Below are 54,788 nucleotides of genomic sequence, written 5' to 3'. Positions count from 1 at the left end.
CAGCGACCTGTACGACCCGTGGAGCGGTGTGCCGACGTTGAACCCGGAGAAGTCCAAGAGCACCAACCTGGGCGTTTCGCAGCAGGGACAGGGCTGGCACTGGGGCCTGGACGTCTATGAAACCCGCATCGATGATCTGATCACCTACGATGCGGCGACCTTCAGGATGCAGCAGGTGGAGAAGGCGCGCATCCGCGGTGCCGAACTGACCGGTGGCGTGCTGCTGGCCGGCTTCGACATCAACGCCCAGCTGAGCTACACCGACCCACGCAACCGCACCGGCGGCAGCACCCAGTTCGACAACTGGCTGCCGCGTCGTGCACAGCAGACCGCGCGCCTGGACCTCGATCGACGTTTCGGGGCCTTCCGCGCAGGCCTGACGGTTCAGGGAGCGGGCAAGCGCTATGACGATGCCGCCAACGCGGTGAAGGTGGCGGGTTACGGCACGCTGGATCTGCGCGCCGAGTACGCGCTGACGCCGTCGTGGTCGCTGCTGGCGCGTGCCGCCAACGTGTTCGACCGCAGGTATGAGACGGTGGCGTGGTTCAACCAGCCGGGCCGTGAGTACCAGGTGAGTGTGCGTTACCAGCCGAAATGATCGCGACGGTCATGGTAGTGCCGGCCGCTGGCCGGCAACATCATGACCTTCGGCAACGCATTCCGGGTTGCCGGCCGGCGGCCGGCACTACCCCTGCGTCAGCCCTGCAACCCCGGCAGTTCACGCAGGTCATCGATCACCGCCACCGCATGCGCGGTGGCCAGGTCCAAGCCGCGCGGGTAGCCGTAGCGGACCAGCGCGATCGGCATGCCCGCATCTTCGGCGGCGCGGTAGTCGGTCAGCGAATCACCCACCATCAGGCAGGCATCGACCGGCAGCCCGAAGTGCGCAGCGATATGCCGCAGCGGCTCACCGCTGGGCTTGCGCTGCGGCAGTGAATCGCCGCCCAGTACCAGCGCGAACGCATCACCGATGCCCAGGTGCTGCAGCAGCGGCGGCACCAGTGCTTCGGGCTTGTTGGTGCAGATCGCCAGTGGCACGGCGCGCGCGCGCAGCTGCGCCAGTGCGTCGGCCACGCCATCGAACAGGCGCGGGCTGCGCAGCAGGCATTCACGGTAGTGCACCATGAACACCGGCATGACCTCGGCCAGGTCGACCTCACGACCGGCGGCGTGCACGGCCTGTTCGACCAGGCGGCGCACACCGTCGCCGATCCAGCCGAGCACGGTGGCTTCCGGCACCCGTGCCATGCCGATGGCTTCCAGCGTGCGGTTCAGCGCTTCGGCGATGTCAGCTGCGCTGTCGACCAGCGTGCCATCGAGATCGAATACGACCAGCGGATAGGGATACGACAAGGGACGACGCCTGTACAACGTGGGGCCGTCCATTGTACGCCGCGCTTTTTCCCCGGGATCGGCCTCAGCCGATCCTGCGTGCGCGGGTGGCCAGAAAGGTGGGCAGGTAACGGTCGATCAGGAAGCGCGGCTTCGGCTGCCAGTCTTCCATGAACCGATCAATCACGAAGCCTGCATCCAGCTGACCGCCGATCAGTTCGGTCAGGCTGTGGCCAAAGGTCAGCGCATCGCCGCGGGCGAGTTTCGCCTCACGCTCTGCGGCGGGCAGGTCTTCCAGGTCCGAATAGGGAATGGCGTACTGCGGCCGGATCAAACCCTGTGCATCCAGCTGCGGATCACGTGCACCGACGAACAGCACGGGGTTGTAGAAGCTGGCCATCAACATGCCATCGCGCGCCAGCACGCGGCGGCATTCGGTCCACACCGGGCGCACGTCGGGTACGTACAGGTTGGAGATCGGATGGAACACCACGTCGAAGCTGTCATTGGCGAATACGTGCAGGTCGCGCATGTCGCCCTGCACCGTGCGCAGCTGCAGGCCGTCGCGCGCAGCGACCCTGCGGTCCTGTTCCAGCTGCCCGTCGGACAGGTCGAACACGGTGACGTCGGCGCCCGCAGCGGCCAGCACGGGTGCCTGCTGGCCGCCGCCCGAAGCCAGGCACAGGATGCGACGGCCGCGCACGTCGCCCAGCCAGTCCAGTGGCAGCGCGCGTGGGGTCAGGTGCACCTGCCAGCGGCCTTCGCGCGCGGCGGCAATGGTTGAACTCTCCACCGGGCGCGACCATTCGCGCACTTCGCTGGCCTGGCGGTCCCAGGCAGCACGGTTGTGGTCGATCAAGGCCTGTCCATGGTTCATGTGTTCTCCTTGCCCGGTGGGCGCCAATCCAGATCCTGGAAGGCCGGGCTGGCGAAACACTCGGCCAGGTAATCCAGGAATCGCCGCATGATAGCGGGCTGCTGGCGCCGTGACGCGTACACGGCATGAATGCCGAGCTCGTCCAGACTGAATCCGGGCAGCAGTTCGATCAGCTCGCCGCTGCGCAGCAGTGGCGCCACCTGGTAGGTCGGCAGCATGGCGATCCCGGCACCGGCGCGTACCGCCTCCAGCAGCAGCGAGGCCTCGTTGGCGCTGATGTTGCCGCCCACCGCCACCGACAGCGAACGGCCATCGCGGTGCAGCTGCCACAGGCTCTTGCCGACGTAGTGGTGGGTCAGGCAGTTGTGCGCGGCCAGGTGCTCCGGCGCGGTCGGCGTGCCACGCGCCTGCAGGTACGACGGCGTCGCGCACAGTACCGAGCGGCAGGTGGCCAGCCGCCGCGCGATCAGGCTGGGGTCGATCTGGCGCGCGATGCGCACGGCCAGGTCCACGCGCTCCTCGACCAGGTTCACCGTACGGTCGACCAGCAGTAGCTCGATGCGCGCCGCTGGATGGCGCGCGACGAAACCGGCCACCGCCCGTGCCAGGTGGCTCTGCCCGAACGACACGCTGGCGGTCACCCGCAGCGTGCCGTGCGGCTCGGGATCATCACTGGCCAGCTCGCCCTGCAGTTCTTCGCCGATCGCCAGCATCTGCCGGAAGCGCGCCAGCGCCGCCTCGCCCGGGCCGGTCAGGCTGACCCGGCGCGTGGTCCGGTGCAGCAGGCGTGCACCCAGCCAGCCCTCGACCTCGGCCAGGTAGCGGCTGACCATCGCCCGCGACATGTCCAGCACTTCCGCGGCGGCGGTGAGGCTGCCGCGCTCGGCCACCTCGACAAACACGGTCATGGCGGTCAATCGGTCCATATGCTCGATCCACGCAACAAACAAGCGCGTTATACGCTGTTTTTCGAGCGACTGCAGCAGCCTAGAGTGGCCCCATTCCCAGCCCACATCGCCCCACGGAGTCCTGCCATGAAGATCGCCCTCGTTGGTTCCACCGGCAACATCGGCCGCCAGATCGCCCGCCACGCGCTGGCCCACGGCCACGAACTCACCGTCATCGTGCGCAGCGCGCAGGACCTCCCGGCCGAACTGGCCGGCGCCCATCCGGTGATCGCCTCGCTGGATGACCAGGACGCGCTGGTCGCCGCCATCGCGGGCCACGACGTACTGGCCAGCGCCTACGGCCCGCGCCCGGGCGACGACATCGGCCGCGTGGGCGAGATCGCCGCGCAGCTGGCGGCCGCCGCGCGCAAAGCCGGCGTACCGCGCCTGGTGGTGGTGGGTGGCGCTGGCAGCCTGGAAGTCGCGCCGGGCGTGCAGCTGGTCGATACCCCCAACTTCCCGGAAACCTACAAGCCGTACGCGCTGGCCCATCGTGAAGCCTTCAATCGCCTGCAGGCAGTGGACGACCTGGACTGGACCTTCTTCTCGCCGGCCGCCGAAATCGGCCCGGGCGATGAGCGTGGCCAGTATCGCGTGCAGCCCAAGGCCTTCCTGGCCGACGCCAGTGGCCACAGCCGCATCAGCTATGCCGACTACGGCGCCGCGTTCGTCGCCGAGCTGGAAGCGCACGCTTACCCGAAGCAGATCATCACCGCCGCGTACTGATCCAGCTACGCCCCTTGTAGAGCCAAGCCCGCGCTCGGCTCTACGCGAACATGCAGCCGGGCATTGGCCAGGCTCTACACAAGGAATTTCCCATGCGTACCGCTGCCCTGCTGCTTCCCCTCGCCCTGGCCGCCACGTTCACCAGTGCGCCGCTGCTGGCCGCACCGGCCACCGCGGCGCCGGCCGCCGCGACGAAATCACAACTGCACCTGCAGACCTTCCATCCCGGCCCGCAGGCGATGTTCTCGGTATCCTCGGTGCTGATCGAAGGCCGGCATGACGCGATCCTGGTCAACGCGCAGTTCGGCGCCAGCGACGCACGCAAGCTGGTCGAACGGATCCGCGCCAGTGGCAAGCAGCTGACCACGATCTACATCAGCCACGGCGATCCGGACTACTACTTCGGCCTGGCCACCCTGCAGGATGCCTTCCCGCAGGCACGCATCGTCGCCACTGCGCAGACCGTCGCCCACATCCAGCAGACCCGGGCCGGCAAGCTGGCCTACTGGGGACCGAAGATGGGTGCCGACGTGCCGGCGCGCATCGTGGTGCCGCAGGTGCTGGACGGTGATGCCCTGCAGCTGGAAGGCCAGCGCCTGCCGTTGATCGGCCTGGATGGCCCGACCCCGGACCGCACGGTGCTGTGGGTGCCGTCGCTGCGCGCGATCGTCGGCGGCATTCCGGTGGTGGCCGGCGAGCACGTGTGGATGGCCGACACGCAGACGCCGAAGTCGCACACTGACTGGCTGCAGACCCTGCAGCGATTGCAGGCACTGAAGCCGAAGGTGGTGGTGCCGGGGCATTACGCGCCGGGTGCGGCGCTGGATGCCAGTGCGTTGCGCTTCACCGCGGACTACATCCGCGCGTTCGACGCCGAGGCGGCAAAGGCGAAGGACAGTGCGGCGCTGGTGCAGGCGATGCAGGCGCGCTATCCGAAGCTGGACGGCGTGGCGTCGCTGGAGCTGAGTGCGAAGGTGGCCAAGGGCGAGATGCCGTGGCCATGAGATAACGGGGTTCTTCTGCAGGGCTGCGCCCTGCACCTGCAGAGGCAACAGCAACAGCCGAAGCAACAGCCGAAGCTGGTTTCCTGAGGGTGGGCGGGGTGGGTGCGGTTGCGGGGGACGCCGTCAATCCGTCCATGGAGGCTCGGTCGCGCCATCCATGGCGCTCACGCCCCCGCAACCGGACCCACCCCGCCTTCGACAGTTTCCCGCTATCTGTCGGAACCTGCTGCTGATGGTGGGTGCCGACCGTTGGTCGGCACGGGGTCGGATCCCGTTGCTGCGCAACGGGCTCTGACCCCGCTGTTTGATGATTAGGTATCTGTGGGATTGATCATGTCGTGCTCGAACAATTCCCCCTGCACCACCGCCTCCTTCTCGCGGAAGCCGCCCAGCCCGACGCCAACCAGGCGGTAACGCGTCTCCGCCGGCAGGTCGACGCGGGCGCGCAGGGCCAGCGCGATGTCGCGCAGTTCTTCCATCGATTCCGGCGGGCGCTCCGGGGTGAAGCTGCGGGTGAGGATGCGGAACTGCGCGGTCTTCAGCTTCAGCACCACGGTATGGCCGACACGCTCGGTCTTGCGGGTCGCCTTCCAGGTCTTCTCTGCCAGCTGCACGATGGCCTCGGTCAGGTCTTCCAGCAGCAGGTCTTCGGCGAACGTGTCCTCCGAGGAAATCGACTGCACCTGCTGGTCCGGCTCCACCGGCCGCTCGTCGATGCCGCGTGCGCGGTTGTACAGGCTGCGGCCGAAACTGCCGAACGCTTCTTCCAGATCGATCAGTGCCCACTGCCGCAGGTCGCCGCAGGTGGCGATGCCGCGCGCGGCCAGCTTGCCTTCCATCACCTTGCCGACGCCAGGCACCCGGCTCACCGGTAACGGCAGCAGGAAGGCGTCCACCCGCTGCGGCGGAATCACGAACTGGCCATCGGGCTTGCGCCAGTCCGAGGCGATCTTGGCCAGGAACTTGTTCGGCGCGATCCCGGCTGAAGCAGTCAGGTTCGTCTCCTCACGGATCTGCATGCGGATGGTACGGGCGATATCGGTCGCCAGTTCGATGCCGCTCTTCGGCTCGGTCACGTCCAGGTAGGCTTCGTCCAGCGACAACGGCTCAACCAGGTCGGTGTGGCGCAGGAAGATCTCGCGCACCTGGCGTGACACCGCCTTGTAACGTGCGAAGTCGGGCGGCACGAAGATCGCATCCGGGCACAGGCGTTCGGCCCGCACTGCCGGCATGGCCGAACGCACGCCGAACACGCGTGCTTCGTACGATGCCGCGCACACCACCGAGCGTGCGCCGCGCCATGCCACAACCACCGGCTTGCCGCGCAGTGACGGATCGTCGCGCTGCTCCACCGACGCGTAGAACGCGTCCATGTCAACGTGGATGATCTTGCGCAGTCGGGTCATGTCAGGTGGAAAAGGCGGGGCCGGGCCGGGTGGGCCACACGCCGAAGTATGGTCGTTGCACATCAACAGGATGCGCGTATTCCCTTGAAAACACTACGGTTGCGTACGGTTGAAATGTTTGATCGGGACAGTTTCCACGGGCATTCTCGGGCGCTTGTTTCCCTGTTCTCCGCTTCCAGGATTGTGCTTCATGACCCGTCTCCACGCGTTCAACCGCGAACAGCTGCTGGCCAGCGCACGCGGTGAACTGTTCGGCACCGCCGCCGGCCGTTTGCCCAACGACCCGATGCTGATGTTCGACCGCATCACCGACATCCGCGAGGACGGCGGACCGCATGGCAAGGGCATGGTACGCGCCGAACTGGATATCCGCCCGGACCTGTGGTTCTTCGGCTGCCACTTCATCGGCGACCCGGTGATGCCAGGCTGCCTGGGCCTGGATGCCATGTGGCAGCTGACCGGCTTCTTCCTGACCTGGCTGGGTGCACCCGGCAAGGGCCGCGCGCTGGGCTGTGGCGAGGTGAAGTTCACCGGCCAGGTATTGCCGGACGCCAAGCTCGTACGCTACGAGATCGACATCAGCCGGGTCATCAACCGCAAGCTGGTGATGGCCCAGTCGGACGCCCGCATGTACGTGGACGACCGCGAAATCTACAGCGCGCGCGACCTGCGCGTCGGCCTGTTCACCGAAACCGGGAGCTTCTGATGCGTCGCGTCGTCATCACCGGCATGGGCATCACGTCCTGCCTCGGCAATGATCTGGATACCGTTTCGGCCGCGCTGCGTGAAGGACGCGCGGGCATCACCGCCCTGGCCGACCACGCCGAAGCAGGCCTGCGCAGCCAGGTCGGTGGCCGCGTCGACCTCGACCTGGACGCCTTGATCGACCGCAAGCAGAAGCGCTTCATGAGCGACGCGGCGGCCTTCGCCTACCTGGCCATGCGCGATGCCATCGCCGATGCCGGGCTCAGCCCCGAGCAGGTCAGCAGCCTGCGCACCGGCCTGATCGCCGGTTCCGGTGGCGGCTCCAGCGAATGGCAGATCGGTGCCGTCGACCTGCTGCGCGAACGTGGCGTGCGCAAGGTCGGCCCGTACATGGTGCCGCGCACGATGTGTTCGACGGTCTCGGCCTGCCTGGCCACGGCCTACCAGATCAAGGGCGTCAGCTACTCGCTGTCGGCTGCCTGCGCGACCTCGGCGCATTGCATCGGCGCCGCTGCGGACATGATCCGGCACGGTGCGCAGGACATCATGTTCGCCGGCGGTGGCGAAGACCTGCACTGGTCGATGAGCGTGATGTTCGACGCGATGGGTGCCCTGTCGACCAGCTTCAACGAAACCCCGGCCAGTGCCTCGCGCCCTTACGACAAGGACCGCGACGGCTTCGTCATCGCCGGTGGTGGCGGCATGCTGGTGCTGGAGGATTACGACCACGCCGTCGCACGCGGTGCGCACATCCATGCCGAGCTGATCGGCTATGGCGTCACCTCCGACGGTGCCGACATGGTCGCGCCCTCCGGTGAAGGTGCGGTGCGCTGCATGAAGATGGCGCTGCAGGGTGTCGATCGCCCGCTGGACTACCTGAACACCCACGGCACCTCGACCCCGCTGGGCGATGTCACCGAGCTCAACGCGATCCGCGAAGTGTTCGGCGATGCGGTGCCGCCGCTGTCTTCGACCAAGGCGTTGTCCGGGCACTCGCTCGGTGCAGCCAGCGTGCACGAGGCAATCTACTGCCTGCTGATGATGCGCGATGGCTTCGTTGCCGGTTCGGCCAACATCGGCGAGCTGGACCCGAAGGTGGAGAGCTTCCCGATCCTGCGCGAGAGCCGCGAGGAGAAACTGGATACGGTGATGTCCAACAGCTTCGGCTTCGGTGGCACCAACGCTGCGCTGGTGTTCGGGCGGGTGTGATTGAAAAGGTGTGCCGACCAACGGTCGGCACCCACCAGAAGATGTAGAGCCGAGCCCATGCTCGGCTCAGTGCCGACAAACGGTCGGCACCAATAGATGTAGAGCCGAGCCATGCTCGGCTCAGTGCCAACCAAGGTCGGCACCCACCGCTACTTCGGCAGCAACGGCAGCAGCAGCGCGTGCGCGTCCACCAGGGATCCAACGATCCGGTGTCCCAGGGCACGCAGCTCTTCATCAGGATGCACCAGGTCCGGCACCTGGATCACGGTCATGCCGGCCGCCAATGCTGCGCGCGTACCGGCCGGTGAGTCTTCCAGCGCCAGGCAGCGTTCCGGGGCCTGGCCCAGCCGCTGCGCGGCCAGCAGGTAGATATCCGGCGCCGGTTTCGGCCGCGCCACGTCGCCACTGGTGATCACCGCATCGAAGTACGGCAGCAGGCCAGCGGCCGTCAGCTTGCGGTTGGCCCGCGGCTGCCGCGTGGTGGTGGCCACCGCCCGCGGTACCGCGTGCACTTTCAGCAGCTCCAGCAGTTCCAGGATGCCCGGACGCAACGGCAACCCGGTCTGTGTGCGTGCCTCATACAGGTCGTGGCAACGTGCGGCCACCGCATCGATCACGCTGTCCTCGATGCCCTGCGCGCGCAGCAGCGCGTGCGAATCGCGGTCGCCGAGGCCGACCATGCGCAGGAACACCGTTTCATCCAGGCCCAGTCCGAACTCGTCGGCGGCCTGGCTCCAGCAGGCCAGCGAAACGCGCTCGCTGTCGATCATCAGGCCGTCCATGTCGAAGATGACGGCGTCGGGGAGGAACGGCAGCGCAGCAATGTTGGTCATGAAGCGAACAGCGTATCCAGGTCGGTGGAAGTGAGCTGCCGCCATTGCCCCTCGTCCAGCCCCTGCAGGTCCAGCCCGCCGACGCGGCTGCGATGCAGGGCCTGCACGTGGTTGCCGGTGGCGGCGAACATGCGGCGTACCTGATGGTAGCGGCCTTCGTGCAGCACCAGCCGCGCACGGCGCGCATCCAGCACCTCCAGTTCAGCCGGCAGCAGGGGCGTCTTCTCCGATTCCAGCATCAGCGTGCCGCTGGCGAACAGCGCCACCTCGTCGCCGCGCAGGTCCTCGCTCAACTCGACCTCATAGACTTTCGGCAGCTTCGACTTCGGCGAAATGATCCGGTGCAGCAGGCCACCATCGTCGGTCAGCAACAGCAGGCCACTGGTCTCGCGGTCGAGGCGGCCGACCGTGGACAGCACCGGATCGCGGTCGCGGAAGCGCGGCGGCAGCAGGTCGTAGATCAGGCGCCCGGTGTCCTTGGTCGAACAGGTGTAGCCGGCCGGCTTGTGCAGCGCGATCGACAGCCCCGGCGGTGGGTCCAGCGGCTCGCCATCGACCCGGATGGCGTCATGCGGCACTTGGTCGTCGGCATACAGCACCTCGCCATCGGCGTCGGTGACGCGGCCTTCGCGGAACATCCATTGCACCTGCTTGCGGCTGCCATAGCCCAGGTTGGCGATGTGCTTGACCAGCTTCACTTGCCCTTCCCCTTCACTGCTTCCACCAGCTTGAAACCGTCGCGTTCGGCGACCACGCGCACCGCGCCGAAGCTGTCGTTGAGGGTGTGCTCGTAAGGCAGGTGGCGGTTGGCCACCACGTACAGGCGCCCGCCCGGGCGCAATGCCTGCGCAGCCACGGCGATGAAGCGCTGGCCGATGTCCGGGCGGTCAGCGCGCGACGGCGTGTGGAACGGCGGGTTGCTGATGATGACGTCGTAGCCCGGCTCGATGCCGGCGGTGACGTCCTGCCACAGGAAGCGCAGCGGCAGCGGGCGCGGTGGCGGCGCCAGATTGAGCTCGGCCAGCGCCAGTGCGCGCTGCTCGGCCTCGTACAGGTCCAGCGCGGTGATCTTCGGGCAGCGTTCCAGGAGTTCGCGCGACAGGTAGCCGTAGCCGGCGCCGAGGTCGGCGGCGCGTCCGGCCAGGTCGGCCGGCAGGTGCTCGGCCAGCAGCGCCGACGCCGGATCGATGCGATCCCAGGCGAACACGCCCGGGCGGCTGAGGAAGCGACCGCCCACGATCGGGCGCACCGCATCCAGCGCCGACCAGCGCCTGGCCAGGTCAACGTCGTGCTGGCGCTGCAGCGGGGCGGTCCAGTACACGCGGCAGTGGTTCTTGGTCAGGCAGCCACCGAGGCCGGCCAACTGCTTGAGGTCGCCCTCGCCCGAACGCGCACCTTCGTTGTTGGACTGGCAGGCAACGATGCGGCCGCCGTCGGCGACCAGCGCCAGCGCACGGGCGAACAGCGCACGGGCTTCTTCGCGCTGGCGCGGCGGCAGCACCAGCACCAACGGGTAGCGGCCCTTGCCGGCCGCGTCATCCAGCTGCCCGCTGACGGTCCAACCGGCAGCCTGCTGCAGCGGTTGCGCGAACGGGGCGAAGCTCTGTTCGCAATGCACCTCGCGGTTGCCGGCCACTTCGCGCAATGGCCAGCCATCGCGGGCACGCAGGAAGGCCACCGGGCCCTCCGGCCAGCGCAGGGCGCCTTGGGAGAACGGCAGGAGCAGGGTCTGCAGGGGGGCGTCGTCGCTGGAGGCCATCGGCGCGGGTACTTCAAGCGTGAGGGCCGTCCATTGTACCGGCTTGGCCGGGCCGGCCCCGGCGGCCCGCTTTGCGAAACCCGAACGGGGCCTTGATCCGCCAGAAACATTGAAACGTTCAGGGTAGAGGCTCCCCCCGGAAACCCAGGAGAACCTGCATGCGAGCCTTGTTCGTCGGTGGCGTGGTCGACAACAGTGAAATGGACCTGGAAGGCAGCCATCCGCCCGTGCACTACCCCGAGGACACCGGCGGCGGCCACTCGCGCTACCGGCTGCATCAGATCGGTCATGGTGCCGACGGCAGCGTTGCCTACGCCGTCTATGGGGCACCGGACCTGGCCGATGACGAGGTGGCGAGGGTTGCAGAGGAGCGGGCGTACGCACGCCGATTCGAGGCGACGCCGACGTTGTTCGAGCATTGACACATCCGTAGCGCCCTGGCCCACGCTCGGACGGCGGCAGAGCCGAGCGTGGGCTCGGCTCTACCTCGGATCAAGGCGCCTTGGGTGGCAGGCGGTTGATACTGGCGATTTCATCCAGCCACACATGGTGCTGCTGCACCGGCGTGTCGTAGTCATCCAGGCGCAACTGGCCGTTGCTGCCTTCATCACCAGCGGCGTTGCGGTATTGCTGCACAGTTGGCCTCACCGCCACCGTGCCGAGCAGGCGGCGGCCATCGTGCAGAATCAGTTCCACCTGCGTTTCGCCATCCAGCTGCGGCAGCAGGGCTTCCAGGCGCGCGATCTGCGCCGGATCGGTGTGGATACGTGGAGCTATACGGGACATCGGCGACCTCCTGACTGCAGGGTCGCCTATCGGCCGTGAATGTTCAGTGCAGCGCGCTGTCCGCGCGCGGCACCTGCACCTTGCGCACGGCAGCCACCAGCTGCGCTACCGAGTACGGCTTGGCCACATGCTCCTGGAAGCCCGAGGCCAGCGCGCGGCGACGGTCGTCGGCACGCGCCAGTGCAGTCACCGCCACCGCAGGCAAGGCCGCCGCGTCCACGCCCATGTCCTCGCGCAAGGTGCGCACCAGCCCATAGCCATCCATGCCCGGCATGCCGATGTCGGTCAGCAGCACGTGGTATTGCAGGTGGCCGGTGTCGGCCAGCAGTGCCAGCGCTTCGCCGGCCGAACTGGCCGCAGACACGCTGGCGCCCTGCTCTTCCAGCATGCGCCGCAAGTACTCCAGCACTTCCGGCTGGTCTTCCACCGCCAGCACATGCATGCCGCGCAGCGGATACGGCTCGACGATCACCGGCTCCAGGATCGGCCCGCTGATCACTTCGCGCAGCGGCCGCCGTTCGGCATCGGGAACATGCTGGGGCAGGCGCACGGTGAAGGTCGCGCCGTGGCCGTGGCCCTCGCTGGCCGCAGTGACCGTGCCACCATGCAGTTCCACCAGCTGCTGCACGATCGCAAGGCCCAGGCCCAGGCCGCCATGGCGGCGGGTGGTGGTGCCGTCGGCCTGGCGGAAGCGGCTGAACAGATGATTGAGGAATTCGGGTGCGATGCCATCACCGCTGTCACGCACGGTGATCTCCCAGTAGTTGCCGTCAGCCCGCAGCTGCAGGTCGATGCGGCCTTCAGCCGGGGTGAACTTGATCGCGTTCGAGAGCAGGTTCCAGAACACCTGCTGCAGGCGCGTGGCGTCGCCCAGCACCAGGCTGGGTTGCGTGGGCAGCTGCAGGTGCACGTCCAGCGCCTTGCCTTCGGCCACCAGTTCCTGCGCGCCGATCGCCTCACCCAGCACCGCGCACAGGTCCAGCACTTCCACCTCCAGCTGCACCTTGCCCAGCAGCATGCTGCTGAGGTCGAGCATGTCCGAGATCAGCCGCTTCTGCGCACCGGCGCTGTTGGCGATCACGTTCAGGCCCTTGTACAGCGGACTGGTGTTGTCCACTCGCTGCAGAAGCAATTCGCTCCAGCCGAGGATGGTAGTCAACGGCGTACGCAGCTCATGCGACAGCGTGGCCAGGAATTCATCCTTCAGCCGCGCCATGTTTTCCGCAGCACTGCGCGCGGCACGCTCGGACTGCAGCAGTTCCTCGCGGGCCAGCTCGATCTCGCGGCGTTCGGTCACGTCCGGGCTGCTGCCGGCCAGGCCGATGAAGCGGCCCATGCGCGAGAAGCGCGGGCGGGCGTTCATCTCCAGCCAGCGCCACTGGCCATCGGCACGGCGTGCGCGCACCAGCGCATGCATGGAGCGCTGCGCCTTCAATGCTTCCTGCAGTTCGTACTCGAAGACCGATGCGTCGTCCGGATGCACCAGGCCGCGCCAGACGTCCTCCGGCACGCGCGTCTCGTCACCGCCGAAGAACTCGCTGAAGGCACTGTTGACGAAACGGGCATGGCCGCGCTCGTCCAAGACCCACACCGGCATCGGCAGGCCGTCGGCCAGCGCACTGAAGCGGGCTTCGCTTTCGCCCAGCTCCACTTCCATCTGCTTGCGTGCGGTGATGTCGAAGAACAGGATGCCGACCTTGTCCTCGCCCGGCCGGCCCACGCGCACCGCATCCACCGCGAACGAGCGGCCCAGCGCACGCGCCTCCATCTCGAACTGGGCCGGGCGGCCGCTGCGTGCGACCTCGCCATAGATGCGGAACCAGTCCTGCTCATGGCCGGGCTCCAGCGCCGTCATGCGCTTTCCACGCGCATCCTTCAGCCCTGTGTGGCGCTCGAAGGCATCGTTGACCTCGATGAAGCGGTAGTCGACCGCACGATCACCCTCGAACAGCACCTGGATCACGCAGAAACCGGCGTTGATGCGCTCAAGCACGCCATGATGCAGGTCGGGTTCGGGCGCCGGCACCGTCATCGGTGGGCGCTCCACAAGGGGCGGCAGTGTGGACAAGGGTGTCTGTGCAGGCCAGGTTGGAGGCACAGCATCTTCCAAAGGGCGTATTCACAGCGTCAAGCGCCGTCAGTCATGGTTGACGTCGATGAATTGGCGGCAACCGCTCTTGCAGACGACGCATGCGGCCATTGCCGATACCGGGAAGCAGGATCACACTCGATCTGTGATCAACATCGCCCCCATCGAGGGGACGCAGGAGACCGTGATGAAACGCTCACTCGCGATTGCCCTGTTGGCAGGCGCCCTGGCGGCGGGCGGCGCCAGTGCGGCACCGCGCACCGTGACCGACCCGGAAGCTCCCCGCGCATTGCAGGCCGATGGCCCGGTCAGCGTGAAGTGGGACGATCCGGCCAAATTCACCGAGATCCGCCAGAGTACCAACCGCTTCGAGGCCGAGCGTGGCGACTGGGTGCAGCAGCTGGCACGCTACCTGCAGACCGCTGCCGCCAAACCGCTGCAACCGGGACAGACGCTTGATGTGACCCTGGTCGACATCAAGCGCGCCGGTGACTACGAGCCGTGGCACGGCCCGCGCGGCCGCGACATCCGGATCATGCGCGACATCTACCCACCGCGGATCAGCCTGCAGTACACGCTGAAGGACGCCAGCGGCCGCATCGTCAGCGAGGGCGACGCGCGCCTGAGCGATACCGGCTACCTGCACAACATCGGCCTGAAGAGCGACAGCGATCCACTGCGCTACGAGAAGCGCCTGATCGACGACTGGGTGAAGCGGCAGCTGACAGCGCAGGCCACCGCAGCACGGTAGGCCGTAGGCCCATCGGCAGGTGTCGACCTTGATCGACACGCATTACAGGGCGCCGACCAAGGTCGGCCGCTACCAGAGTCGCGCCCGGCGCCCCGTACCGGGCGACCGCTACGCGTAAAGCCCATCGGTAGGTGTCGACCTTGGTCGACACGCATTCAAGGCGCCGAGCGTGGGCTCGGCTCTACACGTACACCTTCGCCACACGCTTGACCGCGCACGGCAGCTGGTAGGCACTCACGCCACAGCGCGGCGCCAGCTCCGACAGCGTCGGCGCGCAACCCCACAGCTCCACCACGCTGCCGATGCCGGCCTGCGGATGCGCGGTCAGGTCCACCGTCAACATGTCCATCGACACGCGCCCGATCAGGCCGCCGGGCTGCCCGTCGATCAGCACCGGGGTGCCGTTCGGGGCGAACTGCGGGTAACCGTCGGCATAGCCAAGCGCGACCACGCCTACGCGGGTGCGTGCCTTGGCCACGAAGCGTGCGCCATATCCCACCGGTTCACCGGCTTCGATCCAGCGCTCGGCGATCACCTTGGACTGCATCGTCATCACCGGGCGCAGGCGCGCGGTCAGCGCGGTGCTGTCCGGCAGCGGGTTGGCGCCGTACAGCATCAGGCCGGGCCGCACCCAATCGCTGCGCACCTCCGGCCAGCCCAGCAGCGCCGGCGAATTGCACACGCTGGTCTCGCCGTGCAGGCCGTCGATGGCGCGCGCGAAGGTCGCGGCCTGCTCGCGGGTGCGCTCGCTGTCCAGTTCGTCGGCACGTGCCAGGTGGGTCATCAGCACGATGCGCTCGACCTGCGGCAGCGCCGACAGGCGTGCATGCGCCGCGCGGAAGCTGTCCACGTCCAGGCCGAGGCGGTGCATGCCGCTGTCCAGCTTCAGCCACACCGTCAACGGGCGCGGGCTGTCGAACGCCGCCAGTGCCTCCACTTGCCACGGCGAACCGACGGCGAACCAGAAGTCATGCTCGGCCACCAGCGCCATGTCGCTGGGCTCGAAGATGCCTTCCAGCAGCAGGATCGGCGCACGGATGCCGGCCTGGCGCAGCTCCAGTGCCTCTTCGATGGTGGCCACGCCGAAACCATCGGCCTCGCCTTCCAGCGCCTGCGCACAGCGCACCGCGCCATGCCCATAGGCATCGGCCTTGATGATCGCCAGCGCCTTGCCCCCGCCCAGTTCACGGGCGAGGCGGTAGTTGCTGCGCAGGGCGCCCAGATCGATCAGCGCGCGGGCAGGACGCATGTGCGGTTCTCGTGTTGCGGCGCGTGACCGTACTGGCCGTAGCGGAAAATATCCAGGCCTTCGGTGCTGATCTGCGGCTGTCGCGCGCTCATCAGGTCGGCCAGGTAGCGGCCCGAGCCGCAGGCCATGGTCCAGCCCAGCGTGCCGTGGCCGGTGTTGAGGTACAGGTTGCGGAACGGCGTGGCGCCGATCACCGGCGTACCGTCCGGCGTAGCCGGGCGCAGGCCGGTCCAGAACTGCGCGCGCGACAGGTCACCGCCCTTCGGGTAGAGGTCACGGACCACCAGTTCCAGGGTCTCGCGTCGGCGCTGCGACAGCGACAGGTCGAAGCCGGCCACCTCGGCCATGCCGCCGACACGGATGCGGTCGTCGAAGCGGGTCACCGCCACCTTGTAGCTCTCATCGAGGATGGTCGAGGTCGGCGCCATCGCCGGGTCGGTGATCGGCAGGGTCAGCGAGTAACCCTTCAGCGGGTACACCGGCAGGCGCATGCCCAGCGGTGCGACCAGCGCCGGTGAGTAGCTGCCGAGCGCAACCACGAAGCGGTCGGCGGTTTCCAGCTTGCCGTCGATGCGCACGCCGGTGATGCGGTCGCCATCGAACTCCAGGCCGGTGATGTCCTGGTCGAAGCGGAATTCAACGCCGGCATCCACGCACATCTGCGCCAGGCGGCGGGTGAACAGTTGGCAGTCGCCGGTCTGGTCACGCGGCAGGCGCAGCGCGCCGACCAGGCCATCGACGTGGGCCAGGGCCGGTTCGGCCTGGATGATGCCGGCCCGGTCCAGCACCTCGTACGGCACGCCGTACTGGGCCAGGATCTCGATGTCCTGCGCCGAGGCATCCAGCTGCTGCTGGGTGCGGAACAACTGGGTGGTGCCCAGGTCGCGGCCTTCGAATTCGATGCCGATCTGCGCGCGCAGCTCGTTCAGGCAGTCGCGGCTGTACTCGGACATGCGCACCATGCGCGCCTTGTTGATCGCATAACGCTCGTGGGTACAGTTGCGCAGCATCTGCCACAGCCAGCGGTACTGGGCCAGGTCCATGCCCGGCTTGATCGCCAGCGGCGCGTGTTTCTCGAACAGCCAGCCGATCGCCTTCTTCGGCACGCCCGGCGCCGCCCACGGCGAGGTGTAGCCGAACGACAGCTGGCCGGCATTGGCGAAGCTGGTCTCCAGCGCTGGGCCGGGCTGGCGGTCGATGACCGTGACTTCAAACCCGGCCTGTCGCAGGTACCAGGCACTGGTAGTGCCGATCACGCCGCTGCCGAGAACTAGGACTCGCATGGGACTTCTCCAACCCGATCATTCCCTGCACTGGAGCGTGCCGGGGCCATAATTGGGGAAGTATAGACAGCCAATACCAGTTGATTTGCCTGAATTGAAATCAACCGGCAGGATGTTCTCCTGCAATTCATTCCCCAAGGTTGACGGCCATGGCCACCCGTACCCGCGAACTGGACAAGATCGACCGCAAGATCCTGCGCATCCTGCAGGCCGAAGGCCGCATCTCCTTCACCGAGCTGGGCGAGCGGGTCGGCCTGTCGACCACCCCGTGCACCGAGCGGGTACGCCGCCTGGAACGCGAAGGGGTAATCACTGGCTATCACGCCCACCTCGACCCGGCCGCGGTGAAGGCCAGCCTGCTGGTGTTCGTGGAGATCAGCCTGGCCTACAAGTCCGGCGACATCTTCGAGGAGTTCCGGCGCGCCGCGCTGAAGCTGCCCAACGTGCTGGAGTGCCACCTGGTGTCGGGCGACTTCGATTACCTGCTGAAAGCACGGATCAGTGAAATGGCTTCCTACCGCAAGCTGCTCGGCAGCACGTTGCTGACACTGCCGCATGTACGTGAGTCGAAGAGCTACATCGTGATGGAAGAGGTGAAGGAGACGCTGAGCCTGCCGATTCCGGATTGAAGCTGGGAACCGGTTGGGGTCAGAGCCCGCTGCGCGGGATCCGACCCCGGTCGGCATCTGGCAAGGGGTCGGATCCCGCGCAGCGGGCTCTGACCCCGGTCATGGCGACAGTCAGCGCTGCTGCGGATGCTTCTGCGTGCGCTGTTCCTGCTGCTTGCCGCCCTTGTGCGGCGGCTGCGGCTCCATCTGTTGCTGTTGCTGTTGCTGCTGCGGGTTGCGGCCCTGCGGTTCCTTGCCGGGATGACGGTTCTGCTGGTTTTTCATGGTCGCGATCCAGTGGACGAAGGACATGCGGCGGCGGAATGCCGGCGCAGGGCCACGGTGGTCCCGCAACGGTTAATCGCAGGCGAAAAAGCAGTGATCGGCTGGATGCTGTTTTCGTGCGTTCAGCCCGCTCAGCGTCAGCCAGCAGCCAACCTTGGTGGCACCAGGACTCAGCGCTTGATCTGCTGCCCATCGCCGGCCGGCACGCTGTCGTAATAGCGGCCGGTGCGCGAATCGAACACGCGGTTCGGGCCGGCCGGGCGCACGCCCGGAACGATGCGGCCATTGCGGTCATAGACCTTGTCGGCCGGCTTCGGCACCGGCGTCGGCGCGACCCGGGCCGGACCGGTGGATCTGATCGGCTGCGCCGGCTGCGGCGACGGCAGCACCTGCGGTTGCGGGCGAGCGGCCTGTGGCGGTGGTGCCACGGGCTGCGGCGTCACGGTGGTCGCGCTGCGGGTCGCAGTCGGGTCGGCGGTCGGCACCTGCGCCAGCGCGACGATGGGCAACAGGGCCAGCAGCAGGGGAAGGATTGGTTTCATGGCACGCTCCGGCGTGGATCGCGTTCACCTTGCGCCCGCCCCTGTGTGCCGCCCATGAACGGCCATCACACTTGCAAGGTCGCGTCTTCACCCCCACGTTTTCCGCCATCCCCAGGCCATCGACCCCACGGAGCGCCGCCATGACCGCCTTCGACCTGACGCCCCCCACTGCCACCCAGACCGAGGCGCTGATCGCTGGCCTCAGCAGCGAGGAGCGCCGCGTGCTGCTGCAGCACGGCACCGAGGCGCCGTTCTGCGGCGTGTTCCTCGACAACAAGCGCGAGGGCGTCTACTGCTGCAGGCTGTGCGCGCTGCCACTGTTCCGCTCCAGCACCAAGTTCGATTCCGGCACCGGCTGGCCCAGCTTCTTTGCCCCGTTCGACCCGGCGCACGTGCGCGAGATCCGTGATACCAGCCACGGCATGGTGCGCACCGAGATCACCTGCGCGCGCTGCGGCAGCCACTTGGGCCACGTGTTCCCGGATGGTCCGCCGCCCACCTACGAGCGCCACTGCCTGAACTCCGTCTCACTTTCGTTCACCGGCAATGGCGAGCCCTGGCCCGATCCGTTGCAGCGTGGCGGCGCAGAAAGCGGCGTGGCGGGCTGAAACACCCCGCTGACCGATTTCACAGAATTCCCTCTTCAGAAAACCGGGCGACGGGCCGACAAGGAGATATCCCCTCTCCTTGCGTCGCCCCATGCTCATCATCGTTGGATTCCTGGTCGTCATCATCAGCGTGATCGGGGGCTACCTCGGTGCCCACGGCCGCCTGGGTGCCCTCTGGCAGCCCTATGAGCTGGTCATCATCGGCGGCGCCGCGCTCGGCGCCTTCCTGGTCGGTACCCCGGCCAAGACGGTCAAGCAGACCCTGCAGGCCATGGTGGGTGTGTTCAAGGGCCCGCGCTACAAGCAGCAGGACTACATCGATGTGCTCAGCCTGCTCTATGAACTGCTCAACAAGGCCCGCCGCGAAGGCTTCATGGCGTTGGAAGACCATGTCGAGCGCCCGGCCGAAAGCGCGCTGTTCGGCAACTACCCCAAGGTGCAGGCCGACCACCACCTGATCGATTTCATCACCGACTGCCTGCGCCTGATGATCGGCAGCAACATCGAGCCGCATGAGCTGGAACCGCTGCTGGAACTGGAGCTGGAAAAGCACCACGCCGAGGCCATGGCACCCTCACAGGTGCTGACCAAGGTCGCCGACGGGCTGCCCGGTTTCGGCATCGTCGCCGCGGTGCTGGGCATCGTCATCACCATGGGTTCGATCGGTGGCGACATCGTCGAGGTCGGTGGCCACGTGGCCGGCGCGCTGGTCGGTACGTTCCTGGGCATCCTGCTGGGCTACGGCTTCGTCGGCCCGATGGCCGCCGCGATGGAGGCCCGCGCCGAGCAGGACAGCCGCATCTACGAATCGGTCAAGACCGCCCTGCTGGCCTGCCTGCGCGGTTACAACCCGAAGATCGCGCTGGAGTTCGCCCGCAAGACGCTGCCGTCGAACGTGCGCCCGGCCTTCTCCGATTTCGAGCAGCACCTGAAGACGGTCAAGTAAGCCATGGCCGAGACCAAGCCCACCGTCATCGTCCGCCGGGTCAAGAAGGCCGGCCACGCCGCCCATCATGGTGGTTCGTGGAAGGTGGCCTATGCCGACTTCGTGACCGCGATGATGGCGTTCTTCCTGGTGCTGTGGCTGATGGCCACCACCAACAAGAACGACCGTGCGGCCATTTCCGAGTACTTCCGCAACCCCAGCCCGTTGAGCGGTCAGAGCGCCACGCCGGCGCCCGGCATGGCCGGCCCGGGCGGCGCCAGCACCTCGATGATCAAGCTGGGCGGTGCCACCGACATTTCGCGTGGCAACAGCAACGACCCCTTCCAGAACCAGAAGGAAGCGGTACCGCAGCCGGTGGACCAGCAGCAGCGCGACAAGCAGCAGCTGGAAGCACTGATGAAGGAGCTGCAGGAAGCGATCAGCAGGAGCCAGGCCCTGGAGCCGTTCAAGGACCAGCTGCTGCTGGACCTGACCCCGGAGGGCCTGCGCATCCAGATCGTGGACAAGCAGAACCGGCCGATGTTCGACCTCGGCAGCGCCACGCTGAAACCGTACACGCAGCAGATCCTGCACGAGCTGGCCAACTACCTGAACCACGTGCCGAACCGGATCAGCCTGACCGGCCACACCGACATCACCGCCTATTCGGCTGCACGTGGCTACGGCAACTGGGAACTGAGCGCCGATCGTGCCAATGCCGCCCGCCGCGCGCTGGTGGACGGCGGCCTGGAGGACAACAAGATCACCCGCGTGGTCGGTCTGTCTTCATCGGTGCTGTTCGACAAGGCCGACCCGCAGAACCCGATCAACCGCCGCATCAGCATCGTGGTGATGACCCAGGCCGCCGAAGCTGCCGCCTTGGCCGGTGCCGGCCCGCAGGTGGGGCTGTCGGCGCCGACCGCCGACCCTGACGTGCAGGCCGCGCAGGGTGAGGCGCACTGAACCGGGGTCAGATCCCTTTCCCCTGGAAAGGGATCTGACCCCACCTGCGTGCGGCCGCTACAATGGCGGTCTTTCCGTTTCCAGGTGACCCCACCCCATGTCCCAGAACTCCAAGGCCAAGCGCGACAAGCGCAAGAAGCAGCAGGCCAAGCGCCCGTTCCTGCGCCTGAATGCCCAGCAGCAGGTGCAGAACCATGCCGTGCTGACCAACGAAGACGGCCAGGTGGTCGCCGCCATCGGCCTGCAGGGCCGCGAATGGCTGCTGGCCATCGGTGGTCAGACCATGGGCAACGCCGAGAACCCGGTGCCGATGCTGGCCATGCTCAAGCACCTGTCCAACGTGCAGGAAAAGGAAGGCCGCAAGGTCAACCTGGAGTATTCCGAGCTGCTGCAGAAGCTGCTGGACACCCTGGCCGCCGAATCCGGCCAGACCGCTGACGAGTACCTGGACAAGCTGGTGTCCGAGTTCGAGACCGTGGAAGCCGAAGAAGGCGAAGAAGCCACTGAGGCCGCCGAAGGCGATGTGGTTGAAGCTGCTGCCGACGCCGAGGCCAGCCCGGCCGCTGACAGCGACAGCAAGCCGCAGGCCTGAACCGGCCGCGGCGGTGACGGTCTACGTCGATGACGCGGTGCATCCCTGGCGCGGACAGCGCTGGGCGCACCTGATGGCCGACACCCTGGCCGAGCTGCACGCGATGGCGGCGCAGCTCGGCATCCCACCGCGGGCCTTCCAGAACAAGGCCAGCGGTGCCCACTACGATGTCACGGCCGAGCTGCGTACGCAGGCGATCGCGCTTGGCGCGCGGGCGATTTCCCGGCACACCGATCGTGACCTGGTCAAAGCGGTGATTGCCAACGCCAGGGCGCAGTACCGGCCGTAGGCGCGCTGCCGTTTGCCTCCTGTAGAGCCGAGCCCATGCTCGGCTGCTCTACGCGGACTGCAGCCGAGCGCGGGCTCGGCTCTACATGCGCAGCGCTGCCGGCCCGTTCAGAACGGGTCGCTGCCCAGTCGGATCTCCACGTTCAGCAGCGAGCACAGCGCCAGCATCGCGTCGTCGTCACGGGTCAGCGCCATCACGCCGGTGAAGCCGTCGCTGCCGGTATCCACGCTCCACAGCGTGTAGTTGTGCTCGCGCAGGCGGTCGAAGGCGGTGGACATCAGCTGCACACCGTCCAGGTCCTCGGCGAAGTCCTCGTCATCCAGGTCGCCGCCCCAGTCCAGCTGCAGGTTGAAGCGCGCCGACAGCTCGTTGACCGCCGACTGCAGCGATTCCAGGTCGTCGCGCTCCACCTCGAAACCGGACTGCCAGGCGATGGCGGTGAACAGCGCCGGCAACCAGTCGCTGTCCGCTTCCAGCGGCTGCCCGTCCTCGGACAGGTGCTCGCGCCAGCGGTTGAACTGCTGCAGGGCCAACTCTTCGTCGCCCGGGTTGATCAGCACCAGCAGGTTCCAGACCCGCGCCTCGAATCCATCCTCGTCGAAGTCGTGGATGTCTTCCTCGAAGTCGAAATAGTCGCTGTTGTCGGGCATGGCGGAACGTCCTCTGGGGCAGGCCGGCATTCTACGGTTTATCCTGTGCCGCTGAAGCCGGCCTTGGTGGCCGTCACTGTGAATGAAGCGATGAGCGATACCCCTCCCGACCACCTGGCGATCAATCCGGCCAGCCCCTTCCATGATGCACAGGCGCTGGAGCGCGGCGTCGGCGTGCGTTTCAACGACGTCGAGCGCGACAACGTCGAGGAATACTCGGTCAGCGAAGGCTGGATCCGCGTGCAGGCCGGCAAGGCCCGCGACCGCCGCGGCAACCCGATGACGATCAAGGTCAAGGGCAAGGTCGAGGTGTATTTCCTGGACCAGAAGCCGGAATAACCGGCTGTTCCGACCCGGGGTCAGATCCCTTTCCTGCGGAAAGGGATCTGACCCCGCTCGACGGCGCATGGCCGCCGAGTCACTCGCGCTTGCGCGATTCCAGCAGGTCCAGGTTGCGGATCAGGCGCCGCGAGATCTCATCGGAGATCACCCCGCGCCGGGTCAACCGGAACAGCTCCTCGCGCTCGGCATTGAGGCCGGCGCTGCGCAGCTGGCGGTAACCCAGCTCCATGCGCCGCACTTTCTCCGGGTCCACGTCGGGCCCGTCGTTGTCCTTCTCCAGGTGCCGCTGGTACAGCAGGCTCACCCGCGAGGCAGCGTCGTTGTACAGCTGCACGTTCTCGGTGTTCTGGTTCATCACCAGCTGCTGGCGCATGCGCTCGACCCCGGCCAGCGCAGCCTTGGACGACAGCCGGCGTGCCAGGTCCTCTTCCTTGCGCTCGCCCGAATCGGCCGGCAGCTGCAGGCCCTTCAGCAGCTGCGGCAGCGCCACGCTGGCGCCGACCAGCGAGAACAGGATCACCGCCGCGGCCAGGAAGATCACCAGGTCGCGCGCCGGGAACGCGCTGCCATCAGGCAGGAACAACGGCAGGGTCAGCACGCCGGCCAGGGTGATCGCGCCGCGGACGCCGGCCACCGAGGTCGCCACCACGATGCGCCAGTTCGGTGCCTCGCCGCGTTCCAGGCCTCGGCGGCGTGCACGCAGCAGGTTCCAGCGCAGCGACAACCATACCCACAGCAGGCGCAACAGGATCAGCGCCAGGTTGATCACCACCACGTACACCAGCAGCCACCATGCACTCTGGTGGCCGGACTCGTTCATGGTGGTGGTGGCGCGTTCGACGATGCCCGGCAGCTGCTCGCCCAGCAGCACGAACATGATGCCGTTGAAGCTGAACTGCAGCATGTTCCAGACCCCCGCACGCTGCACGCGCATGCTGCCGGAGACACGGCCGGTCAGCTCCACGTAGCTCATCGCGATACCGGCCGCCACGGCGGCGAGGATGCCCGAGGCATGGATTTCTTCGGCCAGCAGATAGGCCGCGAACGGGATCAGCAGGTTGACCAGCATCGCCGCACCCGGTTCCTCGCCGAAGCGGCGCCACAACCAGCGCTGGAACGTGGATACGCCCAGGGTGACCGCCACGCCCACGGCAAGGCCGGCCACCGCCACCCACAGGAAGGTCAGCGAGGCCGTGGCCAGCGAGAAGGAGCCGGTCATCACCGCCGCCACCGCGAAACGGAAGCAGACCAGGCCGGACGCATCGTTGAGCAGCGACTCGCCTTCCAGGATGTGCATCAGTCGCTTGGGAATCGGTGCCTTGGAGGCGATCGCTCCGACCGCCACCGGGTCGGTCGGCGAGACGATGGCCGCCAGCGCGAAGCACACCGCCAATGGCATCACTGGAATCATCCAGTGGATCAGCAGGCCGGCACCGATCACGGTGAACACCACCAGGCCAAACGCCAGTTCGAGGATCGCGCCCTTGTCGCGGAACAGGCCCTGCTTGGGGATGCGCCAGCCATCAAGGAACAGCAGCGGCGGCAGGAACAGCAGGAAGAACACTTCCGGCTCCAGCGCGTGGCCGCGGTTGAACACCCCGGCGATGACCGCGCCCAGGCCGATCTGCACCAGCGGCAGCGGCAACGAGAACGGGAGGACGCGAACCAGGTAGCCGCTGGCGACAACGGCCACCAGCATCGCCAGGACGACTTCAATGGTATGCATGCTTCTTCCAGGAAGCGGCGCGCGGGGAGGCTCGAAGGCCAGCGCCGGAAACCCGGAAAAAACTACCACATGCGGCCATGAGCGCGACGGCCGGGGCGGTCGCGCGTCAGCCCCGGCTCATGCCCCGTCGAAGCGGTACAGGTCCATGGCGAGGAAGCCGGCATCGATGCCGGCATCGATGCGGCGTGCACCGAAGCCGTCCTCGCCGGCTGCGCCCATCGCGAAGAACAGCGGCAGCAGGTGCTCGTCGGTCGGGTGCGCGCGTTCGGCGAACGGTGCCTGCAGGCGGTAGTCGAACAGGGCCTGGCGATCATCGGCGGCCAGGCGCTGCTCGACCCACTCGATGAAGGGCCGCACGTACGGCGCTTCCTTGCCGTCCTGGTAGTCGCCCCAGTCGTGCAGGTTGTGGGTGATGCTGCCCGAGCCGACCAGCAGCACGCCCTGCTCACGCAGTGGCGCCAGCGCGCGGCCCAGCGCGAACTGGTGCCCGGGGCCGAGCAGCGGCTGGATCGACAGCGGCACCACGGGGATGTCGGCTTGCGGGCGCAGCAGCCGCAGCGGCACCCACGCGCCATGGTCGAGGCCACGCTGAGGGTCGAGCGCCACCGGCAGGCCGGCAGCGGCGATGCGGCGGGCCACTTCTTCGGCCAGCGCCGGATCGCCGGGCGCCGGGTACTGCAGTTCGAACAGCGCGCGCGGGAAGCCGCCGAAGTCGTGGATCGTCGGCGGCTGCGGATGCGCGCCGACCAGCGGCTGCCGACCCAGCCAGTGCGCCGAGGCCATCACGATGGCGCGCGGCGTCGGCAGGTCGCGCGCCAGCTCGGCCAGGCGCACGCCGACCTGGCCCGGATGCAGGGCGGTCATCGGCGAGCCGTGGGAGATGTACAACGAAGGCAGGCGGGACATGGAATGCTCCAGTTGCAGGATCAGGCGGCGATCAGCGCGAACGCAGGGTCCACTTGCCGTCGCCGACCAGGAACAGCACCACCAGCGCCAGTGCCCAGAACGCCGGGTATTCCCAGCCGCCGCCGGCATTGGCGAAACCGAAGCCGTTGGCGCCGTGCACGGTGACGATGGTGCCCAGCAGCAGCGGCACGCCGGCCAGGCCGACCCAGCGCGCGTAGATGCCCAGCAGCAGCGCAGTGGTGATCACCAGCTCGGCGCCGATGGTGAGGTAACCCAGCACGCCGGGCAGGCCCAACGATTCGAAGAATGCCGCCGTGCCCGCCGGGGTGAACACCAGCAGCTTGATCAGCGCATGGACCAGGAACAGCACGCCCAGGGCCAGGCGCAGCAGGGTGGCGCCGTAAGGGGCCAGCGGCGAAACGGGAGGGGGGGCGGTGTGCATGGGAAGCACCTTGAAGGGAGTGGATACAGGTTATTGCTACTTCACGAGCCGATAAATACGATCGTCTGACGGTATTTATTTCATAAGGCGCAACAATGGACACCCTCGAGGCGATGCGCGTGTTCGTAGCGGTGGTCGAGCGCAACGGCTTCAGTGCCGCGGCACAGGCCCTGGGCATGTCGACCGCCGGCGTCACCCGCCAGGTCGCGGCACTGGAAAAGCGCCTGTCCACCCGCCTGCTCCACCGCACCACGCGGCGGGTCAGCCCCACCAGCACCGGCGCCGCCTATTACGCCCAGTGCGTGCGCCTGCTGGCCGAGTTCGACGCGCTGGAGGCCAGCATCGGCGCGCAGGCGCTGGAACCCTCGGGCACGCTGCGCATCAACGCACCGGTCAGCTGGGGCATCGCCCGCCTTGGCCCGTTGCTGGCCAGCTACCGCGAGCGCTTCCCGCAGGTGGAACTGGACCTGGCCCTGTCCGACCGCCTGGTGGACATGGTCGAGGAAGGCTACGACGTGGCCATCCGCATCACCCGCGAGCCGAGCCCGGCGCTGATCGCGCGCCAGCTGGGCGAATCGCGGGTGAGCCTGTGCGCGGCGCCGGCCTACCTGGCTGCACGCGGTACCCCACAGACGCCGCAGGACCTGCAGGATCACGCATGCCTGAGCTACAGCTACTGGGCCGCTGGCGACCACTGGCCGCTGCAGGGACCCGGCGGTGAAGTGAAGGTGGCGGTGAACAGCCTGCTGCACGCCAACAACGGCGACGTGCTGCGCGAAGCGGCGATCGCCGGCATGGGTGTGATCCTGCAACCCGACTTCCTGCTGGAACACGCGCTGGCCGATGGCCGCCTGGTACGCGTGCTACCGGAATGGGAGGCCTCGCCGATCGGCATCTTCGTGGTGTATGCCAGCCGCAGCCACCTGGCGCCGAAGGTGCGCAGTTTCATCGACCACCTGGTGGAGGCCGGGGTGTAGCCGAGTCGGGTGCCTGCCGGCCAGCGGCCGGCACTACCGTCATGCTTCAGTCGGGTAGTGCCGGCCGCTGGCCGGCAAGTACGAAGCCCCGATCAGGCAGGGACTTCATCCAGCGCGTCGATGATCCGCTCCAGCGGCGCCGGCCGCCCCAGCAGGTAGCCCTGCACCTGGTCGCAGCCATGCGCAGCCAACCAGTCCAGCTGCCCCGGCGTTTCAACGCCCTCGGCGATGATGGTCAGGCCCATGCTGTGGCCGAGCGACAGCAATGCGCGGCAGATCGAAGCGTTGCGCGGATTGGTTTCCACGTCCGCCACGAAACTGCGATCGATTTTCAGGATGTCCAGCGGCAGGTGCTGCAGGTAGGACATGCTGGAATAGCCGGTGCCGAAATCGTCCAGCGACACGCTGATGCCCTGCTCGTGCAGGCGCTGCATGGTCTGCATCGCCTGCGCCGGCTTGCGCATCAGGCTGCTCTCGGTCAGCTCCACGTGCAGTGCGCCGCGGGCCAGTCCGAACTCCTGCTGGACGCGGGTGAATTCGGCCACCAGGTCGCTGTTGAAGAACTGCACTGCCGACACGTTGACTGCAATCGGCAGCTCGCCCCAACCGGCCTCGACCAACCGCCGCTGTGCCTTCGCCGCGGCGCGGATCACCCAGCGGCCCAGTGCCAGGATCAACCCGGTGTCCTCGCACAGCTGGATGAACTCGTTGGGCGGGATGAAGCTGCCATCGGCCTGCGGCCAGCGCAGCAGGGCCTCCAGCGCGGCCGGGCTGCCATCGCTGGCGTGCCGGATCGGCTGGAAGTACAGCTGGAACTCGTTGTCGATGGCGGCATGGATGCGCCCGGCCAGGCGCAGGCGGTCGGCCAGCCGCGTGGTCACTGCCGCATCGAACCAGACCACCACGTTGCCCTCGGCACGCGCCGCGTGCGCGGCCTGCGCGGCCATGCCGATCACCTGCTCGGCGCTGTGGCCGTCACCGGCAGTGTGCACGGCCACACCGATGCGCGGTTCGAACTGGTGCAGTGAATCCTTGCCACGCATCGGCGCTGACACGATCTGCAGCAGGTCATCCAGCACGCGCTGGGTATCGTGCTCGGCCCCGATCGCGAACACGAAGTCTTCCGCCGGCTGGAATGCCAGCGTGCCGCAACGCGCCCCCAGTCCACCGAGCCGGGTCGCCATCGACTGCAGCACCGCATCGCCGATCTCACGGCCCAGCGTATCGGCCACAAGCTGCAGGCCACGCAACTGCACGAAGGCGATGGTGTAGCCCTGCTGCTGCTCGTCCAGCTGTTCGGTCAGGGCGCGCACGTTGAGCAGGCCAGTGGCCGGGTTGTGCCGTGCCCGATAGGCCAGGTCACGCTCGTAGGCCAGCCGTTCGCTGACATCCTCGGCCAGCACGAGGCACGCGGGTTGTCCGTCGAAATCGAGCCTGGACAGGTGTGCGCGCACCTCGAACACACTACCGTCCTTGCGCCGGTGCAGGCGGACGGTCGCGTCCGGAGGATCGCCCACCTGTGCGCGCTGGATGGCACCACGCACTTCGTCCCAGCCTTCGCGCGGGCGGATGTCGAGGATGCTCATCGACAGAAACTCGTCGCGGCTGTAGCCGTACTGGCGCACCGCAGCGTCGTTGACCTCGATGAAGCGCAGCGTATCCGGGTCGAATACCCAGAACGGTGCAGGATTGCGGTCGAACAGCAGCCGGAAGCGGCGCTCGACCTCGCTCACCTGCTCGCGCGCCTGGTAACGCTCACTCAGGTCGGTCAGCGCGCCGATCATGCGCCGCTCGCTGTCGGCCACTTCCACCCGCTGCCCACGTGCGCCCACCCAGCGCACCTCGCCCCCGGGCAATACCAGGCGGAACACCTGGTCGAGCACGGCGCTGCCGGCGAATGCCTGGTCAAAGGCATGCTGCAGGCGCGCGGCATCGTCGCGGTGCACGCGTGCGAAGAAATCGGCCACCGGCAGCGCATCGGTCTGCACGCCAAAGATCTCGCGCGCCAGCGGCGACCAGCGCAGCAGTGCGGCGTCCTCATCCACGTACCAGGTACAGACACGACCAACCTGGTGCGCAAGACGCAGCTCGGCGTGGCCTGTTTTCAGCTCCTCGGCCATGGCCTGCTGGCTGCGGGTGCTGCGCCGCACGGCGTACAGCAGCACCAGCAACACCGCGATGTAAGCCAGTACGATCGCCACCGACGCCTGCAGGTACGGCCACCACGGCGCCAGTACGTCTTCGTCGGCCAGGCCGACCTGCACCGCCAGCGGGCTGTGTTCCAGCGTGCTGATGGTGATGATGCGCGGTACGCCGTCGACCACGCCCGGCACGCTTCCCAGCTCGACCACCGCCTGCGTGCCGAGCAGGTCACGGCGCGGCAGGTCGTAGCGGCGGCCCACCGTGCCGTGCGGATCAGGCACGCGGGCCAGCATGTAACCCTCGGCATCGCTGATCGAGACCAGTCCGTTGGGGCCGACATCGAGGCCGCCGACGATGCGTTGCAGTTCGCCACAGCGCAGCCGCGCCAGCAGCCAGCGCCCGTCGGCCATCGCCAGCGCCAGCGGCACCACCCAGCCGCCATCGCTGGCCCGCTGCGGCGGGCCGATGTACAGCGCGCTGCCCAGGCCACGGCGCTGCGGATCGGTCCACAGCGGCAGCTGCAGGTCGCCCGTGCCGGCCGTCAGCGGTCGGCCATGGCTGTCGAGCACGACGATGCTGTGCAGCTCGGCATGCCGGCGCAGCACGCCGCCGATGGAGGCATCCATCAAGGCCGGCGCCTGTACCGGCACACTGCGGAACACCTCGGCGGCGTCGGCGGCGATGCCGGACAGGGCGCGTTCCAGGTTGCGCAGCTCCAGCGCCAGCAGGCGCTCGCTGCCCACCGCCAGCGCGCGGCTCTGCCGCTGCGCCGCTTCCAGGCGGCGGTGGTAGTCATTGACCAGCATGAGGGTCAGGCCGGTCACCAGCAGAACGCCCAGCAGCACACCGCCCCAGGTGATGGCGCGCAGCGGCCGTGCCAACGCCCGTTTCAGCGCGGGCATCGGTTGATCTTCCTTGTGCAGTCGGCTGGCTTCATGCGCGAACGAATCCTCCACGTCCCCGACCTCAACGGCCGGCGGACGCCATTCTTGACGCCTGACCCCACCCTGCATGGCCACCTCCCCCGTGTCCACGCAGGGCTCCAGGGTCCAGCATGCACCACCCCGGTGACGGCGTGAAGATCGCGTCTGCGCGTTCAGCCAGATCCTGCACAGGACGGGCGGCGCAAGGACGCGGCCAGTGGCGCCGGAGCGGATTAGACTTGGGGTTTTCCGCTGCAAGAGAAGTCCATGTCCAAGCTGCGCCGTCCCACCCTGGCGCTGGCCATCGTTGCCAGCCTGTCCCTGGCCGCCTGTGACCGCCCGGCCGAACCGGCCGCCGGTGCCACCGCGCCGGCCGATGCCGCCCCCGCTGCGGCCAAGCCGATGCTGGGCAGTTTCGGCTTCGATGCCAGCGGCATGGACCGCAGCATCGCCGCCGGCGACGACTTCTTCGGCTTCGCCAATGGCACCTGGGTGAAGAACACCGAGATTCCGGCCGACCGCTCGCGCTTCGGCAGCTTCAACGTCATTGCCGAGAAGACCCTGGCCGACACCCGCGCCATTCTCGAAGGTGCCGCCGGCAACACCAAGGCCAGCGGTGACGACAAGCTGATCGGCGATTACTACGCCGCCTACATGGACGAGGCTGGCATCGAGCAGCGTGGTCTGGCGCCGGTGCAGCCGCAGCTGAAGGCCATCGATGCGATCGCCGACAAGGCCGGGCTGGCCCGCGCCCTCGGCGGCGACCTGCGCGCCGACGTCGACCTGCTCAACGCCACCAACTTCTACACCGACCGCCTGTTCGGCCTGTGGGTCTCGGTGGACATGCTGCAACCGGACCGCACCGCGCCGTACCTGGTGCAGGGCGGGCTGGGCATGCCCGACCGTGACTTCTACCTGGGCGATGGCCGCATGGCCGAGCTGCGCAAGCAGTACCAGGCCTACATCGCGCAGATGCTGCAGCTGGCCGGTGTGGCCGACCCGGCTGGCAAGGCGCAGCGCATCCTGGCGCTGGAAACGAAGATCGCGCAGGCGCATGCCACCCAGGAAGAAACCAATGATGTGACCAAGGGCGCCAACCCCTGGACCCAGGCCGACTTCAATGCCAAGGCGCCGGGCATGGACTGGAGCGCGTTCCTCGATGCGGCCGCGCTGGGCAACCAGCAGGACTTCATCGTCTGGCAGCCCAAGGCCGTGGCCGGCCTGTCCAGGCTGGTCGCCACCGAGCCACTGGAGGTGTGGAAGGACTACCTGGCCTTCCACGCGCTGGACCGTGCCGCCGCCTACCTGCCGAAGAAATTCGCCGATGCCCGCTTCGCCTTCCACGGCACCGCGCTGAGCGGCACGCCGCAGCAGAGCGACCGCTGGAAGCGCGCCGTGGATGATGCCAACCATGCCGTCGGCGAAGCCATCGGCAAGCGCTATGTCGAGAAGCACTTCGACGCCAAGACCAAGGAGCGCGCGGACGAGATGGCGAAGAACATCATCGCCGCGTTCGCCAAGCGCATCGACGCGCTGTCGTGGATGTCGCCGCAGACCAAGGCACATGCCAAGGCCAAGGTTACCGGCCTGACCGTGGGCATGGGGTATCCGGAGAAGTGGCGCGACTACACTGGCCTTGAGATCCGCCGTGATGACCCGCTGGGCAACGCGCAGCGCGCCGAGCTGTTCGAGTACCAGCGCAACATCGCCAAGCTGGGCAAGCCGGTCGACCACAGCGAGTGGGCGATGCTGCCGCAGACCATCAATGCGATGAACGTACCGCTGGAAAACCGCCTGGTGTTCCCGGCGGCGATCCTGCAGCCGCCGTTCTTCGACGGCGCCGCCGACGACGCGGTGAACTACGGTGCGATTGGCGCGGTGATCGGCCACGAGATCAGCCATGGCTTCGACAACGCCGGTGCGCTGTTCGATGAAACCGGCAAGCTGCACAACTGGTGGACCGCCGAGGACCTGAAGCAGTTCAACGCCGCCGGTGATGCGCTGGCCGCGCAGTTCAGCAGCTACGAGCCGTTCCCGGGCGTGCATGTGAACGGCAAGCTGACCCTGGGCGAGAACATCGCCGACGTGGCCGGCCTGGGCACCGCCTACGACGCCTACCAGCTGTCGCTGCAGGGCAAGCCGGGCCAGACCCTGGAAGGCTTCACCCCGGACCAGCGCTTCTTCCTCGGCTTCGCCCAGGCCTGGCGCAGCAAGAGCCGCGAGCAGGCGCTGCGCAACTCGCTGCTGACCGATGTGCATGCACCGGGCCAGTTCCGCGCACTGACCGTGCGCAACATCGACGCCTGGTACCCGGCGTTCGAGGTGAAGGAAGGCCAGAAGCTGTACCTGGCCCCGGACAAGCGGGTCAAGGTGTGGTGATGTAACCGGAACGGGCGCCGCAAGGCGCCCGTTTCACTTGCGGGTAGCTGCCAACCTTGGTTGGCGCTTCCGCGGCACCGCGTGAAAGGCGTGCCAACCAAGTTTGGCACCTACCAGGCAACCGCGGGCCACTCGCGCAGGATCTCCACCGGAGCGCCCATGCGTGCACAGGCGCGACTGGCCAGGCCATCGGGCAGTGCGCGGCGGAACAGCGGCGCCATGCCCTGCATCAGCTTCGCAGACGCCGCCGCCTGCGCGCGCTGGCGGCCACTGCGTTCAAGCATGCCTTCGGCCCAGTCCGGCAGCAGCGCCGCGCCCGCACCGAGGAACACCTCGCGCGACAGCCCCGGCACCGGTACCGGCAGGCGCACGCCGGACAGCACCTCCAGCACCTCGCGCGAGCGCTCATCCACACGCAGCTCCGGCTGACGTGCACAGAAGTACGCCGCCACTTCCGCTTCGCTGCGCGGCACATCCACCGCGCCCAGTGCCTCGGCCACGCAACGGTACTCGTCGTAATAGCGATCGGCGATGTGCGCCGGCACCTCGCGCCCGTAGCGTCGGAAACCCTGCAGGAAACCGAAGGCTTCGGTCACGTGCACCCAGGTCAGCAGTTGCGGATCGTCGGCGGCGTAGGGCTCGCCCTGCGCGGTCTGCCCGCGGATCTGCGCATGGATGCGGCGCACCTTGGCCACCAGCGCCTCCACCTCGCCGCTGGGCGCATAGCTGGTGCCGGCAACGAAGGCCGTGGTGCGGCGCAGCCGACCCACCAGGTCCTGGCGGAAATTGGAGTGGTCATAGACCCCGGCCAGCGCGCGTGGGTGCAGTGTCTGCAGCATCAGCGCGCACAGGCCACCGGCGAGCATCGAGGGGAATTCGGCGTGCAGCCGCCAGGTGACGCTGTCCGGGCCGAACCAGCCCGGGTCGCCCTGCGGATGGTCGTAATCGATGCCGCTCTGGCCGCGCGGGAAGGCGTCCAGTACCCAGCGTCGGATCGGCGCGGTGACGGGGCGGGAGAGTCGCTGCAGCAGAGCCGGCATCACAGGTCCAGGAAAGGCGGAAGAACAGTCGCGTCTTGCGCGGTTGGCTCCGATTCTCGGCGATCACGCCTCCGGCGGCGAGCCTCCCCGCTCAGCGACGGTTTCATGTGCGGCCGCAGCACGTTTCACCCTGCGACATCCTGTCGCAGGCTGCGACTGCGATGATGCAATGCATCAATTTTCACCCCCGCCGGGCAAACCCTTGCGCCGCTTGGCATTGCCCCCGTTGCACGGCCCGCTGGAAGTGCTAGAACTGGACCTGCCACACCGTCCAATGCTGATCGACGCACGTTCCACAAGGAGCCAGCCATGATTGCCTTGTTCAAGGGTTTGGGAATTCTGCTTCGCGACAACGAGCTCTACAGCAGCCCGTTCGACAAACAGGTGGCGCACTGGCGCAGCCTGAGCGAGCAGCAGATCCGCGATGAAGTGGCGGTGCTGGCCCAGGCCAAGTGCCAGTGGCTGATCGCCTCGATCGTCGGCTGGCAGGCGGCCTCGCTGCTGATCCTGGGCCTGATCGCCAACTACCTGTGGCGCGATGACTTCCATATCACCTTCACCCGCGTGGTGATCGTGTTCGGCTCGTGGGTCTCGATCCTGTTCGTGATCTGGTTCATGGCCAACATGTTCGATCAGCAGGCCGGCTTCGAGCGCTGGATGAAGGCGTTCAACAGTCGCGCCCGCATCAGTTCCAAGGCCGACAGCGTCGAACACGTGGCCGAGGCGCTGGACCTGGCCGAGCACTACCCGGAAGTGCTGGACTACAAGCAGGCGGTCACCGCCAGGCGCGAACTGCGCCACGAGGACATCCGCATCATGACCGAGATCGGCCGGATGAAGCAGCACTCCGAACTGGTCGGCCGCCTCAACCATGTGGGCGAGACCGAGCACCATCACGACCTGACACTGCAACCTGCCTACTGAGCCTTCAGGGAAGCGGGGGGACCCACACTGCCACCGTGATCACTCACGGTGGCAGTGTTCTATCGGGTCCTGGCTGACGCACTGGCGGAAGCCGTCGGGCAGGCCACGCATGGCCTCGGTCTTGCCTGCTGCAACTGCGAACCGGCGCAGCGGCGGTGCGGTACACGCCGCATCGGGGCTGCAGCCCGGATCGAGCACCAGGTAGTGGCAGGCACCACTGCTGCTGGCAATGCACTGGAAACGAGCCTCGCCATCGACGACGGTAGCCTTGCTGTACAGCGTGTCCACGCCGTTGGCGTGGGTGCGCGTGATCGAGGTGTTGCGGGACCTTTCGCAGCCGGCCAACGCCAGCACGACAATGCACGCAATCAACAGTCGGGGCATGTTCGTTCCTCGGTGAAGGGGATGCTGCTGCGGCTACATGCCGCGGAACAGGCTCATGAACGGCTGGCTGACCACCAGCGTCTCCGTGCGCCCGCGCAGGCGCAGCACGCCGCGCCCGGTATCGTCGCGGCTGACCGCCGCCACCGCCTTCATGTTGACGATGGTCGAACGATGGATCTGGCGGAAGTGCTGCGCATCGAGCACTTCCAGCAGCTCGCGCAATGGTGTGCGCAGCAGGCTTTCGCCGGTGGCGGTGACCACGGTGGTGTACTTGTTGTCCGCGCGGAAGTAGGCCACGTCTTCCAGCATGATCAGCTGCGTCTCGCGCCCGTTGCTGGCGGTGATCCAGGCCAGTGGCGGGCGCTCGGCTGCGCCCTGCGATGGGCCCAACCGCTGCAGCAGGCGCTCCAGCACGGCATCGTCCTGGCGCGTCGATGGCAGCCGCGACAGGATGCGCTCGCGGGTGGCCAGCAGGCGCTCGTCGCTGACCGGCTTCAACAGGTAATCCATCGCGCCCTGCTCGAACGCATCGATGGCGTACTGGTCGTAGGCGGTGACGAACACTACCTGGGTGCGCGGGCTCAGCTCGGACAGCGAGCGTGCCACCTCGATGCCGCTGATGCCAGGCATGCGGATATCGAGAAAGGCGATGTCCGGCTGCTTCTCGGCCAGCTGCTCCAGTGCGCTGGCACCATCCTCGCACTCGGCCACTAGCGCGAGGTCCGGCCACAGCCGGCCCAGCTGCTCCACCAGTGACTGCCGCAGCAGGTCCTCGTCTTCGGCGATCAGGGCTTCAAGCGGCATGGCTGCGCTCCTTGTGCGACTGCGGCAGGGTCATGGTCGCTGCCACGCCGCTGGGGAAGTTGGCGACGATCGCCACGCCGGCCTGCTCACCGCAGGTCAGGCGCAGGCGCTCGCGCAGGTTCTTCAGGCCGATGCCGGTACCACTGGTGCCCTGGCCGAAGCCGAGCCCATCGTCGGCCACGGTCACCGTCACGTGGTCATCGAAGCCGCGCGCCAGGATCCAGATCGTGCCTCCGCCGGGCTTGGGTTCAAGGCCATGCTTGATCGCGTTTTCCACCAGCGTCTGCAGCGCCATCGCCGGCAGGTGCACGCCATGCAGTTCGTTGGGCACCTGCACTTCCACCGCCAGCCGTGCACCCATGCGGATGCGCAGGATCTCCAGGTAGGCGCGGGTGCGTTCCAGCTCCACGCCCAGCGTGGACACCGATTCGTCCACCTGTGGCAACGAGCTGCGCAGGTACTGGATCAGGTGGCCGAGCATCTGTTCGGCCCGTGCCGGGTCGGTGCGGGTCAGCACCTGCGCATTGGCCAGCGTGTTGTAGAGGAAGTGCGGTTCCACCTGCGCATGCAACAGGTTCAAGCGCGCCACCGACAGTTCCTTTTCCACCTGGGTCTGTTCGGCCGCAGCCTGTTCGTCGCGGCGCTGGTCGGCGACGCGGCGACTGATCGCGCGGGTGACTGCTTCGGCGTTCTCGAAGTTGCTGCCCTCGTCCAGCGCCAGCAGGTCGGCCCACCAGCCGGCATCGGGTTCGAACAGCAGGGTAACAGTGCTGGTGCCCTGCCCCGGCGTGACCGTTGCCAGCACGCTGTTGCGCTTGATCGCCAGCCGCGCAGGCAGATTCCAGCGCGATGGCTGGCGGCCATTCCAGAGATCGACCCGGCGCACATAGGCGCGCACCTGCAGGCTGCCGGCCGAGCTTTCCACATCTTCCACGCGGGGTAGTTCGGAGATTGCCGCCTCCACCACCGAAAAGGCGTGGCCGGCGTCCATCGGCAGTTCGATCTGGCGGCGCTGGCGACCGGACAGGGTGGTGGCATCCAGGCGACCGGCCACCAGCCAGACCCGGCGGATGTGGGTGATGGCACTGCCCAGCGCGGAAATGATCAGGAACATCGCCAGCAGGCCGAAAATCCAGCCCGGGCCATCGTTCATGCCACTGAAGATGCCGCTCCAGACCATGCCAGCGACGAACAGCGCCGCAGCCCAGGCCAGCAGGTGACGGAACAGGAGTGAAAGGCTGGCGAACACGGCGGCGCCTTGGAGGAAGGGGGTGAGCCGAGCATAGGGCGGCCGGCCGGGCAAGCAAGCGCCCTGCGACGAAGGGCCGGAAAGTGCGGATGGAAGCCGCTATGGAAATGCCGGGAACGCGCCTGCGCATTCGCGCTGGCGCTCCCACGGCTCGCCTGCGCAAGCCGTGGGCCCCATCTCACCAGCACCCACACCCCCGCGCCTATGGCGCCGCCCCCTGACTCAGGGGACGGTTGCCCGGACCGAGTGCGGTTGCCGGCCAGCGGCCGGCACTACCGAACGCCCTTACTTGCGCTGGTCGGCGCTGGCGTCACGCACGGCGCGGAACGACTCGTCCTTGCTCCAGTTCGGCCAGCTGCGCGCGTTGGCCAGCTGGTTGCCCAGCGTGTACAGCACTTCCAGGTCGCGGGCGGCACCGGCGAACACCCAGTCCGGCTGCCATTCGTCGCCCTGCTGGTGGTAGCGCTTGGCGGTGTAGTCCTCGGAGGCCTTCTTGCCTGCGGCGACGCCACCGTCCACCCAGTCCTGGCCGGCCGACCAGGACAGTGCCGGCACGCCACGCTTGGCGAACGGGAAGTGATCGGAGCGGAAGAACAGGCCCGCTTCCGGCTTCGGGTCCGGCGTGTAGCGGATGTCCCAGCCCTTGGCCACGTCCTTCAGCTGGTCCAGCAGCTCGAAACGCGCGGCACCGTAGATGCCGAAGTCACGCGACGGGCCGAACGGCGCCATGCCGTCCATGTTGATCACCGCCACGGTCTTTTCCAGCGGGTACAGCGGATGGGTGGCGTAGTACTCCGAACCCAGCAGGCCCTTCTCCTCGGCGGTGACCGCCAGGAACAGCAGCGAGCGCTGCGGGCGCGTTTCCTTGGCGAAGCCACGGGCAAGCTCGAGCAGCGAGGCGGTACCGCTGGCGTTGTCCAGTGCGCCGTTGAAGATGCGGTCACCGCGCGCGTCCGGCTCGCCCACGCCAATGTGGTCCCAGTGCGCGCTGTAGATGATCGTCTCATCCGGATGGCGGCTGCCTTCCAGGCGTGCGGCCACGTTGTGCGAGGTGATCACTTCGGTCTTCACCGCGTACTTCGCGTCCAGGCTGGCGCCGGTCAGCGGCACCGGGGTGAAGTCGCGCTGCTGCGCCTTCTTCTTCAGCGCCTCGAAGTCCTGCCCGGCGGAGCGGAACAGCTCCACGGCCAGGTCGCGCTGGATCCAGCCTTCCAGCAGCGGGTGGCTTTCGGCCGGGTTGTCGCGCACCACGTCGAACATGGTGTTGGTGTTGGAACCGGCCACGGTGGCCCAGCCATAGGAGGCCGGTGCGGTCTCGTGCACGATCAGCACGCCCAGTGCACCCTGGCGCGCGCCTTCCTCGTACTTGTAGGTCCAACGGCCGTAATAGGTCATGCCCTTGCCGTCGAAATCACCTTGGCCGGTTTCGAAGTCCGGATCGTTGATCAGTACGACGGCAATCTTGCCCTTCAGGTCCACGCCCTTGAAGTCGTCCCAGTTGCGCTCCGGCGCTTTCACGCCATAGCCGAGGAACACCAGCGGGGCCTTGCTGATGTCGACGTTGCTGGCGCCGTTCATGGCGGCGCGCACGGCAATCTGCTTGCCCTGCTCCAGCGCAACGGTCTTGCCGCCCTGGTGCAGCGCCAGCTGCGGTGTGCCGACGATGTCGCCCTTGCGCAGCGGCACGGCTTGGGTCCACAGGCGCTTGCCGTCCTTGAGGTCACCGCCCGGCTGCAGGCCGGCATCGGCGAACTGCTTGCTGAGGAAGGCGATGGTCTTCTCTTCGCCGGCGGTGGCCGGCGAGCGGCCTTCGTAGGCGTCGGAGGCCAGTTCCTTGACGTCGGCGGAGATCCGCGCGCCATCGAATTTCGGGGTGGCCGCCATCAGTGCGCTCGACACCGACAGGGCCAGCACGCCCAGTACCACTCGTTTCATTGCTCTCTCCAGCAGGGAAATCTCTCTGGAGTGTAATGGGATTCGGCAGGGCTGCGCCCTGCACCCGCCGAAGCCAGGGCAGCAGCAACAGCTGGAGCAACAGCAACAGCAGAAGCAGGCATTCGGTGGGATGGCGGGGTGGGTCCGGTTGCGGGGGACGCCGTAAACCCCGCTCCGCGGTCCGGCCCAGCCGCTGGCGGCTGTGCGTTCGGGCGCTTGCGAAGCAATGCTTCGCAAGCAAAGCGCCCTCACCCTTGGGGGCTTGGCCGCGGCATTCATGCCGCGGACACCCCCGCAACCGGACCCACCCCGCCTTCGACAGATCTCTGCTGCTGTTGGTGGGTGTCGACCTTGGTCAACACGGACGGAAACACGAAGGGGTCAGATCCCTTTCCCGGCAGGAAAGGGCTCTGACCCCATCTGTGTGTTGCTTGGGCGTGTTACCAGTTCGGGTCTTCGGCCGGGGCGGCAGCAGGCTTGGGCTTCGGCTTGGCCACCGGGCGCGCGGCGGTAGCCGGTGCTGCCGAGGCCGTTGCGCCAGCAGCAGCGGCAGCCGGCTTGCTGCCCAGCTTCTGGCGCAGTTCGATCTGGCCCGGACGGAAGCCGCCGCGCATCGCGTCGACGCCATCTTCGATGGTGCCGTACGAGGTCTGCGCAGCCACGCGGTCGATGCGGATGGTGCAGCACGGGTGTTCGCTGCGGCCCAGCGAACGGCCGGTCTGCGGGTCCTTCAGTTCCTCGCCCAGGCGCACGGCCTGCCAGCGCTGGCCGGCCTGCACGGTGTCACCGCCTTGGCTCAGCACCACCTGGTCACCGTCCACCGACACCACCGATACCGGGAACAGCGTGGTGACGATGCTGGTGCCGATCTGGCCGGACAGCGATTCCATCATCGCCGCAGCCATGTTGCGGCCGTTGACCACACGCGGCAGGGTGCTCGGGCCGGTCGAGGCCAACTGGTGATCGAAGCTGTCGGACATCACCACCTGGCCAGTGGTGGCGTTGACCAGGCGCAGGGTGATGCGGCCGCCACCGGAGTATGAGGTCACCTGACGGTCGGACATGCGCAGGTTGCGCACGCTGCGCGGGTACTCGAAGCGTTCGATGGTCGGGATCAGGATCAGGTCGGTCGCCAGCTGCTGGCCGACGCGGGCAGTGTCCTGCAAACGCACGTTGCCGCTGTTGATGTGGTCGATCTCGGCCTGCAGTTCGTCGCCGAACTCGCGATCCAGCACGATGAAGCGCTGGGTCTGGGTCAGCGTGTCGGACAGGCGTGCGCGGATCGCGTCGGCCACTTCATCGGCGCTCACGCGGCCATCGCCCACGGCATAGCTGCCGGCCTTCGTACGCGGCAGCGCGACCACGATCTTCGGCTTGCCCTGCTCGTCCGGTGCGCGGTACTGGGCGATCTGGGCACGCACGCGTACCTTCCAGTAGCTGCGCATGCTGCGGTGGGTCACGTCGGAATCGAACGAGCTTGCGCCACGCTTGGCATCGACGCTGACCTTCTCGTCGTAGCGCTCCTTGACACTGGCCGAGGCACCGCCGCCCTTGGCCGTGGCTTCGCCAGAGGCGCTGGCAGAGGCCGAACCCTTGAAGCTCCAGCCTTCATCGCTGGCGCGCACGCGCGCGATGGTTTCCTCGTCCAGCTGCCGCACTTCGTCCTGCGACAGGATTTCATAGCCCAGCACCGCGCCCTGCGAGCCGGCGATCATCTGCTGGGTGAACGCGTCGGCGCGGATATCGCCGACGTGTTCGTCATCCACATCCACATGCAGGCCTGCACGCAGGCCCTGCATCTGGCTGGCCACGCGTACACCGTTGACCTGCGCCACCGCCGACTGCAGCGCCGCCAGCACCGCCAGTTCCGGGGTGCTGCCGATGCCGTCGGCCTCGCGCGCGACCTGGGTGGTGCCGCCGAAATCCGGCGTGCCACGCAGGGGCGCTGCTTCCACTGGCGCATTGCTGGCCAGTGCACTGGTTGCCTTGTCCTTGGCGGGTGTGGGCGCATCGGCGGCCGGGGTGTCCTGCTTGCCGCAGGCTGCAAGCAGCACGGCGGCCAGGCCCAGGCCGATCAAACGGGAGGTCGTACGCATGGGGTTGATCCTCGGATCAGATCGAGTCGAGCATCGAATCGGCGTTCGACGGCACCTTCACCTTGCTCTTCTTGGCGAAGGTCACGGCCGACTTGGTCGAGCCGTACAGGCCCTGGATGAAGCCCGGCGATTCCTTGGCCACCCATGCACCGGCAGCCAGTTTGCGGCCGACGGTGGCCATCTGGGTGGCGCCCAGGTTCTTCATGCCGGCGGTGAAGTTGCTGGCTTCGCCGCCCAGCTTCTGCGCTTCGGCAGCCGACGCCAGCAGCGAGACCAGGCCTTCGGCATAGTGCTGCTTGGATTCAGCGTTCAGCTCCGGCTGCGCGGCCTGGCGCTCGTCGATCGCGGCCTGGGCGGCTTCGCTGACCGACACCGACTTCTTCATCGCATCGACGCTGACCGAACCCGACGACAGCGCCTGGCGCTCGGCTTCCAGCAGCTGCACCTGCTCGGCCAGGCCGAAGGCACGGGCGAACGAGGTCTGGGCCTGCAGCGAGTGCGACTGCGAGCTGACGAAACGACGCACCAGTGCTTCCTGCGCGGCTTCATCCGGTGCGGCGGCGCTGGAGGCGCTGCTGCTGGAGGTACCGGTGGCGGCGCCGGCCAGGTCCTTCAGCTTGCCCAGGCCAGCGTGCGCCGGCATCGACAGGGTGGCGGCCGCGATGGCCAGGACAAGAGCGGTATTGCGGATCATGTGAGAGTCCTTTGGGAGAGACGGCCGCGGTGCGGCACGTGGGGAATCGGTAAGCCCCGGTGGATGCCGAGCGCGCTCGGCACCCACGGGGCGGCGGATCAGCGGACCGCCTTGACGTTCAGTTCGTTGATCATCTGCTGGGCGGCCTTTTCGGCAGCCAGCTGCAGTGCGTTGGTACGGGCCACGGTTTCATTCGGGCCGGTACCGGAGAACTGCACCGGGCCGACCGACGACACGGTGCGCGGGAAACGACCGGTCACATCCAGCACCTTGCCGGTGACGGTGACGAACACGCGGGTGTTGCCACTGGCCGGATCACGGTCGCGCATGCCGATGTCGAGGGTGCCGACGGCGATGTACGGAATGTTGGCTGCACGGATGCCGTTGGCGGTGTCACGCAGGGTGGCCGGGGCCAGGTCGTTGCCGGTGCTGAAGTCCTTGCGGATACGCTCGATGCTGAGCAGGCCACGCGACTCGCCTTCCACGTATTCGGCTTCAACCACTTCGTAGCCGGCGGCGCTGAAGGCACCGGTCATCGCGGTGTTGACCTCGGCGGCGTTGGCCACCTTCCAGGTGATGTTGTCGGCGCGTGCGGTGGTGCTGCCGCCGCTGGTGACCGACACCGATCCGTTCTGGTTGATGCTGCCGTTGGTGCTGACCGAGTTGCCGCGGAAGCTGTCGCCCTCACGGGTGTTCTCGCTGTAGCTGCTGCTGGCGTCGACGCGGCGGTATTCCTTGTCCTGGAACGACTGCACGGTGTCCTGCGAGCGCGCCATGAACAGGAAGGTCAGCAGCGAGCGCTGCGCGGCGGTGGCACCGGCCACGGCCGAACCCGCATCCAGCTTGGTCTGCAGCAGGGTGGTGTTGATCTCGGCACGGACGGTGACGGTGTAGGTCTTGGCCTTCTTGTCTTCGGTGTCCGACAGCTGCACCGCGCTGAGCACGTAGCGGTCGATCTCGCCGATGAACTCGGCGCGGCGCGCTTCGAACAGGCGCAGCTTGGCCGCACCGGTTTCGGCGATGTATGCCTCCAGGGCGTTGACCTTGGCCTTGTTCAGGGCCTGGGCACGGGTATCGGCACTCAGGCGCAGGCCGTAGCTGGCCGAGCCGGTGCCGCGCGAACTCGCGGTCTGCGCAGCGACCGGCGAGGCCACCACCAGCGCGATGAGGATGAGCAGGATGGTACGCATCAACGACATGACTTGATCAACTCCTGGAGGGCTTGGGTCTGCTGCTGCAACGGGCGGCCGCCCGGCTTCTGTTCGTCCAGCCAGGCGCGCGAATCGGCACGCTTGGCGGCGGCGCCGGCGAAGGCATCGAGCCCGGCCAGCAGGGTTTCGTAGCTGGCCGACCACTGGTCGACCTGCCACTGCGTGGCCGGAACCACCTTGGTGGCCCCCTTGCGCAGCGGCTGTTCGAAATAGACCTTCCCCGAGAACGGTTCGGTCACCTTGGCGGTGAAGAAGGCGCCGAACAGCATCGTCTTCATCGCCGGGGTTTCCTCGATCACGCCGTTCTTCAATGCATCGACCTGCAGGTTGATGACGTAGTCGGGTTCGGGAATCTTCAGCTGGTAGACCTTGCCGTCGGCAAAGCGGGCAGCCATCGCGCCACCGATCGCCTGGCCCGAGGCCGGCGGCAGCAGCCCGACGCCGGTGTTGGACGACAGCGTCTTGGACAGTTCATGGGCCAGCGTGGCGCGCAGCGGCGCTTCCCACTTTGGGTCGGGCAGCTTGGCGCGGACCGCGTCGGACAGGGTTACACCACCGACCTGCAGACGGCGCACCGCCGCGTCGGGCAACCTGGCCTGGGCAAGGCTGGCCGCCAGCACCTGCGACAGGCTGGTATCGGCGCCGCCATACAGCAGATCGGCGACGATCGCGTCGATATCGTCGTTGTCCGGTCGGTAATCCTGCACGTCGATGCGCTGCAGCGTGAGCGGATAGGACGCGATCACCTGGCGCTCGCGGAAGTCGAAGAACAACGCCTGCAGCGCCACTTCCACCAGCACCTTGTACTGGTCGCCGATCGGCTCGACCGAGACCAGTTCGCGGTCCAGCGCGGCGGCCAGCACGGTGGCGCTGGTGGTGCCGTCGAGCATCGCCACCGGCTGGTCGATCAGCTCCAGGTGGGCCGGTGCGCGGCGCTTGAGCGACTGCGCCAGCGTCTGGTTCAGCGGGATCAGGCCACGCCGTTCCAGCACCGCATGCGCATGTGGCGTGGTCGCCTGCACGGCGGCGGCGTCAGCGGTATAGGCAAAACCGGCCCAATAGGCCTGCTGCGATTTGTCCGCGGCCTGCACGGCCATCGGCCATACGGCCAGGCACAGGGCACAGGCAAGCAGGCGCGCAAAAGCGCGCGATGCGCTCTTCGTCCTTGAATACATCCAACCGCTCCTCGGTCAATACGCACGGAATGCGGGCGCTGATGCGTCCGCTGGGCGCGAAACATAGCCGCTAAGGCGCGCGGCGACAAGTGCTGTCCTTGTCGGCTCAGTCCGTGGGGGGCAGGCCCGCCCGCTGCCGCAACAGTCCACGCTCGGCCTGGTTCTGGCTGAGCCGAGCCGCCTCGCCAAAAGCGTCACGCGCATCCTGCTCGCGCCCCAGTGCCTGCAACAGCTCGCCACGCACCACCTGCAGCGGCGCGTAGTCACGCAGGCGCGCGTCGACCAGCAAGGGCTGCAGCTGCGCCCAGGCGGCAAAGGGACCGTCGCTGCGCAGGATCGCCACCACCCGGTTCAATGCCACCACTGGCGAAGGCTGCACCTGCAGAAGCTGTGTATAAAGCGCAGCAATGCGCGGCCAATCGGTGGCGTCAGCGCGACGCGCAGCCGCATGGCAGGCCGCAATGCGCGCCTGCAGCACGTAGGGATCCTGCCCGCCGCCTGCGGCCAGCGCACGTGCCAGTGCCTGCTGACCACGTTCGATCTGCAGCCAATCCCAGCGCGCGCGGTTCTGCTGGTCCAGCAGCACCGGCACGCCCTGCGCGTCCACCCGCGCCGCTGCGCGCGAGGCCTGCAGCTCCATCAGCGCCAGCAGGCCCAGTACCGGCGGCACCGGCAACCGATGGGCCAGGACGCGGGCCAGCCGCAGCGCTTCCTCGCACAGCGCCGGGCGCATCCAGTCGTCGCCGGCGCTGGCCGCATAGCCTTCGTTGAACACCAGGTAGATCGCCTCCAGCACCGAGGCCAGGCGCTCCGGCATCGCCTCCGCGCGCGGCACTTCATAGGGCACCTGCTTCTGCGTCAGGGTGCGCTTGGCGCGCACGATGCGCTGGGCGATGGTCGGTTCCGGCTGCAGGAACGCGCGCGCGATCTCCACGGTGGTCAGGCCACCGAGCAGGCGCAGGGTGAGCGCCACGCGCGCATCGGCCGGCAGCACGGGATGGCAGGCCACGAACATCAGCCGCAGCAGGTCATCGCCCAGGTCGTCCTCCAGCGCCTGGCTGTCATCGGGTGCCGGCAGCGCCGCCGGATGCAGTTCCTCGCCCCATTGCGCGTGCTGCTGAGCCACGCGTTGGTGCTGGCGCAGCACATCGATGGCACGGTTGCGCGCGGTGGTCATCAGCCAGGCTCCGGGGTTGTCCGGGATGCCCTGCTCCGGCCAACGCTCCAGCGCGGCCAGCCAGGTGTCCTGGGCCAGTTCCTCGGCACGGCCGACATCGCCACCGAGCAGCCGCGCCAGGCGCGCGATCAGCACTGGCGACTCCATCCGCCAGAGGGTTTCCAGACGCTGCGTCAGTGCGGGCTCGAGCATGCGCCGATCACAGCACGCACGCCCGGCCCGCACAAGCGCCGCAGCTCACGCTTCAACAATCGGCTTGAAGCCACCCCAGAACATGCGCCGGGTATCGAACGGCATGTCCTTCGGGCCCAGCGACGCCAGCCGCGGGTCGGCCATCACCTTTGCGTTGATGCGGTCGCGTGCCGCGCGCGAGCGGAACACCACGAAGGCGACGATCACCGTCTCGCCCGGTTTCGCCTTGACCGCGCGCGGGAACGAGGTGCTCTTGCCCGGTTCCACATCGTCGGCCACGCATTCCATGTACTGCAGCGCGCCATGGTCCTTCCACACCACGCCGGCCTTGCGGGCAAGGCGGCGGTAGGCCGCCACCTTGTCCTGCGGGCACGGCAGCACGTACGCATCCACGTAAGCCATGAGGGTTCTCCCTTGCGGCGGCCGTCAGCCCGGCTCGCCGTCCATGTGTGCGATTTCCCAGAGATGGCCATCCAGGTCCTGGAAGCCGCGCTGGTACATGAAGCCCAGGTCGCGCGCCGGCTGCGGCTCGCTGGCGCCGGCGGCCAGTGCCTTGTCCACCAGCTCGTCAACGGCCTTGCGACTGGGTGCCGAGAGTGCGTTGATCACTTCGGTGTGGGTGTGCGCGTCGGCAATCGGCTTGTTGGTGAACTGCTGGAAAAAGGGCTGGGTCAGCAGCATCACGTAGATGCTTTCGCTGATGACCATGCCGGCCGCGTCGTCGTTGGTGTAGGTCGGATTGAAGCTGTAGCCCAGCGCGGTGAAGAACGCCTTGGACTTCTCCAGGTCCTGCACGGGCAGGTTGACGAAGATCATCTGCGGTTGTGGTGCACTCATCGTTGAAGCTCCTTGTGGATGACAGAGGCGGGATCAGGACTGCTTCATGCAGTTGACCATCCACGGCTTGCCGTAACGGTCGATCAGCATGCCCCAGCGATGTGCCCAGAACGTTTCGCCGATCGGCATCTGCACCTGGCCACCTTCGGCCAGCGCGGCGAACACGCGTTCGGCTTCTTCGATGCTGTCGACGTCGACATTGATGGTGGTCGAGCCGCCCTCGCCACCGCCGGGACCGTCGGCCGCCATCACGATGGCGCTGCCGATCTCCAGCTGGCTGTGCGCAACGTGGTCGAGGGTTTCCGGCGGCATTTCGTTGCAGCCCGGCGAGCCATCGGAGGGCGGCATGTCGCGGTACTTCATTTCCGAGGTGACCTGGCCACCGAGTGCCTTGGCATAGAACGCCATTGCCTCGTGGGCCTGGCCGCTGAAGCCGAGGAAGGGAATCAGTCTCATGGCAATACTCCGTTGTGCGGTTCAGGGCGATAGTGCCGGGGCGTGCCCGGCAGGGAGAGGAATCGGATCAGCCTTCCAGCTGTGCACGCAGACGCTGTTCCTGCTGCTGTAATTCGGGGGTGAAGGCTTCACCAAAGTCTTCTGCGGAGATCAGCGGACGCAGTTCCAGCGTGCCGCCCTCGCCGAATGGCGCACGGCTGGCCCATTCAACGGCCTCGTCCAGCGACCGCACCTCCCACAGCCAGAAGCCGGCGATCTGTTCGCTGGCAGGACCGAACGGACCGGCCTCGACCTTGGGTGCCCCGCCGCCGAAATGAATGCGACGGCCGCGCTGGGTGGCGTGCAGGCCTTCACCGGCCAGCATGATGCCGGCGGCCACCAGTTGTTCGTTGAAGGCGCCCATTTCGGACAGTTCCTGTTCGCTGGGCATGCGGCCGGCTTCGGAGTCGGCGTTGGCCTTCACGATCACCATCACTTTCATTTCGGTCTCCCGTGGGACGCGTGGTGCGTGCCCTTCACTGGGTACAACGAACCAGGGGGCTGGGAATCGACACGTCTGTTGGGAATTCTTTTCTTGCGCGGAAAGCGCGCCTTCGGCGAGGGTCGGCGAACGGCGGAGCCCCTCCGTGGTGGTGTGGGTTGGTCGCGGAAAGCTGGTTTTCTGGGAGTGGGCCGGGCGGGCGGGGTTGGCGGGGACGCCGTGAACCCATCCGTGGGGGCTTAGCCGCGCCATCCATGGCGCGGATACCCCGCCAACCCCACCCGCCCGGCCCCAGACAGATCTCTGCGGCTGCCCCACCACGGGAAAATCAAGAGAAAAGGCAAAAGCAAAAGCAGCAGCAACGGCGGTTGGCTGGCGGCCTCAGCTTTACGAGCGAAGCGACCCGCTTTTGCTCTTGTTTGTGATTTTCCGTGGTGAACGCCGCAGGAAACTGTCCAGGGCCGGGTGGGTAGGCGGGGCGGGGGTGTCCGCGGCATGGATGCCGCGGCTAAGCCCCCACGGATGGGTTTACGGCGTCCCCCGACCCGCCTACCCACCCGGCCAAGCCCAAGAATCACGCTGTAGCGCCACCACGGAGGGGCTCCGCCGTTCGCCGATCCCCGCCGAAGGCGCGCTTCTGCGCTGCAACATGCCCGTGCGCAATCCTGCGCGATCATGGACCCCCGCCCCCGCCAGGACCATGCCATGCAGCAGTACCTGCTTCTGATCTACATCGAGCCTGCCCTGCTGCAGGCCCTGCCCACCGAAGAATTCAACGCGCTGATGCGCGACTGCCTGGCCCATGCCGACAAGCTGCAGGCCGAAGGCACGCTGCTGGCCGCACAGAAGCTGCAGCCGGTCGATACCGCACAGACCCTGCGCGTGCGCGATGGACACAGCCGCGTGCTCGATGGCCCGTTTGCCGAAACCCGCGAGCTGCTGGCCGGCTTCAACCTGATCGTGGCGCGCGACCGCGACGACGCCATGCGCATCGCCCGCGACTTCCCGTGGGCACGCTTCGGCAGCATCGAAGTGCGGCCGCTGGAAGACATGGACGCCGAGCGCGAACGCTGCGGCGCCCCGGCTGCGGCTATGGCAGCAGCCGTACTCTGATCTCGCGCGGGCCGACGCCTTCGTTGCCGCTGTAGTCGCGCACGCTGGCACGCACGATGTACTCGCCCGGCGGCAACGCCGCCGGCTGCCAGCGTCCGGTTTCCATCAGGCCATCACGCACGGTGTTGGTGGCCAGGTAGCGGAACCGGGTCACCGCGCTGCCATGCACGGTGATGCCGCTGTCCGGTGCGTAGGCCACGCGCACCGCTTCCCGCTGCGGCGGCATGCGGTTGAACACGATGTTCCAGCGCGGCTGCTCGTAGCCCTGCAGCGCATGTCCCGTAGCATCGAGAATCTGGTAACCCACCTGGTACATGCCCAGCCGGCGTCGTGGCAGATTGTTGTCGACCTGGTCCCAGGCCTCCACCACGATCTGCACGCCACGCCCCTGCCGCGCAACCATCACCACGCCATCGCTGCCGGCGACCATCGGCTGGTCGTTGTCGTCCAGCAGGGCCACATCGGTGATGCGCGGTGCGAAGTGGTCGGCGTAGCCCTGGAAGCCCAGCGCTACCGCGTTGGTCTCGAAGCCACCGGTACCCACCGCCAGGTGCACGTGCGCCTGGTTGTTGATGCTGCCCAGGCGGTCTCCCACGTGGATGCGCATGCCACGGCGCACGCGCATCCGCTGCAGCTTGCCCTGCTCGTCATACAGCGCCTGCCAGCGCGCGTCGAACGGCACATCGCGCGGGGTGCGGCCGACACGCATGTGGATGTACTTGAGGCGGTCCACCGCCAGGCCCTCGGCCTGCTCGCCCAGGTTCCAGGCCGCCACCGGGCTGCTGATCTTGCCATCGGCAATCGCCAGCACGGTCTGGCCCACATCACCGCGCACGTCGAAGCCGCCATGCAGGTGGTGGCGGCTCTCACCGCTGAAGTTGCCGCGCACTTCACCCAGGGTGCCGACCACTTCGTGCCAGCCGTCCTGCGGTGCGAGCGGCCAACGGCCGCCCGTCTTCGGCAGCGCGGCATCGGCGGCCGGGCCGACCAGTGCCGGCGCCGGCAGTTCGCCCACCGGCAGCGGACGCAGGCGATGCAGGCGGTAGCCTGCGGCGTCGGCCACCAGCACGCTGCCATCGGCCTCCATCGCCAATCCGCTGGGGCGGGCCAGGCGCGGCAGGCGACCGTTGCCGACCAGTGCGATCTGATGGCCCTGCGGCGTCACCTGCACGATGCGGCCATCCATATCCCCCACGTACAGCACGCCATCGTGGGTGGTGGTCAGCGACAGTGGCCCATTGATCACGCCGCCGCCGGCAACCACGGTGCTGACCGTGCCATCGGTCCCCACCCGGCGCACGGCGTTGTTGAACAGATCGGCCACCAGCAATGCACCCTGCGCGTCGAAGGCCAGCGCCACCGGCGTATCGAAACGCGCCGCAGCGCCCACGCCATCGGCAAAGCCTGGCCGATCACCACCGGCCAGGGTGCGCACACTGCCATCGGTACCGATCACCCGGATGCGGTCATTGAACGTGTCCGCCACGTAGACCTGGCCCTGCGCGTCCACCGCAACGCCCATCGGTGCATCGAAGCGGGCCTGCATGGCAGGGCCATCGGCGAAGCCCTGTTCACCACCGGCCAGCGTGGTCACCTGGCCATCGGTGCCGATGCGGCGGATCGCATGGTTGCCCGTGTCGGCCACGTACAGGTTGCCCTGCGCATCGCCGGCAATGCCCGAAGGCGTATGGAAGCTGGCCTGCAGCGCAGGGCCATCGACACGGCCCTCGCCCTGCCCGGCCACGGTTTCAACGCGGCCATCGGGCAGGCGGCGGCGGATCCGGTTGTTGTCACCGGCATCGGTGAAATAGATACTGCCATCGGTGCCGCGCAGCAGTGCATACGGGTCGGCGAAGCGCGCCTGCGCGGACGCACCGTCGCGGTCGCCGGGGTGACCATCGCCGGCCAGCGGCTCGATCTGCGCGGTCCAGGCCAGCGGCGTGGGCACCGGGCCGGCAGGGCCGGCCAGCGTTTTCAGCGGGGTATCCCACCAGGTTGCAGCCAAGCCCACCGCCGTTGCCAACGCCACCCCTGCCGCCATCCATTGCCACCGTGCCATCGTGTTGCGCTGCCTCTGCCTGCTGTTTGAAGAGGCACCGACAATAGACGCTGCGCGTGCGATCCGCCACGGCCGATCATGCGGCTGAACACCAGGATTCGCTTCGTCGTGCTTGTCCTCGCTGGCCGTAGCAGGTTCAATGCGGTTCCCACGGATGGAGATTCTCCATGCCCCGCGTTCTCCCCCTCACCGCCCTGCTGCTGGCCGCATTGGCCAGCGCGCCCGCCTCCGCTTCGATCACGGTGGCCCCGCAGAAGCCTTCGGCCACCGCCGATGCAGTACACGCGGCGTACGCCACGCGTTGGGATGAGGCCATCCAGCAGGCACGCGACGGCAACACGCTGGGGGCGCTGATCAGCATGGAGCGGCTGATGGAAGATCCGTTGCTGGACGACTTCGATGCCGAGCATCGCGGCCGCGCCTCGCAGGTCGCCGGCTGGACCGCGCTGATGCAGAAGAAGCCGGACCAGGCCCGCCGCTACCTGCAGCGGGCGCAGGAGGCCCTGCCGGAGGATGCACAGATCCTGCTCACCCAGGTGTCGGTGGAACTGTCGGACAACCAGCCGGCCGCAGCCACCTCTTTCCTGGTAAAGGCACTGCAGCACGCCGACGCACCGCTGCCGATCGATCACCACGCCATCAACTACCTGCAGTACCGCCTGCGTGAGCAGCCGCAGAAGCGCATGGACCTGCTGCAGGCGCTGTTTGACAACGGCTGGAAGAGTGGCGGCCTGGGACCCACCGGGCTGTGGCTGGCGCTGGCCACGCTGCAGGCCGACAACGGCCGTGGCGACAGCATTCCGGCCACGCTGGCGCGGATCGACAGCCCGGCCGAGATCATCCGCCTGCGCAGCGACAAGCGCTTTGATCGCTATGTCGATCGCGGTGACGCGCGTTTCGATCCGGTGCAGGCGGCACAGCGCCACCTCGATGAACTGCGTGTTTCCGGCCTGCTCGACCGCGCACTGGACGCGCGCATGGCCGAGTTCAGCACCACCTTGCTGATGCTGGACCGCAACGAGGAAGTGCTGTCGTTGACCGAGGGCATGGCCGGTGCCGCCAGCAACGGCGAATCGCCTGCCGCTGCGGAGGCGGAATGGGTGGCCTGGCTGCTCAACAGCCGGCTCACCGCACTGCGCCGGCTGGGCCGCACCGATGAGGCACTGGCCACGGCGAAACAGGCCGCCCGCATCGGCGCGCTCGGCCCGGATGGTGTCGAGCACCAGATGAATGTCGGCTTCGTGTTCAGTTCGCTGGGGCGCATGCAGGACGCTGCGCAGGCAGTGAATGACATGCCGGGCCTCGCCGGTTACGGCAAGGCCGCACAGGCGCTGCTGCAGTTCGCCGCCGCCCGCGAGCGCGGCGATGCCAAGGCGCGCGATGCAGCACGCGCGGTGATCCTGGCCCAGCGCGACGATGCCCGCCTGTTCCATCGCGAAATGCTGCTGGAGGAAGGCGACCTGGACGGTGCCGCCGCCGTGCTGATCGAACAGCTGCGCTCGCCGGTTGAACGCGGTGAAACCCTGGCCAGCCTGCAGGACATGCGCACCTATCCGTCATTGCCGGGCGATGTGCGCATCGATGCCGCGTGGCGTGCACTCAAGCAGCGTGCCGACGTGCAGGCGGAGGTGGCACGCGTCGGCCGCATCGAGCGCTACGACCTGGTCAGCACTTCCACCTCGCGCTGAGTCCCTGCTAGCGGGCTGGCACTTCGGTGCGGATGCCCATCGCTTCGCGGTAGCGCGCGTACAGCGCCATCACCTTGTCCACATAGGCCAGGGTTTCGGCGTAGGGCGGCACGCCCTTGTAGCGGGTGACCGCACCGATGCCCGCGTTGTAGGCAGCCGCCGCCAACGGGCGATCGCCGTTGTAACGGCGCAGCAGCGCGCGCATGTAGCGTGCGCCGCCCTCGATCGACTGCTGTGGCGAGAACGGATCGCGCACGCCATATTCCTGTGCGGTCTCCGGCATCAACTGCATCACGCCCTGTGCGCCCTTGGTCGAGACCGCCAGCGGATCGAAATTGCTTTCGGCATGGGCGATCGCGCGCAGCCAGGCATCATCGACGCCGGTGGCTTTGGCCGCGGCCTTGAACTGCCTGGCGTGCTGCGCGAGCTGCGGCTTGCCGACCTTGCCCAGGCCCTCGTGCGCCGGCTCGCCCGGCGGCGTGGCCACGGTGAACTTCAGGAATACCCGCGAGCCGGGCAGGTTGCGGGTGGAATAGACCAGCACGCCGTCCTGCTCGCGCTCGTACAGCACACCACTGAACACGCCCATGTTGCCCCACAGGTTCGGGGCCTGGATGGCGTTGTCGTCGATCTCCTTCGGCGTGCACCGCGATCCCGGCTCCGGTGCGGTGGCCAGGCTGACGGTGTTGCCCTGCACGCAGCGATAGACCGTGCGCGCGGCAGCCATCCCGGGCCACAGGATGGGCAGCAGCACCAGTGCAAGCAGGAGAGGTCGATGGGACATGGCGGCCGGATGATCCGGCCGCGCCCGCGAATGTTGGGTGAATGGGGGGCCGGCAGGGCTACGCCCTGCACCCGCGGTAGTGCCGGCCGCTGGCCGGCAACCTCAACGGCAACGGCAGCGGCCGATTTCCTGCGGCTGACAGTAGATCCACGCCATGCGTGGATGAAACTCTCTGGAGACGATGGATCAATCGATGGAACGGAGACGTTGGATCACTTCGCGGCCCTCCGGCGCACCCAATACCCCGCGCCCAGCAGCACGAACCACACCGGGCTGGCGATCAGCGCCTGGCGGGTGTCGCCCTGCAGGCTCAGCAGCACCAGCACGGCGGCGAAGAACACCAGGCAGGCCCAGCACATGGCAACGCCGCCGGGCATCTTGAAGATCGAGGCAGCGTGGCGCTCCGGGTAGCGGCGGCGATAGGCCATGTAGGCCACCAGGATCAGCGACCAGACGAAGATGAACAGCACCGTGGCCAGCGTCGTCACCAGGGTGAAGGCGGTCACCAGGTTCGGAATCAGGTAGATCAGCAGCGTGCCGCCCAGCAGGCACAGGCACGAGAACAGCAGGCCTCGGGCGGGCACGGCAGCGCGTGACAACTTCGACAGCCCGCGCGGGGCGTGCCCCTCTTCGGCCAGGCCGTACAGCATGCGGCTGGTGGAGAAGATGCCACTGTTGGCCGAGGACGTGGCCGAGGTCAGCACCACGAAATTGATCAGGCTGGCGGCGGCGGGAATGCCGGCCAGCACGAACAGCTGCACGAACGGGCTCTTGTCCGGCACCACCTGGCGCCACGGGGTGACCGCCATGATCGCGATCAGCGCCAGCACATAGAAGATGATGATGCGCACCGGGATCGAGTTGATTGCCTTGGGCAGGTTGCGCTCGGGATCGGCGGTTTCGGCGGCGGTGGTGCCGACCAGCTCGATGCCGACGAAGGCGAACACCGCAATCTGGAACCCGGCGAAGAAGCCGACCAGGCCCATCGGGAACATGCCGCCGTCATTCCACAGGTTCGACAGCGACGCGGTGTGGCCGCTGGGTGAAGTGAAACCCCACGCCACCAGCCCGGCGCCGGTGATGATCAGCGCACAGATCGCCACGATCTTGATCAGCGCGAACCAGAATTCCATTTCACCGAACAGCTTCACCGTCACCAGGTTCAACGCCAGCAGCAGCATCACGCAGGCCAGCGCCGGTTTCCAGGCCTCAAGCCCGGGGAACCAGAACTGTGCGTAGGCGGCAATCGCGATCACGTCGGCAATCGCGGTGACGATCCAGCAGAACCAGTAGGTCCATCCACAGAAGAACCCGGCCCACGGGCCGAGCAGGTCGGTGGAGAAGTCGATGAAGGATTTGTACTGCAGGTTGGACAGCAGCAGCTCGCCCATCGCACGCATCACGAAGAACAGCATCGCGCCGATGATCAGGTAGACGAAGACGATGGACGGGCCGGCCAGGCTGATGGTCTTGCCCGAGCCCATGAACAGGCCGGTGCCGATGGCACCGCCGATGGCGATCAGTTGCAGGTGGCGGTTGGACAGGCTGCGGCGCAGGTGCTCGGGGGGCGTGGCGGGCTCGGTCATGGGCGCGGGAAGGGGCGGGCGAAGCGTTCGACGGTAGTCCTCCGCGGCGCCGAGCGCCAGCGCCAGACGGCCCCATTACGTCAAAGCAGGCCGCTTTCACCACAATGTGACCGAATACCGTATTGATCCCATTCCGCCCGGCCCGGTGCCATGCTCAGATAGCCGCACCTGCCCAAGGACCGGCCCGACCATGCGCCCTGCCCCGCCCGCCCTGCTGGAGCCCCGGCCATGAGCCGCCTGCGCGTCATCATCGGCGGTACCGCACTGGCCCTGCTGGCCGCTGCGGTGCCGATCGCGGTCATGGCCTACGCCACCTGGGACCGCGCGGTCAGCGTCGAACAGCAGCGCCTGCGCGACATCGCCGATCGCACCCTGCGCCGCTCCGACCTGTCCTACCAGGAGGCGCTGGCGGCGCTGAAATCCGCCGAAGCCGGTACCTACGTGTCCTGCAGCCCCGAGCACATCCGGCGCATGCAGACCCTGGTAATGACCACCCCATCGATTGACCAGATGGGCTACTTCGAAGGAGGCAAGCTGCGCTGCACCTCCTGGGGGCCGTTCCTGTCGGATGTGGATCAGCCCAGGCCGGACCACGTCACCAGCGACGGCGCCGGCATTGCGGTGGATGTGCGCCCGGAAATCAGCGGG

At 67.6% G+C, this 54,788-nt stretch carries 55 protein-coding genes (2 of these 55 cut by a window edge); 20 read left to right on the top strand and 35 right to left on the bottom strand.

Going from position 1 to position 54,788, the window contains the following annotated elements; translation table 11 throughout:
* Positions 1-598, top strand: partial view of a TonB-dependent vitamin B12 receptor gene (btuB, locus tag ACEPA4_RS02525; protein WP_164093532.1) — the final stretch only. It extends 1,244 nt beyond the left edge of the window; only the last 598 of its 1,842 coding nucleotides appear in the window; its start codon lies beyond the left edge, outside the window; it ends in the stop codon at positions 596-598.
* Between the two features lie 98 nt (positions 599-696).
* Here the strand turns inward: btuB and gph are convergent, their stop codons facing one another.
* From gph to ACEPA4_RS02510, 3 genes are all read right to left on the bottom strand, one after another.
* Positions 697-1,353 (bottom strand): phosphoglycolate phosphatase, encoded by a 657-nt coding sequence (gph, locus tag ACEPA4_RS02520; RefSeq protein WP_139726682.1) that lies wholly within the window; start codon positions 1,351-1,353, stop codon positions 697-699.
* 64 nt (positions 1,354-1,417) lie between these two features.
* On the bottom strand, positions 1,418-2,209 hold the full coding sequence (locus tag ACEPA4_RS02515) for a class I SAM-dependent methyltransferase (RefSeq protein ID WP_005415136.1): 792 nt from the start codon (positions 2,207-2,209) through the stop codon (positions 1,418-1,420).
* The gene (locus ACEPA4_RS02510) at positions 2,206-3,135 is read right to left on the bottom strand and encodes a LysR family transcriptional regulator (RefSeq protein ID WP_005415135.1); all 930 of its coding nucleotides are present in this window, start codon (positions 3,133-3,135) and stop codon (positions 2,206-2,208) included. Before ACEPA4_RS02510 ends, ACEPA4_RS02515 begins: the two co-directional genes overlap by 4 nt.
* A 108-nt stretch (positions 3,136-3,243) precedes the next feature.
* Here ACEPA4_RS02510 and ACEPA4_RS02505 point away from each other — a divergent pair, with 108 nt between their 5' ends.
* Both ACEPA4_RS02505 and ACEPA4_RS02500 read left to right on the top strand, forming a co-directional pair.
* A complete protein-coding gene (locus tag ACEPA4_RS02505; RefSeq protein ID WP_139726681.1) occupies positions 3,244-3,882 on the top strand; it encodes an NAD(P)-dependent oxidoreductase in 639 nt (212 codons plus the stop codon).
* A gap of 92 nt (positions 3,883-3,974) precedes the next feature.
* Positions 3,975-4,886 (top strand): MBL fold metallo-hydrolase, encoded by a 912-nt coding sequence (locus tag ACEPA4_RS02500; protein WP_164093530.1) that lies wholly within the window; start codon positions 3,975-3,977, stop codon positions 4,884-4,886.
* A 311-nt stretch (positions 4,887-5,197) separates the two neighbouring features.
* Here the strand turns inward: ACEPA4_RS02500 and dinB are convergent, their stop codons facing one another.
* On the bottom strand, positions 5,198-6,292 hold the full coding sequence (gene dinB, locus ACEPA4_RS02495) for a DNA polymerase IV (protein ID WP_139726679.1): 1,095 nt from the start codon (positions 6,290-6,292) through the stop codon (positions 5,198-5,200).
* A 190-nt stretch (positions 6,293-6,482) separates the two neighbouring features.
* Between dinB and fabA the strand changes: the two genes are divergently transcribed.
* Both fabA and fabB read left to right on the top strand, forming a co-directional pair.
* On the top strand, positions 6,483-6,998 hold the full coding sequence (gene fabA, locus ACEPA4_RS02490) for a 3-hydroxyacyl-[acyl-carrier-protein] dehydratase FabA (RefSeq protein ID WP_005415130.1): 516 nt from the start codon (positions 6,483-6,485) through the stop codon (positions 6,996-6,998).
* Positions 6,998-8,206, top strand: a complete 1,209-nt coding sequence (fabB, locus tag ACEPA4_RS02485) for a beta-ketoacyl-ACP synthase I (protein WP_262090894.1) — start codon at positions 6,998-7,000, stop codon at positions 8,204-8,206. The genes fabA and fabB overlap by 1 nt, the downstream gene beginning before the upstream one ends.
* Positions 8,207-8,355: 149 nt before the next feature.
* On the opposite strand, the gene ACEPA4_RS02480 is transcribed toward fabB, so the two are convergent.
* From ACEPA4_RS02480 to ACEPA4_RS02470, 3 genes are read right to left on the bottom strand one after another with little or no spacing between them, the layout of a single operon-like run.
* Positions 8,356-9,039, bottom strand: coding sequence for an HAD family phosphatase (locus tag ACEPA4_RS02480; protein WP_164093516.1), 684 nt, complete (start codon positions 9,037-9,039; stop codon positions 8,356-8,358).
* Complete coding sequence (locus ACEPA4_RS02475) at positions 9,036-9,737, bottom strand: pseudouridine synthase (RefSeq protein ID WP_053498050.1); 702 nt, start codon at positions 9,735-9,737, stop codon at positions 9,036-9,038. The genes ACEPA4_RS02480 and ACEPA4_RS02475 overlap by 4 nt, the downstream gene beginning before the upstream one ends.
* Complete coding sequence (locus tag ACEPA4_RS02470) at positions 9,734-10,798, bottom strand: class I SAM-dependent methyltransferase (protein WP_065186688.1); 1,065 nt, start codon at positions 10,796-10,798, stop codon at positions 9,734-9,736. The genes ACEPA4_RS02475 and ACEPA4_RS02470 overlap by 4 nt, the downstream gene beginning before the upstream one ends.
* A gap of 158 nt (positions 10,799-10,956) precedes the next feature.
* Between ACEPA4_RS02470 and ACEPA4_RS02465 the strand changes: the two genes are divergently transcribed.
* Entirely contained in the window at positions 10,957-11,220 is a 264-nt protein-coding gene (locus ACEPA4_RS02465) for a hypothetical protein (protein WP_005415125.1), read from the top strand.
* Positions 11,221-11,290: 70 nt separating this feature from the next.
* On the opposite strand, the gene ACEPA4_RS02460 is transcribed toward ACEPA4_RS02465, so the two are convergent.
* Positions 11,291-11,584: a DUF3247 family protein gene (locus tag ACEPA4_RS02460; protein WP_019660923.1), complete on the bottom strand. Its 294-nt coding sequence runs from the start codon at positions 11,582-11,584 to the stop codon at positions 11,291-11,293.
* Positions 11,585-11,627: 43 nt separating this feature from the next.
* Positions 11,628-13,616 carry an ATP-binding protein gene (locus tag ACEPA4_RS02455; protein ID WP_065186687.1) on the bottom strand — a complete coding sequence of 663 codons (1,989 nt, stop codon included), beginning with the start codon at positions 13,614-13,616 and terminating at the stop codon, positions 11,628-11,630.
* A 244-nt stretch (positions 13,617-13,860) separates the two neighbouring features.
* Here ACEPA4_RS02455 and ACEPA4_RS02450 point away from each other — a divergent pair, with 244 nt between their 5' ends.
* Positions 13,861-14,424: a DUF3016 domain-containing protein gene (locus ACEPA4_RS02450; protein ID WP_049412742.1), complete on the top strand. Its 564-nt coding sequence runs from the start codon at positions 13,861-13,863 to the stop codon at positions 14,422-14,424.
* A gap of 181 nt (positions 14,425-14,605) precedes the next feature.
* On the opposite strand, the gene alr is transcribed toward ACEPA4_RS02450, so the two are convergent.
* Both alr and ACEPA4_RS02440 read right to left on the bottom strand, forming a co-directional pair.
* Positions 14,606-15,673 (bottom strand): alanine racemase, encoded by a 1,068-nt coding sequence (gene alr / locus ACEPA4_RS02445; RefSeq protein ID WP_053498060.1) that lies wholly within the window; start codon positions 15,671-15,673, stop codon positions 14,606-14,608.
* Complete coding sequence (locus ACEPA4_RS02440) at positions 15,652-16,956, bottom strand: D-amino acid dehydrogenase (protein WP_005415120.1); 1,305 nt, start codon at positions 16,954-16,956, stop codon at positions 15,652-15,654. The genes alr and ACEPA4_RS02440 overlap by 22 nt, the downstream gene beginning before the upstream one ends.
* A 149-nt stretch (positions 16,957-17,105) precedes the next feature.
* Here ACEPA4_RS02440 and ACEPA4_RS02435 point away from each other — a divergent pair, with 149 nt between their 5' ends.
* On the top strand, positions 17,106-17,585 hold the full coding sequence (locus ACEPA4_RS02435; RefSeq protein ID WP_005407919.1) for a winged helix-turn-helix transcriptional regulator: 480 nt from the start codon (positions 17,106-17,108) through the stop codon (positions 17,583-17,585).
* A 111-nt stretch (positions 17,586-17,696) separates the two neighbouring features.
* Here ACEPA4_RS02435 and ACEPA4_RS02430 read toward each other — a convergent pair whose 3' ends face one another.
* On the bottom strand, positions 17,697-17,876 hold the full coding sequence (locus tag ACEPA4_RS02430) for a lana protein (protein WP_065186685.1): 180 nt from the start codon (positions 17,874-17,876) through the stop codon (positions 17,697-17,699).
* 143 nt (positions 17,877-18,019) lie between these two features.
* Complete coding sequence (locus ACEPA4_RS02425; RefSeq protein ID WP_065179272.1) at positions 18,020-18,391, bottom strand: classical arabinogalactan protein 4; 372 nt, start codon at positions 18,389-18,391, stop codon at positions 18,020-18,022.
* Between the two features lie 140 nt (positions 18,392-18,531).
* Here ACEPA4_RS02425 and msrB point away from each other — a divergent pair, with 140 nt between their 5' ends.
* The 5 genes from msrB (at position 18,532) to ACEPA4_RS02400 (ending at position 21,768) form a co-directional block, all read left to right on the top strand.
* The gene (gene msrB / locus ACEPA4_RS02420) at positions 18,532-18,999 is read left to right on the top strand and encodes a peptide-methionine (R)-S-oxide reductase MsrB (RefSeq protein WP_005415117.1); all 468 of its coding nucleotides are present in this window, start codon (positions 18,532-18,534) and stop codon (positions 18,997-18,999) included.
* Between the two features lie 91 nt (positions 19,000-19,090).
* Positions 19,091-19,945 carry a flagellar motor stator protein MotA gene (gene motA / locus ACEPA4_RS02415; protein ID WP_005407915.1) on the top strand — a complete coding sequence of 285 codons (855 nt, stop codon included), beginning with the start codon at positions 19,091-19,093 and terminating at the stop codon, positions 19,943-19,945.
* Positions 19,946-19,948: 3 nt separating this feature from the next.
* Positions 19,949-20,887: a flagellar motor protein MotB gene (motB, locus tag ACEPA4_RS02410; RefSeq protein WP_065186684.1), complete on the top strand. Its 939-nt coding sequence runs from the start codon at positions 19,949-19,951 to the stop codon at positions 20,885-20,887.
* Positions 20,888-20,984: 97 nt separating this feature from the next.
* On the top strand, positions 20,985-21,479 hold the full coding sequence (locus tag ACEPA4_RS02405; RefSeq protein WP_005415115.1) for a hypothetical protein: 495 nt from the start codon (positions 20,985-20,987) through the stop codon (positions 21,477-21,479).
* Between the two features lie 13 nt (positions 21,480-21,492).
* The gene (locus tag ACEPA4_RS02400) at positions 21,493-21,768 is read left to right on the top strand and encodes a DUF4031 domain-containing protein (RefSeq protein WP_005415114.1); all 276 of its coding nucleotides are present in this window, start codon (positions 21,493-21,495) and stop codon (positions 21,766-21,768) included.
* 107 nt (positions 21,769-21,875) lie between these two features.
* On the opposite strand, the gene ACEPA4_RS02395 is transcribed toward ACEPA4_RS02400, so the two are convergent.
* The gene (locus tag ACEPA4_RS02395; protein WP_053498070.1) at positions 21,876-22,418 is read right to left on the bottom strand and encodes a hypothetical protein; all 543 of its coding nucleotides are present in this window, start codon (positions 22,416-22,418) and stop codon (positions 21,876-21,878) included.
* 90 nt (positions 22,419-22,508) lie between these two features.
* Between ACEPA4_RS02395 and ACEPA4_RS02390 the strand changes: the two genes are divergently transcribed.
* Positions 22,509-22,757: a DUF3297 family protein gene (locus tag ACEPA4_RS02390; protein ID WP_005415112.1), complete on the top strand. Its 249-nt coding sequence runs from the start codon at positions 22,509-22,511 to the stop codon at positions 22,755-22,757.
* 79 nt (positions 22,758-22,836) lie between these two features.
* Here ACEPA4_RS02390 and ACEPA4_RS02385 read toward each other — a convergent pair whose 3' ends face one another.
* The 3 genes from ACEPA4_RS02385 to ACEPA4_RS02375 form a co-directional block, all read right to left on the bottom strand.
* Positions 22,837-24,486, bottom strand: a complete 1,650-nt coding sequence (locus tag ACEPA4_RS02385; protein ID WP_005415111.1) for a Na+/H+ antiporter — start codon at positions 24,484-24,486, stop codon at positions 22,837-22,839.
* 117 nt (positions 24,487-24,603) lie between these two features.
* Entirely contained in the window at positions 24,604-25,392 is a 789-nt protein-coding gene (locus ACEPA4_RS02380; RefSeq protein WP_164093519.1) for a dioxygenase, read from the bottom strand.
* Between the two features lie 31 nt (positions 25,393-25,423).
* Positions 25,424-25,834, bottom strand: a complete 411-nt coding sequence (locus tag ACEPA4_RS02375; RefSeq protein WP_065196179.1) for a DoxX family protein — start codon at positions 25,832-25,834, stop codon at positions 25,424-25,426.
* Positions 25,835-25,929: 95 nt separating this feature from the next.
* Here ACEPA4_RS02375 and ACEPA4_RS02370 point away from each other — a divergent pair, with 95 nt between their 5' ends.
* Complete coding sequence (locus tag ACEPA4_RS02370) at positions 25,930-26,811, top strand: LysR family transcriptional regulator (RefSeq protein WP_164093520.1); 882 nt, start codon at positions 25,930-25,932, stop codon at positions 26,809-26,811.
* Positions 26,812-26,903: 92 nt separating this feature from the next.
* Here ACEPA4_RS02370 and ACEPA4_RS02365 read toward each other — a convergent pair whose 3' ends face one another.
* Positions 26,904-29,966, bottom strand: coding sequence for an EAL domain-containing protein (locus tag ACEPA4_RS02365; RefSeq protein WP_065186681.1), 3,063 nt, complete (start codon positions 29,964-29,966; stop codon positions 26,904-26,906).
* 177 nt (positions 29,967-30,143) lie between these two features.
* Here ACEPA4_RS02365 and ACEPA4_RS02360 point away from each other — a divergent pair, with 177 nt between their 5' ends.
* Positions 30,144-32,255, top strand: a complete 2,112-nt coding sequence (locus ACEPA4_RS02360) for a M13 family metallopeptidase (protein ID WP_188239204.1) — start codon at positions 30,144-30,146, stop codon at positions 32,253-32,255.
* Positions 32,256-32,365: 110 nt separating this feature from the next.
* On the opposite strand, the gene ACEPA4_RS02355 is transcribed toward ACEPA4_RS02360, so the two are convergent.
* Positions 32,366-33,295 carry an oxygenase MpaB family protein gene (locus ACEPA4_RS02355; RefSeq protein ID WP_005415105.1) on the bottom strand — a complete coding sequence of 310 codons (930 nt, stop codon included), beginning with the start codon at positions 33,293-33,295 and terminating at the stop codon, positions 32,366-32,368.
* A gap of 309 nt (positions 33,296-33,604) precedes the next feature.
* Here ACEPA4_RS02355 and ACEPA4_RS02350 point away from each other — a divergent pair, with 309 nt between their 5' ends.
* Positions 33,605-34,219 (top strand): hypothetical protein, encoded by a 615-nt coding sequence (locus ACEPA4_RS02350; RefSeq protein WP_164093522.1) that lies wholly within the window; start codon positions 33,605-33,607, stop codon positions 34,217-34,219.
* A gap of 39 nt (positions 34,220-34,258) precedes the next feature.
* Here the strand turns inward: ACEPA4_RS02350 and ACEPA4_RS02345 are convergent, their stop codons facing one another.
* From ACEPA4_RS02345 to ACEPA4_RS02285, 13 genes are all read right to left on the bottom strand, one after another.
* Entirely contained in the window at positions 34,259-34,603 is a 345-nt protein-coding gene (locus ACEPA4_RS02345; protein WP_065179265.1) for a hypothetical protein, read from the bottom strand.
* 33 nt (positions 34,604-34,636) lie between these two features.
* Positions 34,637-35,407 carry a LytTR family DNA-binding domain-containing protein gene (locus ACEPA4_RS02340; protein ID WP_005415102.1) on the bottom strand — a complete coding sequence of 257 codons (771 nt, stop codon included), beginning with the start codon at positions 35,405-35,407 and terminating at the stop codon, positions 34,637-34,639.
* Positions 35,397-36,656 (bottom strand): sensor histidine kinase, encoded by a 1,260-nt coding sequence (locus ACEPA4_RS02335; RefSeq protein WP_061478621.1) that lies wholly within the window; start codon positions 36,654-36,656, stop codon positions 35,397-35,399. The genes ACEPA4_RS02340 and ACEPA4_RS02335 overlap by 11 nt, the downstream gene beginning before the upstream one ends.
* A gap of 285 nt (positions 36,657-36,941) precedes the next feature.
* Positions 36,942-38,591: a M28 family metallopeptidase gene (locus ACEPA4_RS02330; RefSeq protein WP_164093523.1), complete on the bottom strand. Its 1,650-nt coding sequence runs from the start codon at positions 38,589-38,591 to the stop codon at positions 36,942-36,944.
* Positions 38,592-39,031: 440 nt separating this feature from the next.
* Positions 39,032-40,687, bottom strand: a complete 1,656-nt coding sequence (locus tag ACEPA4_RS02325; RefSeq protein WP_164093140.1) for a CsgG/HfaB family protein — start codon at positions 40,685-40,687, stop codon at positions 39,032-39,034.
* Between the two features lie 16 nt (positions 40,688-40,703).
* A complete protein-coding gene (locus ACEPA4_RS02320) occupies positions 40,704-41,381 on the bottom strand; it encodes a hypothetical protein (RefSeq protein ID WP_005415096.1) in 678 nt (225 codons plus the stop codon).
* 98 nt (positions 41,382-41,479) lie between these two features.
* Entirely contained in the window at positions 41,480-42,580 is a 1,101-nt protein-coding gene (locus ACEPA4_RS02315) for a hypothetical protein (RefSeq protein WP_032953880.1), read from the bottom strand.
* A complete protein-coding gene (locus ACEPA4_RS02310) occupies positions 42,571-43,767 on the bottom strand; it encodes a hypothetical protein (RefSeq protein ID WP_065196172.1) in 1,197 nt (398 codons plus the stop codon). Before ACEPA4_RS02310 ends, ACEPA4_RS02315 begins: the two co-directional genes overlap by 10 nt.
* 106 nt (positions 43,768-43,873) lie before the next feature.
* The gene (locus ACEPA4_RS02305) at positions 43,874-45,136 is read right to left on the bottom strand and encodes an RNA polymerase sigma factor (RefSeq protein ID WP_374082978.1); all 1,263 of its coding nucleotides are present in this window, start codon (positions 45,134-45,136) and stop codon (positions 43,874-43,876) included.
* A gap of 45 nt (positions 45,137-45,181) precedes the next feature.
* Complete coding sequence (locus tag ACEPA4_RS02300) at positions 45,182-45,538, bottom strand: DUF1428 domain-containing protein (RefSeq protein WP_005415092.1); 357 nt, start codon at positions 45,536-45,538, stop codon at positions 45,182-45,184.
* Positions 45,539-45,562: 24 nt separating this feature from the next.
* Positions 45,563-45,973, bottom strand: a complete 411-nt coding sequence (locus ACEPA4_RS02295) for a VOC family protein (RefSeq protein WP_021202152.1) — start codon at positions 45,971-45,973, stop codon at positions 45,563-45,565.
* 33 nt (positions 45,974-46,006) lie between these two features.
* Complete coding sequence (locus ACEPA4_RS02290; protein ID WP_139726669.1) at positions 46,007-46,429, bottom strand: VOC family protein; 423 nt, start codon at positions 46,427-46,429, stop codon at positions 46,007-46,009.
* Between the two features lie 67 nt (positions 46,430-46,496).
* Positions 46,497-46,910, bottom strand: a complete 414-nt coding sequence (locus tag ACEPA4_RS02285; RefSeq protein WP_053500761.1) for a YciI family protein — start codon at positions 46,908-46,910, stop codon at positions 46,497-46,499.
* Positions 46,911-47,615: 705 nt separating this feature from the next.
* On the opposite strand from ACEPA4_RS02285, the gene ACEPA4_RS02280 reads away from it, so the two are divergent.
* The gene (locus ACEPA4_RS02280) at positions 47,616-48,023 is read left to right on the top strand and encodes a YciI family protein (RefSeq protein WP_053499021.1); all 408 of its coding nucleotides are present in this window, start codon (positions 47,616-47,618) and stop codon (positions 48,021-48,023) included.
* Here ACEPA4_RS02280 and ACEPA4_RS02275 read toward each other — a convergent pair.
* Entirely contained in the window at positions 48,001-50,082 is a 2,082-nt protein-coding gene (locus tag ACEPA4_RS02275; protein ID WP_065179614.1) for a gluconolaconase, read from the bottom strand. The two genes, ACEPA4_RS02280 and ACEPA4_RS02275, sit on opposite strands and share 23 nt — an antisense overlap.
* 167 nt (positions 50,083-50,249) lie before the next feature.
* On the opposite strand from ACEPA4_RS02275, the gene ACEPA4_RS02270 reads away from it, so the two are divergent.
* On the top strand, positions 50,250-51,770 hold the full coding sequence (locus ACEPA4_RS02270; protein WP_374082977.1) for a hypothetical protein: 1,521 nt from the start codon (positions 50,250-50,252) through the stop codon (positions 51,768-51,770).
* 7 nt (positions 51,771-51,777) lie between these two features.
* Here the strand turns inward: ACEPA4_RS02270 and ACEPA4_RS02265 are convergent, their stop codons facing one another.
* Together ACEPA4_RS02265 and cycA are read right to left on the bottom strand one after the other, a co-directional pair.
* Positions 51,778-52,554, bottom strand: a complete 777-nt coding sequence (locus ACEPA4_RS02265; protein ID WP_005415084.1) for a lytic transglycosylase domain-containing protein — start codon at positions 52,552-52,554, stop codon at positions 51,778-51,780.
* A 212-nt stretch (positions 52,555-52,766) separates the two neighbouring features.
* On the bottom strand, positions 52,767-54,140 hold the full coding sequence (gene cycA, locus ACEPA4_RS02260; RefSeq protein ID WP_005415083.1) for a D-serine/D-alanine/glycine transporter: 1,374 nt from the start codon (positions 54,138-54,140) through the stop codon (positions 52,767-52,769).
* Between the two features lie 228 nt (positions 54,141-54,368).
* Between cycA and ACEPA4_RS02255 the strand changes: the two genes are divergently transcribed.
* A protein-coding gene (locus ACEPA4_RS02255; protein ID WP_235649915.1) for an EAL domain-containing protein crosses the window boundary here: on the top strand, positions 54,369-54,788 show its 5' end (the start). 1,197 nt of this gene lie beyond the right edge of the window; only the first 420 of its 1,617 coding nucleotides appear in the window; it begins with the start codon at positions 54,369-54,371; its stop codon lies beyond the right edge, outside the window.

The organism is Stenotrophomonas sp. P2112 (assembly GCF_041897515.1).
GTDB classification, from domain to species: domain Bacteria; phylum Pseudomonadota; class Gammaproteobacteria; order Xanthomonadales; family Xanthomonadaceae; genus Stenotrophomonas; species Stenotrophomonas sepilia.
This window is presented reverse-complemented; position numbering and strand designations above follow the sequence as displayed.

Coding starts and splice junctions, on each gene's coding strand:
- ACEPA4_RS02290 (WP_139726669.1), bottom strand. CDS start 46,429: ATGAGACTGATTCCCTTCCTCGGCTTCAGCGGCCAGGCCCACGAGGCA.
- ACEPA4_RS02270 (WP_374082977.1), top strand. CDS start 50,250: ATGCCCCGCGTTCTCCCCCTCACCGCCCTGCTGCTGGCCGCATTGGCC.
- ACEPA4_RS02470 (WP_065186688.1), bottom strand. CDS start 10,798: ATGGCCTCCAGCGACGACGCCCCCCTGCAGACCCTGCTCCTGCCGTTC.
- ACEPA4_RS02505 (WP_139726681.1), top strand. CDS start 3,244: ATGAAGATCGCCCTCGTTGGTTCCACCGGCAACATCGGCCGCCAGATC.
- ACEPA4_RS02295 (WP_021202152.1), bottom strand. CDS start 45,973: ATGAGTGCACCACAACCGCAGATGATCTTCGTCAACCTGCCCGTGCAG.
- ACEPA4_RS02430 (WP_065186685.1), bottom strand. CDS start 17,876: ATGTCCTTCGTCCACTGGATCGCGACCATGAAAAACCAGCAGAACCGT.
- ACEPA4_RS02390 (WP_005415112.1), top strand. CDS start 22,509: ATGAGCGATACCCCTCCCGACCACCTGGCGATCAATCCGGCCAGCCCC.
- motB (WP_065186684.1), top strand. CDS start 19,949: ATGGCCGAGACCAAGCCCACCGTCATCGTCCGCCGGGTCAAGAAGGCC.
- ACEPA4_RS02300 (WP_005415092.1), bottom strand. CDS start 45,538: ATGGCTTACGTGGATGCGTACGTGCTGCCGTGCCCGCAGGACAAGGTG.
- cycA (WP_005415083.1), bottom strand. CDS start 54,140: ATGACCGAGCCCGCCACGCCCCCCGAGCACCTGCGCCGCAGCCTGTCC.
- msrB (WP_005415117.1), top strand. CDS start 18,532: ATGACCGCCTTCGACCTGACGCCCCCCACTGCCACCCAGACCGAGGCG.
- ACEPA4_RS02355 (WP_005415105.1), bottom strand. CDS start 33,295: ATGCCGGCTCTGCTGCAGCGACTCTCCCGCCCCGTCACCGCGCCGATC.
- alr (WP_053498060.1), bottom strand. CDS start 15,673: ATGCGTCCTGCCCGCGCGCTGATCGATCTGGGCGCCCTGCGCAGCAAC.
- ACEPA4_RS02275 (WP_065179614.1), bottom strand. CDS start 50,082: ATGGCACGGTGGCAATGGATGGCGGCAGGGGTGGCGTTGGCAACGGCG.
- ACEPA4_RS02280 (WP_053499021.1), top strand. CDS start 47,616: ATGCAGCAGTACCTGCTTCTGATCTACATCGAGCCTGCCCTGCTGCAG.
- ACEPA4_RS02365 (WP_065186681.1), bottom strand. CDS start 29,966: ATGCAGGGTGGGGTCAGGCGTCAAGAATGGCGTCCGCCGGCCGTTGAG.
- ACEPA4_RS02385 (WP_005415111.1), bottom strand. CDS start 24,486: ATGCATACCATTGAAGTCGTCCTGGCGATGCTGGTGGCCGTTGTCGCC.
- ACEPA4_RS02320 (WP_005415096.1), bottom strand. CDS start 41,381: ATGATCCGCAATACCGCTCTTGTCCTGGCCATCGCGGCCGCCACCCTG.
- ACEPA4_RS02265 (WP_005415084.1), bottom strand. CDS start 52,554: ATGTCCCATCGACCTCTCCTGCTTGCACTGGTGCTGCTGCCCATCCTG.
- ACEPA4_RS02455 (WP_065186687.1), bottom strand. CDS start 13,616: ATGACGGTGCCGGCGCCCGAACCCGACCTGCATCATGGCGTGCTTGAG.
- ACEPA4_RS02425 (WP_065179272.1), bottom strand. CDS start 18,391: ATGAAACCAATCCTTCCCCTGCTGCTGGCCCTGTTGCCCATCGTCGCG.
- ACEPA4_RS02325 (WP_164093140.1), bottom strand. CDS start 40,687: ATGCGTACGACCTCCCGTTTGATCGGCCTGGGCCTGGCCGCCGTGCTG.
- ACEPA4_RS02480 (WP_164093516.1), bottom strand. CDS start 9,039: ATGACCAACATTGCTGCGCTGCCGTTCCTCCCCGACGCCGTCATCTTC.
- ACEPA4_RS02500 (WP_164093530.1), top strand. CDS start 3,975: ATGCGTACCGCTGCCCTGCTGCTTCCCCTCGCCCTGGCCGCCACGTTC.
- ACEPA4_RS02370 (WP_164093520.1), top strand. CDS start 25,930: ATGGACACCCTCGAGGCGATGCGCGTGTTCGTAGCGGTGGTCGAGCGC.
- ACEPA4_RS02315 (WP_032953880.1), bottom strand. CDS start 42,580: ATGTCGTTGATGCGTACCATCCTGCTCATCCTCATCGCGCTGGTGGTG.
- ACEPA4_RS02435 (WP_005407919.1), top strand. CDS start 17,106: ATGGCCACCCGTACCCGCGAACTGGACAAGATCGACCGCAAGATCCTG.
- ACEPA4_RS02340 (WP_005415102.1), bottom strand. CDS start 35,407: ATGCCGCTTGAAGCCCTGATCGCCGAAGACGAGGACCTGCTGCGGCAG.
- ACEPA4_RS02510 (WP_005415135.1), bottom strand. CDS start 3,135: ATGGACCGATTGACCGCCATGACCGTGTTTGTCGAGGTGGCCGAGCGC.
- fabB (WP_262090894.1), top strand. CDS start 6,998: ATGCGTCGCGTCGTCATCACCGGCATGGGCATCACGTCCTGCCTCGGC.
- ACEPA4_RS02305 (WP_374082978.1), bottom strand. CDS start 45,136: ATGCTCGAGCCCGCACTGACGCAGCGTCTGGAAACCCTCTGGCGGATG.
- ACEPA4_RS02460 (WP_019660923.1), bottom strand. CDS start 11,584: ATGTCCCGTATAGCTCCACGTATCCACACCGATCCGGCGCAGATCGCG.
- ACEPA4_RS02345 (WP_065179265.1), bottom strand. CDS start 34,603: ATGCCCCGACTGTTGATTGCGTGCATTGTCGTGCTGGCGTTGGCCGGC.
- ACEPA4_RS02380 (WP_164093519.1), bottom strand. CDS start 25,392: ATGTCCCGCCTGCCTTCGTTGTACATCTCCCACGGCTCGCCGATGACC.
- ACEPA4_RS02395 (WP_053498070.1), bottom strand. CDS start 22,418: ATGCCCGACAACAGCGACTATTTCGACTTCGAGGAAGACATCCACGAC.
- ACEPA4_RS02375 (WP_065196179.1), bottom strand. CDS start 25,834: ATGCACACCGCCCCCCCTCCCGTTTCGCCGCTGGCCCCTTACGGCGCC.
- ACEPA4_RS02515 (WP_005415136.1), bottom strand. CDS start 2,209: ATGAACCATGGACAGGCCTTGATCGACCACAACCGTGCTGCCTGGGAC.
- ACEPA4_RS02440 (WP_005415120.1), bottom strand. CDS start 16,956: ATGCGAGTCCTAGTTCTCGGCAGCGGCGTGATCGGCACTACCAGTGCC.
- ACEPA4_RS02310 (WP_065196172.1), bottom strand. CDS start 43,767: ATGTATTCAAGGACGAAGAGCGCATCGCGCGCTTTTGCGCGCCTGCTT.
- motA (WP_005407915.1), top strand. CDS start 19,091: ATGCTCATCATCGTTGGATTCCTGGTCGTCATCATCAGCGTGATCGGG.
- ACEPA4_RS02360 (WP_188239204.1), top strand. CDS start 30,144: ATGTCCAAGCTGCGCCGTCCCACCCTGGCGCTGGCCATCGTTGCCAGC.
- ACEPA4_RS02285 (WP_053500761.1), bottom strand. CDS start 46,910: ATGAAAGTGATGGTGATCGTGAAGGCCAACGCCGACTCCGAAGCCGGC.
- ACEPA4_RS02450 (WP_049412742.1), top strand. CDS start 13,861: ATGAAACGCTCACTCGCGATTGCCCTGTTGGCAGGCGCCCTGGCGGCG.
- ACEPA4_RS02405 (WP_005415115.1), top strand. CDS start 20,985: ATGTCCCAGAACTCCAAGGCCAAGCGCGACAAGCGCAAGAAGCAGCAG.
- fabA (WP_005415130.1), top strand. CDS start 6,483: ATGACCCGTCTCCACGCGTTCAACCGCGAACAGCTGCTGGCCAGCGCA.
- ACEPA4_RS02350 (WP_164093522.1), top strand. CDS start 33,605: ATGATTGCCTTGTTCAAGGGTTTGGGAATTCTGCTTCGCGACAACGAG.
- dinB (WP_139726679.1), bottom strand. CDS start 6,292: ATGACCCGACTGCGCAAGATCATCCACGTTGACATGGACGCGTTCTAC.
- ACEPA4_RS02330 (WP_164093523.1), bottom strand. CDS start 38,591: ATGAAACGAGTGGTACTGGGCGTGCTGGCCCTGTCGGTGTCGAGCGCA.
- ACEPA4_RS02465 (WP_005415125.1), top strand. CDS start 10,957: ATGCGAGCCTTGTTCGTCGGTGGCGTGGTCGACAACAGTGAAATGGAC.